The following is a 57671-nucleotide window of genomic DNA, read 5'->3' as shown; positions in this document are numbered from 1 at the left end:
CGGCCGCAGGGGATGGCGCAGCACAGGGCGATATAGAGGTCGCCGTAGAGCCGCCCCGTATGCACCAGACGCATCACCAGCGCCGTTACCAGACCGTAGACCGCCAGCTCCGCCATCATGGAGGGCAGCACCGCCGCCGCAGGCATACCGGTCAGCACCGACGACAGCAGCGGGCCAAGCAGGCCGCAGACCACGCCGTAGGGCCACGTGCAGACCAGTCCGCACAGCAGCACGGGGATGTGCATGGGCAGGAACACGGTGCCGGAGCCCAGCGCATGAAAGGCCATGGGCAGCACCACGCACAATGCCACGCAGATGGCGCAGAATACCAGTTTTTTCGTTGCAGAGAGCTGCATGGGAAGCTTCCTCCTTGGGGATCGGTATGACCTATAGTATATTATAAGTGGGTCTTGCCGGATTTGCAAGAGCGTCTCTTGACAAAACCGGCGGTGGGGATTACAATGCAGTCGTTCCAGAGGTCGCCTGCGGGCGGCTTGGTTTCTGAGATGCAGTTAGATAACATTAACCAAAAGGAGTGGAATCCATATGATCGAGACAACGGTGAAGGTAGACGGCATGATGTGCGGGATGTGCGAGGCCCATGTCAGCGATGCCATCCGGGGTGCTCTGCCGGTGAAAAAAGTCACCGCCTCCCACACCAAAGGGCAGGCGGTGATCCTCAGCGAGGCGCCGCTGGACGAGGAGGCCCTGCGGACCGCCATCGGCAAGACCGGCTATGAGGTGCAGGGCGTCAGCACCCGGCCCTATGAGAAAAAAGGATTGTTCGGCTTCCTGAAGAAGTGAGCTACATCCGCTTGATCTCCTCCAACAGCAGATCGATGTCCAGCTCGTCCGGCTTCTCCTCCTGAGAGACCGGGGCGGCGGGGGCCGGTGTTTCCCGGACGGGAGATGCCGGCTTTTCCGCTGCCGGAGGGGCGGGCTTTTTCTCCTCCGCAGGCGGGGGCGTGGGAGCCTTCTCCGGCTGCGGAGCAGGCTTCGGGGCGGCGGGCTGCTGCGGGGCCGGACGGTGGGGCATGGGCGGCACGGCGGTCTCCTGCTCCTCACGGGCCATCTGGCGCATCACCACACGCTCCCCCTCCCGGAAGCCACGGCGATAGCCGCCACGGCGAGCCAACAGGCAGAAGATCAGCAGCACCAGCACCAGCACCAGCGCAACGGGGGCCAGCAGCGGCAGCTGCCACGGCAGATGGGGCACGGTGATGGGAGTCAGCAGCACCCGCCACAGGGCGGCAAGCGGCGAGCTTACACTGGTGCTTGCCGGGGCGGCGGCATCGACGGCCAGTGCCGTCTGCGGCAGCAGGAACAGTCCCATCAAGCCAAGGTATGTTTTTTTCATCCGTGCCACTCCCTTTACATACAAATTCTCCGTACAGTATACCACGCACGCCGCCCGGCTGTCCACGCTCCGGCGGCGATTTTTTACGGAAATATGAAATTTGTCGAAAGTAAGCATTTTCCGGTAGCTTTCCGCCGCCGCTTCCCGTATAATGGAGACAATGAATCCGGGAGGTACGTCCATGCAAGCTACCAAGGAAACTGTTCAGAAGCGTCCCCACACCGCCCTGTGGATCATCCTGTGCGTCGTGCTGTTGTGTGCAGCCGGGGCGGCGCTGTATTTCTGCCGGTGGGCGGAAAAGCCCCTGACGCTGGCGGAGGGCTATGTGGCCGCCGGGGGGCTGACGGCGGACATCACCGACGGTGAGGGAGCCGTCCTGTCCCAGCCGGTGCGGGGGACGAAGGTCACCTATGTGGTGGAGGACGAGGACAAGGATCATCCCGGTCTGGTGCGGCTGGTGCTGGGGGAGGACAACTTCGGCTATCTGGCCCGTGAGCATCTGGTGACGGACCCCAAGGACGTGGTGGCCACGAAAATCATCTATGTCCGCACGGCGGTGAATCTGCTGGATGAAGCGGGGGCCGTGCCGGGGCGGCTGGTGCAGAAGGGAGAGGCCCTGACCGTCACCGGCTGGCAGGATATGGACGCCAGCGGCGCCGTGGGGCGCTGGCAGGTGGAGGGCGGCTACATTCGGGCGGAGTACGTCACCATGGACGAGCCCAGCGCCAAGGCGCAGTACGATCAGGAGGTCTATCAGCTCCACGCCGAACGAGGGGACAGTTGGGGCGGCGGTGACGCTGCGGGGCTGGACTACTTCCCCCGTGAAAAGGCCAGCTTCGAGGGCCATCCCATGCCCGGCGAGGTGAAGGCCCTGTATCTCAACAACGAATCCATCGCCCAAGCGGCGGAATATGTGGAGGTGGCGGACTCCTGCGGTATCAACGCCTTTGTGGTGGACATCATGGACGGCGGAGCCATCGCCTATCCCTCGGAGGTGATGAAGCAGTACTCCCCCTCCGCCTACGAGAGTGCCTACAACACGCTGGAGGTATATCAGACGGGCATCAAGACCCTGAAGAATGCCGGGTACTACGTCATCGGACGCATCACGGCCTTCAACGACCCCCATCTGGCGGAGGATCACCCGGAGTGCGTCATCGCCGATCAGGCGGGCGAGCCTTTGCAGATCGGCGGGATGTACTGGCCCAGTGTGTACAGCCGGTTCGTGTGGCAGTACAAGGTGGAGCTGGGGCTGGAGGCGGCCCGACTCATGGGCTTTGACGAGATCCAGTTCGACTATATGCGCTTCCCAGATGGCACATGGGCCTTCGAGGAGGGGACCATTGACTACCGCAACGAAAACGGCGAGAGCAAGGCCCAAGCGGTGCAGCGATTCCTGATGTACGCCTGCGACCGGCTCCACGACGCCGGGGTGTATGTCTCCGCCGATGTGTTCGGGGAGTGCGCCGAGGCCTACGTCACCGCCTACGGCCAGTACTGGCCCGCCATCAGCAATGTGGTGGACGCCATCAGCGCCATGCCCTATCCGGATCACTACGGGGCCTCCGGGGACTGGCTACCGTGGGAGCACCCCTACGAGACCATGTATGCCTTCGGCCAGAAGGCTGCCCAGCGACAGCTGGAGACGGCGTCTCCGGCTGCGGTACGCACGTGGGTGCAGGCCTACAACGCCATCCGGGAGCCCTACAACACCTACGGGCCGGAGGAGGTAGGGGCCCAGATCAAGGCTCTGCGGGACACCGGCAACACCGGTGGGTATCTCACATGGAACGGAGCCTCTCCGCTGGGGAAATACCGGGCGTTGGCTCCGGCATTTGATTGAGGAAGCATAGAAGATGGAGCCTGCGGCTTTGCCGCAGGCTCTCTGTGTGTCCAAAAAAGTCTTTCCTGCACGCCGGGGCATTTCTCAGAACTTCAAAAAGCTTCCAAAAAATGAGCACCAAAAAAGCCGCCCTGACGGCGGCTTCTTTGGCGGAACAAAAAGAAGGAAAACGTAAAGGTAGAAAGCAAATGAAAAGGGGAAAATGCGATTACTTGTGATCCACGGAGTACATATGCTCAATGAGGCACAGGATCTTATCGGAATAGCCGATCTCGTTATCATACCAGGAGACCACCTTCACAAAGGTGTCGGTCAGGGCGATACCGGCCTTGGCGTCGAAGATAGAGGTGTGGGTGTCACCCAGGAAGTCGGAGGAGACCACAGCCTCGTCGGTATAATCCAGAATACCCTTCAGCTCGCCCTCGGAGGCCTTCTTCATGGCGGCGCAGATCTCGTCGTAGGTGGCAGGCTTCTCCAGATTCACGGTCAGATCCACCACGGAGACATCCAGCGTGGGGACACGCATGGACATACCGGTGAGCTTGCCGTTCAGGCTGGGAATGACCTTGCCCACGGCCTTGGCAGCGCCGGTGGAGCTGGGGATGATATTGCCGGAGGCGGCACGGCCGCCACGCCAGTCCTTCACGGACACGCCGTCCACCGTTTTCTGGGTGGCGGTGGTGGAGTGAACGGTGGTCATCAGGCCGTCGGCAATGCCGAAGTTATCGTGCAGGACCTTGGCCACGGGAGCCAGACAGTTGGTGGTGCAGCTGGCGTTGGAGACGAAGGTCATGTCGGAGGTGTAGGTGTCCTGATTGACGCCCATGACGAACATGGGGGTATCATCCTTGGAGGGGGCGGACATCACCACGTGCTTGGCACCGGCGGCGATGTGGCCGGCGGCCTTCTCCTTGGTCAGGAACAGGCCCGTGGACTCGATGACGTACTCGGCGCCGATCTCCTTCCAGGGCAGGTTGGCGGGGTCACGCTCGGCGTACACGGGGATGCTGCGGCCATTGACGATAATGCCCTTGTCGTTGGAGGACACGTCGGCCTGAAACCGGCCATGCATGGTGTCATACTTCAGCATATATGCCAGATAGTCGGCAGGGCAAAGGTCGTTGATGCCCACGATCTCGATCTCCGGGTGCTGCAGGCTGCAGCGCAGGACCATACGGCCGATCCGGCCAAATCCATTGATACCAACTTTAATGCTCATCACGAAAACTTCCTCTCTGATGGAATATATCAAACATATGGTATGTTTAGTATTATATGCACCTGCCGCAAAAAAATCAAGCCTTTTTTCATAAAATTTTTTTCTTTTTTCAAATCCGGGGATATGCCTTGTTTTTCAACAGGAACCCTGCTATAATGTGTTGAATTTCACCACTGCCGCTGTGCTGGAGAAAGTTGGCGGGGATACTTCCCCCCGTTTCCCGGCATGGTAAAGAGGAAGGGGGCGATGGCCGTGGAGCATCAAGAGGACAGCCAGATCCTGCTGGAGCAGATCATGCCGCAGATCGCAGCGCAGCTGCGGGTGGCCATGGGCAACATCCATACAGCGCTGACCCGGCTGGTGCCGGAGGAGATGCCGGAGGGCGAAGGCTCCACCGGGCAGAGCGCCGCCATCCTGTGCCAGAGCTACTACCGTCTGCTGCGGCTGGTGAACAATCTCTCCGCCGCCCCCCTGATCTCTCAAACAGAGCCGCTGGAGACGAAGAATGTGGAGCTGGTGGCGTGGCTGACGGAACTGATACACTGCGCCCAGCCGCTGGTGGCCCATGCTGGGGTGAAGCTGACCCTGCGGTGCAGCCTGACGGCTCATGTGGCGGCCATCCACCCCAGCTATCTGGAGCGGCTGTTGTGGAATCTGCTGTCCAATGCGGTGAAGTACACGCCCTCCGGCGGCGAGGTCACGGTGACGCTGCGGGCCGCAGCGGGACAAGTGCTGCTGACGGTGGCAGACAGCGGCGTGGGCATCCCCCCGGAGCAGCAGGCGCACCTCTTCGACGGCTATCTGGAGAAGCTGCGGATGCCGCCTCCCCCACAGGGTCTGGGGCTGGGCCTGCCCCTGTGTCAGGCCATTGCCCGTGGTCACGGCGGGCGGCTGCTGTTACAGTCCGGCCCGGAGGGTACCACCGTAACGGTGTCGCTGCCGGATCGGCGCTGCACCAAAACGGTGTTGCGGGAGCCGCCCTTCGCCTACGGCGGCGGCTTTCATCCGGTGCTGCTGGGGCTGGCGGATGCGCTGCCCTATACGGCCTTCACCCGGAAAAATCTGGACTGACGGCCCCACATATGATATTAGGATCCCCGCTTTGGCGGGAAAGGATACACGAGGAAACGGTGCATGGAGAAAAAACGAGTTCTGGTAGCCATGTCCGGCGGAGTGGACAGCTCGGCGGCGGCGCTTCTATTGCAGCAGCAGGGCTACGCCTGCGACGGGGCCATGCTGAAGCTGTACAGCGGCGAGGTGGAGGGTACCTGCTGCTCCGCCGACGATGCCGACGATGCCCGCAGCGTGGCCTATCGGTTGGGGATGAAGTTCTATATATTCAATGAGACGGAACGGTTTGCACGGGACGTCATGGACCACTTCGTGGCGGAATACTGCGCCGGTCACACCCCCAATCCCTGCATCGACTGCAACCGGTGCCTGAAGTTCGGAGCGCTGCTGGAGCGGGCGCTGGTGCTGGGCTACGACTATCTGGCTACGGGCCACTATGCCCGTGTGGGCTACGATCCGGAGACGGGGCTGTACCGGCTGCTGCGGGGCCGGGACCGGCGGAAGGATCAGAGCTATGTGCTGTATCAGTTGACGCAGCACCAGCTGTCGCACCTGCTGCTGCCGGTGGGGGAGTTCGACAAGCCCGCCATCCGGGAGAGCGCCCGTGAGGCGGGGCTGCTGAACGCCGACAAGGCGGACAGTCAGGATATCTGTTTTGTGCCGGACGGGGACTACGGCCGCTTCCTGCGGGAGTATGGCCATGTGGAGATGACGCCCGGTGACTTTGTGGACCGGGAGGGCCGGGTACTGGGCCGCCACAAGGGTCTCCCCTGCTACACCACCGGCCAGCGGAAGGGGCTGGGCGTCAGCGCTGGGAGACACGTCTATGTGGTGCGGAAGAACGCTGCCGACAACACCATCCTGCTGGGGGACAACGAGGAGCTCTATGCACGGGAGCTGACGGCCTGCCGGGTGAACTGGATCTCCGGCACGGCGCCGACGGAGCCTGTCGCCGTCACCGCCAAGACCCGGTACAGCCAGATGGAGGCGGAGGCGGAGGTCACACCCCTGCCGGAGGGGCGGATGCGGGTGGTCTTCCGCCAGCCCCAGCGGGCCATCACCTCCGGACAGGCCGTGGTGCTCTACGACGGGGATACGGTGCTGGGCGGCGGCGTCATCGAAGATCGGTGAAGATTTTCCCGGATTTCCGGGAAATATCTGTTGACAAACACCGGCGCATGTGTTATATTTATTCTTGCTTGTCGAGCTTATCGATATGGCGGCGTAGCTCAGTTGGCTAGAGCATGCGGTTCATACCCGCAGTGTCACCGGTTCAAATCCAGTCGCCGCTACCAAAGCCCGGAGAGATGTACCACGTCTCTCCGGGGCCCCTCAAGGGTTTATCCGGCCCGTTGGTCAAGTGGTTAAGACACGGCCCTTTCACGGCTGTAACATGGGTTCGAGTCCCGTACGGGTCACCACAAGGCAACTCGTAAGGGTTGCCGAATAGGGAGGCTTAGCTCAGCTGGTTAGAGCGCCTGCTTCACACGCAGGAGGTCACTGGTTCGAGTCCAGCAGTCTCCACCAAAAAGTTCCTGATTTCTTACGAAATCAGGAACTTTTTCTGTTTATGATCTCAAAAGTGACACGGCATTTTGGCGTTTTTCGCTTGACCCAAACCGTGACCCAAAAGCCGAGAGGTCAGGAAAGCCCCGGAGAGGGGCGGATGGCATCATCCGTCCCTCTCCGGCTGTTTTTTGTGGGCTACATGGTCTGGCTGATGACGCTGCCGATGGTGTCGGCGGCGTCACGCTTCATCTCCTCCGTGGCGTGGGTGTAGGTGCTGAGGGCAAAGCCTGCATCGTAATGTCCCAGCGCACCGGGCAGCGTCTTGACGTCCACGCCGTACTTGAGGGACAGCGTGGCGAAGGTGTGTCGTAACCCATGGAAGGTAATGCGCCTGTCCGGTGCGGTGGGGTCACAGATGGCGTTGCGGTGATGGAGGATGAACTGCTGCATGCCGGCAATAGCCCGGTCGGTGGGTACGCCGTCCGGCACCAGCAGCTTGTGGCCGCGTTCCGTTTTCTCCAGCAGCCGTTGCAGCATCATCGTGATACGGTCATCCTCGATGGGGACGATACGCACCTTGCCGCCCTCGCCCCTTACGGTGAGGGTGTTTTCACGCAGCGCACGCTCCGTCGCGGCGGCGTTCATGCGGAAGCACTCGTGGATACGCAGCCCGGCGTAGCGAGCCAGATACAGGGCAAGGATGTAGTCCTGCCTCTCCTCCGCCATGGCGCGGCCGATCAGCTTGCCAAACTCCGAGTTCGTCCATATGCGATCCTGCTGCCCAAAGCGACGGGTGGTGTTCAGGGGCGCTCGCCCCCCTTTACCGCCGGGTGGCAGTCGCCGCATTCTTTGCGCTGCGTCCTCTATCGACGGGTTCTACAAACGCAGTCCCTTTATGTCCTTGATACGTGACAAAATCATATTACAGCTGCAGCTGACCACACCAGGCAAGGCATCAATGACCGTATGCAGAAAAACCTCCATTTCTTCAGCGGAGGCGGCTACGGCGTGGACGTGCAGCTTGTCTTTTCCTGTCACGCGGTAGATCTGCGTGACGGTATCGTTTTGATGTAAGATATCTGTGACCTCCGCCAGACAGCGCGGTGTTGTTTCGATTTCAAAATAGCAGGAAACCGCCCCGCTGATCTTCTGAGGATTGATAACAGTCGTGTATTCCTCGATAATGCCCCTTTGCTCCAAAGCCTGTATCCGGGTCTTTACCGCAACTCTTGAAATGCCGACTTTTTCACCAATATCCGAGTAGGAGATGCGTGCATTTTCTATCAGCAGCCTCACAATCTTTTGATCCAATCCGTCCAGCCCATCTAAGTACATACAGTTTCCTCCGCAAATCAGGTTTTTCCATGATCTTTAGCTCTGATGATACCACCGTTCCTTCAAAAAGTAAACGCCGCATTGACAGATTGAAGCAAAAGCACTACAATACTTGCGAAATGCAGCTTTTAACTTACGATTCGGAGGCGTGCCATGAACCGTGATTTAACACGAGGCCCCGTCACAAAGTCCATGCTGCTGTTTGCCATCCCCATGATTTTAGGGGATCTATTGCAGCAGTACTATAACATTGCCGACACGCTGATTGTCGGGCAATTTCTCGGGCGTGATGCGCTTGCGGCGGTGGGCTCGTCTTTTACGCTGATGACCTTTCTGACCTCCATCATCCTCGGCCTGTGCATGGGGAGCGGCGCACTGTTATCCATGCGCTTTGGGCAGCGGGATGAGAGGGCTCTTTGCGAGAACCTCTGTGCATCGTTTTTCTTTATCGCGCTCGTCACCGTGCTCTTAAACATCTTATCATTTGTCTGCCTGGACGGGCTTCGCACCTTCCTCCGGGTTCCCGCCGAGGTCTGGGGCGATATGCGTGAATACCTGTTTGTGATTTTCATGGGCATTCCCGCCGTTTTCCTGTATAACTACTTCGCCTCTTTTTTGCGGGCGATCGGCAATTCCGTTATCCCGCTGGGCTTTTTGGCTGTTTCCGCTGTACTGAATATCGCTCTCGATCTCTGGTTTGTCATCGGGCTAAATAGAGGCGTCGCCGGAACAGCGGAAGCGACGGTGATCGCCCAGTATGTTTCGGGGATCGGCATTGCCGCTTATGCGTTTATGCGCTTCCCGCAGGTGCGCTCGGTATGGAAGCTCTGCTGTCTGCGGTGCGGACGTATCCAGGAGATCGTCTCCTTCTCCACGCTGACCTGCGTGCAGCAATCGATCATGAACCTCGGTATCCTTATGGTGCAGGGACTGGTCAACAGCTTCGGCCCCGTTGTGATGGCGGCCTTCGCTGCCGCTGTGAAGATCGACGCCTTTGCCTATATGCCGGTGCAGGACTTCGGCAACGCCTTTTCCACTTTTATCGCCCAGAATTACGGCGCAAAAGAGAGTGCACGGATACGTGCGGGGCTGAAAAGTGCCGTGTGCATTTCCATGGCCTTCTGCGTGGTCATATCCGCACTCGTCTCCGTATTTGCAAGACCCCTTATGGCGATTTTTGTGGATGCCGGAGAAACCGAGGTCATCCTGGAGGGCGTGCGGTACCTTCGTATTGAGGGCGCGTTTTACTGCGGCATCGGCTGCCTGTTCCTGCTCTACGGCCTGTACCGTGCGTTGGGGCGGCCGGGCATGAGCGTTGTCCTGACGGTCATCTCATTAGGCACACGTGTCGCGCTGGCCTATCTGCTGTCCGCCATCCCCGCCATGGGCGTCACCGGTATCTGGTGGTCTGTCCCGATCGGCTGGGGGCTGGCGGATTTAGCCGGGCTGCTTTATTACAAGGCAAAAAAGCAGGCGCTGCTGTTTTGAACCTCGGTTGAGGTCGAACTGCTATATTTGATTTATAAAGGGCGGATGGTAGGCTGGTCGGGGCTCTTGCGCTGCTGCCGGCATTCTGCCGGGACTACGGACTGCGGGGCGTGTGGTTGGCAGTATTCCACTCCGTTTCCGCTTTTTGCAACGCGGGGTTCGATATTCTGGGGCGGGCGGATGCCCTCTACCCTTCCCTGACGGCGTACATGGCCGACCCGCTAATCAATATCGTCATCATGCTGCTGATCGTCGTGGGCGGTATCGGTCTTCTGACATGGGACGATGTCTGCACCCACCGGCTGCACCTGCGGCGGTACCGGATGCAGAGCAAGGTCATTCTGAGCGCAACCGTCATCCTGATCGCGCTTCCGGCATTGTTCTTCTTCCTGACAGACTTTGCAGAGCTTCCCGCGGGACAGCGCGTCCTGGCGTCGCTCTTTCAGGCGGTCACACCGCGAACGGCGGGCTACAACACCGCAGACCTGACGAAAATGAGCGATACCTCACAGGCGGTCACGATTTTGCTGATGCTGACCGGCGGCGCGCCCGGCTCCACGGCGGGCGGCATGAAGGTAACGACACTGGCTGTGCTGGTCTCCAATGCGGTCACCGCTTTCCGCAGGCGAGAGGATCCGCAGCTTTTCAAGCGTCGGCTGGAGCCCTCCGCTGTGCGGAACGCCGCCGCCATCCTGCTGCTGTATCTGGGGCTGACCTTCGCAGGTGCGGCGGTCATCAGTGCGGCGGAGGGACTGCCGCTCGGTGCCTGTCTCTATGAAACGGCATCCGCTGCCGGGACGGTAGGGCTGACACTGGGGCTGACGCCGCAGCTGGGTACGCTGTCGCAGGGCATTCTCATTCTGCTGATGTTCTTCGGGCGTGTCGGGGGACTTACCCTGATCTACGCCGCATTCTCCGGGCATGATCTGACCTATGCCCGGTATCCGAAGGAAATGATCACCGTAGGCTGAAAGAAGCGCACGATGAAGAACGTATTATTGATCGGACTTGGCCGCTTCGGGCGGCACCTTGCCATGCAGCTGAGCGAGCTGGGGCATCAGGTCATGGCGGTGGACCGGGACGAGGAGCGCATCAACGAGTGTATGCCCTTTGTCACCAACGCGCAGATCGGTGACAGTACCCGCATGGATTTTCTGCGCTCGCTGGGCGTTGGAAACTACGACGTCTGCTACGTTACCATCAGCGGAGACTTCCAGAACTCGCTGGAAACGACGTCCCTGCTCAAGGAGCTGGGGGCGAAATATGCGGTGTCCCGCACCGAACGGGATGTGCAGGCAAAATTTCTGCTGCGCAACGGCGCGGACGCGGTGACATACCCGGAAAAGCAGCTGGCGAAGTGGGCGGCTATCCGGTACACCGCCAACCACATCTTCAGCTACATAGAGCTGGGCGAAAAGCACGCCATTATCGAGATCGCCGTCCCGGGCAGCTGGCAGGGACACAGCATCAGTGAGCTGGACATCCGCCGAAAGTACGGCGTCAACATCCCCGGCGTGAAGCGGAACGACAAAACTGATGTGAATATCTCGCCGGAAACCGTGCTGGACAGCAGCCTGACGCTGCTGGTGCTGGGTGAGTATACGGCGCTGAAAAAGTGCTTCCGGCTGTAAGGCTGCATCTGTCATTATTTCGGTTCCCTCGAAAGGTGTTCATGGCGGCGACCATTATCTCCTTCGGCAAGCCGGTAGAAAAAGTCACACAAAAGCCCAAGAAGCCCTTTGAAGAGCGTGTACATATTCTTTGAGGGAGCTTTTCGTGACGCTATATAGCGCAGTCCCTCATGAGGAATGTTCTCATGAGGGACTGCGCTTATTGCAATAGGGTTCTGGACTCTATGCGCCGGCGGCATTCATCTGTTATCCCGTGGCTGCCGGTGCTTAGAACGGCGCACCGCTGCCGCAGCCAATAGCATTCCGGACGCTGCTGCCAGCATCGCGATACGGATGCGGGTATATCTTGATCTTATCCACCTCATCGGGTTGAGCTCTCTGAATGTCGGCACCGTATATGGCCAGTCGGTTTTGATCATTTGTGTCAAATTGTGTAAGTAACCTGTCAAATATTGCCGAGAAAAATAATGCCGCCCGAGATATAATAAAAAATAATATCATTGGGGAGGCGTGCAGAGATGGAAGTTCGAGTAAAAAATCTGACAAAACAATTTGGCAAGACCACCGCAGTCAACCACATCGATGTTGTATTCAAGGACGGGAAGCTGACGGGACTTCTTGGCCCGAGCGGATGCGGCAAGTCTACGACTCTCTACATGATTGCCGGTCTGGAGGGTGTTACGGACGGCGAAATCATGTTCGGTGACCGGGATGTGACCACCCTGATGCCGGAGAAGCGGAATATCGGTCTGGTATTCCAAAACTACGCACTGTATCCCCACATGACAGTCCGGGACAACATCACATTCCCTCTGTCGAACATAAAGGATCCGGAAACCGGGAGGCCGTATTCCCGTGCCAAGCGTAACGCCGCGACCGATGAGATTGCCAAGCTGGTCCAGATCGAGTCCTTGCTGGACCGCAAGCCCGGTCAACTTTCCGGCGGTCAGCAGCAGCGTGTCGCGATTGCCCGTGCGCTGGTAAAAAAGCCCGATGTTCTGCTGCTGGACGAGCCTCTCAGCAATCTGGATGCCCGCCTGCGCATGGAAATGCGGTCAGAAATTCGCCGTATCCAGCAGGAATCCAAGGTGACCACCATCTTTGTTACCCACGATCAGGAAGAGGCCATGAGCATCACGGATGAGATCGTGCTGATGCGTCAGGGTGTGGTGCAGCAGGTCGCCGGTGCCCATGAGATGTACATGGATCCCGCCAACAGCTTTGTGGCATCCTTCATGGGCAATCCGCCTATTTCCTATGTGGATGTGCAGGTCGGCGGCGGTTCGGCTGTTCTGGAAAATGGCCTGCGTCTGCCCTGCAGATCTGACTACGCCGGACATGCTAAAATGGGCATCCGTCCGGAGGCGTGGGCGCTGGGCGGTGATCTGTCTGTCACACTGACCGACGTGGAGATGCGGGGTCAGGATCAGGTGGTCTCCTTCACTCTGGCGGGCCAGCCGGTTCGTGCTATCCTCAACGCGGAGGAGTATGTACGCCCCGGTCAGGAGGTTCACCTGCGTCTGTCGGAAAAGCGCTGCTATCTGTTCAACCCCGAGACGGGCGTCCGCCTGTAAGGAGGCTCACTATGCTGAAAGATAAGGTGAGAAAAGATCCGGGGGCTGCCAAGAAGCGCAGATACCAGCTGGTGGAAATGTCCGACGGTACCCTCCGTGTGCGCAGTGGATGGGCCTATGCGTACATTCTTCCCGCTATGGCTTTGCTTCTGCTGTTCACCGTGTATCCGCTGGTCATGGTGCTTCGCACGGCTTTCTATCAGAAGTATATCTATATCACCAATACCGGCAAGGGCTTCGGACTGTCCTCCTTTGCATGGGTCCTGAAGGACTCCACCTTCTGGATGGCCTGCAAAAACACAGCGATCCTGCTGCTCATTGCCCTGCCGATTACGCTGATACTTGCTCTGGGCATCGCCCTGCTTATCAACTCCATCAAACGGCTTCAGGGCTTGTTCCAGACCATCTATTTCCTGCCCTACGTCACGTCCACCATCGCCATCGGCATGGCGTTCCTGTGGCTGTTCCATTCAGACTACGGCTACATCAACTATTTCCTACAGCTGTTTGGCATCAGTCCGCAAAAGTGGCTGACCGATCCCAACCTGATGATCGTGACCCTTTCCATCTTCTCGGTCTGGAATGGTCTGGCGTTTAAGATCCTTCTGTTTCTGGCGGGTCTGCAAAAGATTAACAAGCAGGTCTATCAGGCTGCAAGGATCGACGGCTCCTCCCCCACGAAGACACTGTTCCGCATTACGCTGCCCCTGCTGAGTCCCACCATCTGGATGGTGATTCTGGTGTCCGTGATTTACGTGGCCCGCACTTTCAACGAGGTCTATGCCATGTTCGTCTCCTATTCCGGCGGAGCCGCCGGCTCGGGAAACGCCGCTATCACCATCATGTACTACATTTATTGGATGTTCTACGATCAGGGAAAGGTCAACTACGCTGCGGCAGCCGCCATTCTGTTTCTGATCGCCGTCCTTCTCATCACGGTGGTACAGCGGGTGGTCTCCAAGAAATTTGTCCACTACGTGTAAGGGAGGGAACACGATGAAGAGAAAAAATACAGAGCTCCAGATCCGGGATACCCGCAAGACGGTTCTCACCGTCATCAAATACGTGGTGCTGATCATCGGCGCACTGGTGATGATGTTCCCCTTTATCTGGATGCTCCTCACCTCCCTGAAAACACTGCCGGAGGCCATCTCCATCCCGCCCCAGTGGATGCCCGAGACTCCCCAGTGGAAGAACTACGAATACTCCTGGAATCTGGTCCCCTTCGCTATGTTTTTCCGCAACACCATCTGGGTCGGCATTCTCAGCGTGGTGGTAACCTTGGCGTTCTCCATTCTGGGTGCCTACGCCTTCAGCATCTACTCCTTTCCCGGCCGTAACCTCTGCTTCTACCTGTTCATGCTGACCATGATGGTCCCCTCGGAGATCCTGATCATCCAAAACTACGTGACCTGCAGCCGCCTGGGGCTTCTGGACAGTTTCTCCGGTATTGTGCTGCCGACAGTTGCCAACGGCTTTTACATCTTTATGCTGCAGGAATATTTCATGCAGACGCCGCCCTCCCTGTTCAAGGCCGCAAAGGTGGACGGCTGCAGCAATCTGAAGTTCCTCATCAAGGTGGTCATTCCCATGAATGTCAACGCCATTGTCACTGTGGCGATCCTGACCTTCATCACCGCTTGGAACTCCTTTATGTGGCCCCTGATCGTCACGCTTTCCGATGAGCACACACTGCTTTCCGTGGGTTTGCTTCGCTTCCGGCAGGCATCCAGTTCCAACCTGCATAATCAAATGGCGGCTGCCTGCATTGTGCTGATCCCCATGGTCATCTTCTACATCATCTTCCATAAGAAGATCATGGAGGGTGTTGCTTCCGGCGGTACCAAGGGCTGACAGCCCAAATATATAAAATTTTTGGAGGTACATTATGAAAAAGTGGTTGAGTTTTCTTCTTGCGCTCTGCATGCTCCTGAGCCTGACCGCCTGCGGCAATGAGAGCGGCGGCCCGTCCGGCAACCCTTCCGAGCCCAAGTCTCCCACGGACGTGGAGGTGGAGCTAACCGAGCCCGTCACCATCACCTTCTGGCATGGCATCGTGCAGGAAAACATGCAGCAGACCCTGAACGAGATCGTGGATGATTTCAACAAGGGTATCGGCGCTGAGAAGGGCATCACCGTGGAGTGCTATGCCAAGGGTGAGATGCCCGATCTGGAAAACGCCGTCACCGCTGCTATCAAAGCTGGTAATATGCCCAACGTCACCCTGACCGAGGCTGCCTCTGTGGTGGACTGGCTGCAGACTGACTGCGTGGTGGACATGACCCCGTACATTGAAAATGCCAACTACGGTCTGGATCTGTCTGATTACTATGACATCTATATCGAAGACAGCTGCAACTACCCCGTCCCCGGCTATTACAGCCTGCCCCTCTATGTGGCCTGTGAGGTCATGTACTATAACGTGGACTTCTTCAAGGCAAATAACCTGAGCGTTCCCACCACCTGGGCTGAGTTTGAGGAGACCTGCACCAAGATCGCTGAGATCACCGGCAAGCCTGCCGCCGGCTGGGACGAGGGCGTGAAGTGCTTCTCCACTCTGGTGGAGCAGAAGGGCATCGGCTATACGGATCGCGAGGGCAATCTGCTCTTCGCTGACAATCTGGACGCCACCACCGAGGTCATCTCCTGGTATCAGAACATGGTCCAGCGGGGCATTATTCGCACCCCCGGCGAGGACTACTTCTTCTCCGGCCCCTTTGCCAACCAGCAGGTACAGATGTATCTCAGCTCCGGCAACGAGGGCGAGTTCATCAACATGAAGATTCCCGAGAGCGCCAAGTTCGAGTGGTCCTGCGCTCCCATTCCTCAGTTTGAGGATGGCACCAAGGCCGACTACGCTGAGGGCTTCCTCATCAGTATGCTGGACAACACCAACGATCTGGCCACCCGCTGGGCCTCCTGGATCTTTATCCAGTATATGCAGTCCTATGAGGTCTGCCAGAAGATCAACTCCGGCGAATCCCGCCTGCCCTTCCTGAAGTCTGTGGCTGCCAGTGACGAGTTCCTGAACAGCGCCGCCCCCGCCCAGCTGGCCGGCGTTGAGCAGCAGGATTTTGCCTACACCTATCCCGGCTTTGAAACGGATACTTACACCTCCAGCGGTCTGCACGACTATGTGGTGATCGCTATGGACAACATCCTGAACAACGGAGCCGACGTGCGGACGGAGCTCGAGAAACTGATCTCCACCCTTCAGTAAAGCTATTTGATATAAAGAGGAGACGTCAACTATGGCGAAAGAAGCGTTTATGTCTTATGATCCCTGGTCCAACATCCAGTCCAGAAACGGGATCCCCGGTGATGAGCTGATCTCCATGCTGCAAAAGTCTATTCGACGCGGACTGGAGGAAAATGCTCTGGCTGCGGCCTACGAGATGTACATCACCAGCCCTCAGTTCCACGAAAAGATGTGGCGGCGGCTGCTGGCCATCTCCGTTGAGGATGTGGGATTCGGTGATACCCATGCCCCCCTGCAGGTCTACACCCTTTTCAAGATGGCACAGGAGTTCCCCTACTCCGACGGTGACCAGCCGATGTTCTTTATGCACGCGATCCGTTATCTCTGCCGCTGCAAAAAGGAACGTACCACGGATAACATCAAAAACCAGATCATCAAGGAATGGGAGCATGGCAAAAAGCCCGAGGTCCCGGATTATGCCTACGACCTCCACACCGCAAAGGGACGTGCCATGGGCCGTGACGAGATGCACTTCCTGACGGAGGCCAGCCGCGTCATCCCCCAGCTGGAGGGCGAAGACATCGTCCGCATCCACGAGCAGTACATTGAATTCTGCAAGCACGAGAAAGAGATGACCGGCAAGCCGGAGGTACAGCCTTTCCACTATAACTGCTGGCAGTATTAACAAAACAACCACCTCCCCCCTCTCAAAAAAGAGTACCGGCCCATCTTGGATGGGCCGGTACTCTTTTTTAGGTTGCAAACCCGCCGCTTTACAGGTAAAATAAACTATCGACCATAAGAAGGAGCGAGGCGGTATGCTATTCCTGAGTGAAAAACTGAATGATCCCCGCATTCCCGGGAAAATCCTTTTCAACGAGGATGAAAACGCCCATCTGCCGCCTCACTGGCACTCCAATGTGGAGATCTGCTTTTTTCTCCAAGGTGGTTTTTGTGCCCGAATAGACGGGCAGTGCTACACCGTGCAGAACCAGGATCTGATCCTGGTCAACAGCGGCCAGCTCCACCATGTGGGCGAAAACTCCGTTGGGGAACGCCGGGGCATCTCGCTGGTAGCGGACATGGATTTCTGGCATGACTTTTGCCCTGAACTGGATTCGCTGGAGTTCTCCCTTTCTATCTGCCCAGAGCGAGTCCCGGAACTGAAACAGCTGATGACCGCCCTGTATGATGCCAGCTGTACATATTACTGCGTCAAAGAGTCCCATAGGGACAGTGGGGCCGCCAGTCGCGAGCTGCTGCAAATCCATGGATTGATCTGTATGGTCTATTATACGCTTACCAAATATTTCAGCCGCCCCCAAAAGACTGCCTCCCATCGCCTCGCCGTACAAAAGTCAAGCTTACAGGATGTGATCCAGTATATCAACACCCACTATACGGAGCCCCTGATGCTGAAGGATATCGCAGATCAATACAACTTCTCCTGTGAACATCTGTCCCGCCTTTTCAGAAAAAAGCTGGGGTTAACCTTCAAGGAGTACCTGTACAGCATCCGCCTGACGCACGCATGCCGCCTTCTGACCCACACAGAGAAGAGTATTTTGGATATCTCGCTGGAAGCCGGCTTCCCCGATATGCGGGCATTCAGCCAGCAGTTTAACCGAGTCTACCACACGACCCCGAAAGAATACCGTCGGCGCTTCCGGCATACATGATGCCGCCCCGCCGGCTCAAGAGCGCGCAAAAGCACCGGAGAGGGGCGGATGGCATCATCCGTCCCTCTCGGACTATTTTTGTGGGCTACATGGTCTGGCTGATGACGCTGCCGATGGTGTCGGCGGCGGAGCGCTTCATCCCCTCCGTGGCGTGGGTGTAGGTGCTGAGGGTAAAGCCCGCGTCGTAGTGTCCCAGCGCACCGGACAGCGTCTTGACGTCCACACCGTACTTGAGGGACAGCGTGGCGAAGGTGTGTCTGAGGTCGTGAAACCTGATGTGCTCCGCACCGATGGCCTTCAGGATCTTCTCATGGGTGTGCCGGAAGGAGTCCGGGTCGAACATGGTGCCGGTCTTGGGCGACACGAACAGGTAGGGACTGTGGGGGTGCTTTGTGTGTTCCTCTACCAGCAGCTCCACCGCCCGCTGCGGGATGGCCAGTCTGCGGATGGAGTTAGGCGTCTTGGGCTGGCTGACCACCAGTTCGCCGTTGATGCGGTTCACCTGCTTGCTGACAGAGATGGTCATGTTCTCCACGTCCAAGTCCGTCCACAGCAGGGCGAGGAGCTCGCCCCGGCGCAGGCCGGTGGTCAGTTCCAAATAGAATGCCGCCAGCAGTCCGCGCCGTTCTGCTTCGGCCAGATACGGGCCGATCTTGTCCTCCGGCAGTATCTTCATCTCCCGCTTTTCCAGCTTTGGCAGGCGGCAGCCCTTAGCGGGGTTGGTAAGGAGCAGCCGCTCCGCCACCGCCTGCTCCAGGCAGTTGTTCAGCAGCGTGTGGATGCCCCGTACCACGCGGGTGCTGAGGCCCTTATCCTTCAGCTTGATGTGGGTATATCGCTGGATGCGGCCGGATTTTTGCAGGTCGTTGTAGAACTTCTGGATCTGGATGGTGGTCAGCTTTTCCAGCGGCGTGTTGCCCAACTCGGGAATGATGTGGTTGTCAATGTAGTTGAGGTAGTAGTCCTTGGTTTTCTCCCGAAGGCGCGGCTCGGCGTAGACCTCGTACCACAGCTTGATCCAAGCGCCCAGCGTGTAGGATTTTGCACGGCTCATGTCCAGCTTTTCAGCCTCCGCAATGGCCTGCTTGAGCTTTTCCTTGGCTTCTGCCTGCGTCTTGGCGAGGACGCTCTTGTGGATGGGCTTGCCGGTGGTGGGATCATTGCCTGCGGTGTAGCGTCCCTCCCAGCGGCCGTCTTTCCGCTTGCGCAGACTCCCCTCACCGTTTGCACGTTTCTTCTTTGCCATACTCAATGCACCCTCCAACTTTCATCCTGTTGCCGCATTGCCGCTCCCGGCCTCCATTCGGGGCCGCCAGCGGCGCGGCTGCCACTCCTTTTTGCTCGCTTCATCCGCCACCGGCGGCGCTCGCAAACGTCCCCCTCTCCATTTGCTCGTTTCTTCGGCATGGTATCAACTCCTTTTCTTTGGTAGCCAACACACATATCACAACCCGACCTTAATAGCTATCGAAGGCGGGCAGAGTTAAGAGAAAGTTATCAATTGTACAGCGGGGGTATTCTTTGGTTACAGCGTGGTCATTTTTGCGCTGTGTTGGCGTCTATCCACTCCCGCAGTTTGTCCTTCGGCACCACGATGCGGCTGCCGATCTTCAGCGTAGGGAAGTCCTCACTGTGAACCAATTCATACGCCCCGGCACGGGAGATGCCCAGCACCGCCGCCACCTGCACGACGTTCAGCATCAGGGGCAGCTCGTCGTAATTCTTATAGGTACACTCGTTCATTCGCTCCTCCTTACATCATGGTCATATCGAAACCGTGATACTGCTCATATTCTTCCTCGTAATCTTCCTGCTCCTGCCGGCGGGACAGATACCACTCCACCAGCTCCTGCAGCAAGAGGCTGCTGTAATACAGCTCACGGGCAAGGTCGCTGACCTCGCTGTTCTCGTCCTCACACAGGGCGCAGATGGCGGCCACCGTACCCGCCATGCCGCAGACGGCATCCTCCAGTGTGGGTGTCGGCTCACGATGGTCATAGGCAATTTCCCGGCAGGCTTGCAGATAATCCGCACCGCCCAGCCGGAAGTACAGCTCCATATTCTCGCGCTTCAGCGTCTGGTCGAACAGCTTGCTGTCCCGGCAGCGGATGTTCTCCGGCGTGGTGTAGGTGATGTATTTCTGATGCGGCTCCCATTTCACATCGTAGCCATAGGCGTTCATATACGCAACGAACGCCTGCTGCGTGCGGCTCTGCTCCATGGCCTCTTTGATATGATCCGTCAGCCGCCTCTTCCACGTCGGAATGCGGAACGGGTCGGCCTTGGACTCCGTGACGGACAAACCGTACTCCCGACAGAGTTGGCTGCAGTAGTCTTTGACCTGCTGCATCTCCCTTGCGGACTGATGGAATTTCATGCCCGTCTCGAAATTGACGGAGTTCATGATGATGTGATTGTGGATGTGGGCGGTGTTCATGTGAGTGACCACGATGCACTGGTAGCCCTCGAAATGCTCCGCCAGCTTCACGCCCAGCTCGTGCGCCGTTGCGAAGTCCAGCGGATCATCCGGTGCAAACGCCTGCACGATGTGGTAGTAGCCGCAGCCCTCCGTTTTGCGGAACTGCTTTTTCACCGCCTCGAATTCCGGCACCGCCGTCCGCACAACGCAGTTGACGCCGCTGATAAGCTGCTCCACCGTCTTTTCCCGGTTGGTGACGTAGTCAACGATGCCTCTCAGCCCACGCGAGACAGCAATGAATTTAACGTTTGCCATGTGTTTTCATACACCTCCATGAACGGCTCCATGTTGACCAGCTCGACGTGACCCTGCCGCGCCATGACGACCAGCTGATTCAGGTTATTGCCCTGCCGCCGCAGCTCGCGGATGAGGTCATCCACGCCGTCGATGACTGTCACATCCTTGTCCATGGCCGCGTCCCGCACATACTGGCTGAGCGACTTATGCGCCTTCTCCGCCTGCAGCGAGATGTATTTCTTCTGCCACCCCGCCACGCGGATGCGGATAAATTCTTCTTTCTTCATACATTGCTCCTCCATGAAAAGGGGTGTGGGCTTAGCCCGCATGAGCATTTGGGGAGCGGTTTCGGCCAGGGGCCGAAAACCGTACCACAAATGCGAAACTTGCCATTGCGCCAAAGGCGCGATGCTCCGTCCCCCAACCTCCGGCGCCCCACGACACTCTCGCCTTCCTGCGAGGCCACACAGCGGCTCACCGGGGCGAATGCGGCGGTTCTGTGGCTTGCGCCGACAGTTTCCGCTGTACCCGATGTCGTTCGGCGGCGGCTTCGGCGAGGTACAGTTGCTGCTGGGTGTACCACCCCACCGCTTCGCGGATGGGGCGAATGTGATAACACAGGTTGCCGTTTTTCTTCAGCCCGTTCCGCATGATGACCGATGTCGGCTCTACGGTGATGAGACCCTTTTCTACCAGTCCGGCCACGTAGCGCTTGGCGGAACTCTTGCTTTTGCCAATGGATTTTCCAATCGTTTCGTAGCTGGGCCAGCACTCGTAGGTGCGCTGGTCTTCCAGCCGCATCAGTACAGCGTAGGTCGCCAGCTCGCCGGTGCTTAAGTGCAGAGAGAATATCTCGTTGGGCAGTGGTGTGAAGTTTTTCGTTTTGTTGTTTTGTAAGTTCAATAGACACCTCCGATTTTTGTTGACATGGCTGTGCGAATGGTGTAGACTAATTGCAATATCGATTAGACATTTAGCTTGAGTCTATCATAACAGAGACGGCATGATCTATCAACGCTGTCGAGTAATATTTACAATTAGTCCATAATCGGAGGGCGTTATGTGGTACTGTAAAATGTATTTCCCCGGAAGGCATGAGGTCATCGAGAGCGACGCTTTCGGCACGCAGGGAGCACCGTCGCAGCGAAAGGCATTTCCTTTTTTGGAGTCGCTGCTGTCCTTCACAGAACTGGACATCAGGAAGGTTGCCGTCGCGCCGCGGTGCATCTCCGATGACTTAGAGAGCCTCGACCGTGAGCGTGTGACCAACGCTATGGTCAAGCTGGGTGGGCTGGCGGACACGCACAGCTTCTTCCGCGTGCTGTATACCAAGTGGCTCTATCTTCGTTCCAAGGGTTTTAAGAACAACGGAGAGGAAGTAACCTGTGCGTTAGACGAGCTGCGGTCACTGCCGGAGGAACTGCCGCTGTACCAAAAGCAGATCTTGCACTTCTTTGAGCTGATACTGGATATAGACAAGGCCGGGCGCGAGCCCAGCCGGCAAGTCTTGCGGTATTATCATTTTGACAAACCTGACCAGTCCAGCGACCCGGAGTTGTTCCCGTTCCGTCTGCTGACCACGCGCTTTGAGCCGGTGGATGGCGATGCTTGTGCGCCGGTGCTGTATGCGAATACCGTGGCGGATATGATCAGTTTTTCTTTGCAGACCTGCGTGGAGCGCAGTATTACCGTGCGCCGCTGCAAGAACTGTGGGCGGTACTTCGCCCAGACAGGCCGCGTCAGCGCGGAGTACTGCGACCGCACACCACTCGACGGTCAGTCCAGCTGCCGTGCGATGGGTGCATTCCAGCAGTGGACGCTGAAGCAGGCGGACGATCCGGTGTTCAAGGTTTATCGCAGGGAGTACAAACGCCGCTTTGCGTGGATCAAGGCCGGGCGCATCAGCGACAGCGAGTTTTATGCGTGGAGCGAGCAGGCCAGAGAGCAGAAAAAGAAATGCGACGAGGGTATCATCACCGCAGAGGATTTCCAGCGGTGGCTGAAGGAGTCGTAAATACAAGGAGGGTGCGGTTCAGCAGAACCGCACCCTCCCCATGTTTCGTCAGCAAAGAAATATTTAGTCATGCTGTGCGCTAATGCGCGACGGGCCCGCACTCTGCGGCGCAGAATGAAGCATCAGGAGCAGCGCCGTCGCTCCGCGTCCTCGAAGGGAGCACTGTCGTTACCGCCGCTGAGTTTCCCAGATCAGACTGTCGAGAAAGCGAACTGTGATATTCGGGTATTCGGGCTTTAGCATTTCGACCGTACGCACCATAATTGCCTGTGCATCATCGTCCGTCAGTTTCTGCAGGGTGCACGTCTCCTTGATGAAACGCACAATGTGTCTGTCCGGTTTGACTCGGTTTTCATCACCGGTCAGCATGTAGAGATACTTCAGCATGATGCCGCTGCGTTGGCCTCGCACCGACTTGATGTCCTTGTCAAGGGTGGTCTTATCCGTATAGTCATTGAAGTCGCGCAGCGTATTGATGCCGTGCTTCTGGCAGACCAGCGCAATCTCCCGGCACGCTTCCGCCTTCAAAATCCCGCTGCGGCTGGAAGTCCGCTGCATGTTGTGAAGCACATTCTTGGAAAAGTCCTCAATCGTATCATACTTCGCAACATTCGCAAGGAAATTGCGGATCGTATGCTCCGTCGCGTCCGCCTGCGTTCTGGATATGGTAAGGTCAAACGTCCCGATATAGCTGTTGACAACGTTCACGACCGAAGTGTACCGAACGCCGATGGAAAACACGGCATCCAAAATGCAGATGGGTAAGGATTTATAAAAATCCTTGAACGGATCGTCACGATCTTTCAGTGCATTACCGAAATCTTTCGCGCTGCGCGCTGCCAGCAGTTCTGCCGCCCTCTGGATATCCATTTTCATAACCTCTCTTTCTTTGAACTCTCAGCATTTCACCAATTGCGTCAGAGTTTCTCCCGACGCTTTTGTATATCATATCATACAACGGGTGGCGGGATGAATGAGAGGGCATCTCAAGCATCTCGCGGGACTGCATCATAGCATTCGGGTTTCTAAAATCGTTGCATATTGCTGTCCGAAATCTTGACTTGCGAAAATTTTTCTGTAAAATATTTTTGAGAGGAGGAGGTTTCATGGACATTCCGCGCCGAAAAAACCGCCAGCACCCGGATAAGCTGACGGCAGAGCTGCTGTTTTTCTGTTTTTGGCTGACCCGCTGCGGCGAGGTGGAGCTGGGCTGCTTTGAAAGATATGGGCTTGAAAACTACGGACAGCATTCACCCTCCAGCTACCGCCGCTATGCTAAGGAGTTGGAGAAGTGCGGAGCCATACTGCGAATGAAGCTGCGAGGAAACAACGCGGACGGGAATAACCGCCGCCGTTTTATTTCCGACCCGCCGGTGGAGGACTTCGCGTCGGCGATTCGGTTTGATTCGGAGGATGACCATCTGCGGCGTCTGGCGCATCTGGTGTGCATGGCGGCGTCGGTGCTTGCGCCCGATGGAAAACTGTCGGCATTTGACAACGCCATCGAGGACTATCGGTGCTACGCCCTGCACTACCCCGACTACCACGCGGCGTATGAGGGACTGGACCCCCGCACGCTCCGGCGTGATAAGCAGGCAGTGCGGCAGGTGCTGCTGCGCTGGAAAGACTACGACGCCCGGCGTATGCAGCGTGACGAGGATGTAGAGGAGGAGATCACGGCGGAGTTTCTGGCGCGGCTGAAGAAGCTGTGAGCGCACGGCTGCCGCACCTATTCTTTGGTTACAGCGTGGTCAAATTACGCATACCATGACCAGCGTAGTAGTTTTCGGTACTTGTCGCAAGATGCAAGCCAATAACCCAAGAAGCAACGCAAGAACATCTTATGTTATTTTTAACAACATAAGAAAAGTTCGAAAAAAGTCAAGGAATGTCTTGCGAATTTTCTTCACTTCTTGCGTTCTATATGTTAGAATGGGCGCAAGGGAGTGATTTGCATGGTAGAAAAGGAGCTTCGCGATCTGATTGAAAGCATTCGGATTCGTGGCTGTGAAGGACAAACCATAGAAGTAAAGGCGGCGCGGCAGGGCTGTCCTGAAAGGTTATATGATACGATCTCTGCGTTTTCCAATCAAAATAGCGGGGGAATCTTTGTGTTCGGCTTGGAGGAAAAGAACGGCTTCGCAAAGGTGGGCGTCTACGACGCACAGGACTTGGAGCGCAAGGTAATGGAATACTGCGATCAAATGACGCCGATCGTTCGACCGCAATTTACCGAGGTGGATGAAGATGGGCTTACATTTGTCTCTGCGGAGATCCCACCCGTTGATATTGCTGAACGCCCTTGCTTCAAAACAGCCAAGGGACGGCTACACGGGTCCTATATCCGCATAGGTGACGGAGACAAGCCCATGACGGAGTACGAAGTATACAGCTACGAGGCGTTCCGAAAGAAATATCAAGACGATATTCGTCCAGCGGAAAGGGTGTCCTTCCAATCGCTGGATATGTCTAAGGTAAAAACGTATTTGGAGAGAAAAACATGTGCGCGTCCGAATTTGGCGGGTATGTCGGAGGCACAGCAGTATGAACTGACCGGCATCACGCGGGATGGGAAAATCACCATGGCGGCATTGCTGCTGTTCGGACTCTACCCGCAGGCGTTTTATCCGCAACTGAGCATCATTGCCACCTGTGTACCCGCAGAGCAAATGGGCGTTCTTGACGCAGAGGGCAACCGATTCAGCGACACAAAGCGGATCGAAGGTACGCTTCCGGATATGCTGGAGGGTGCGTTGACCTTTGTTCGAGCCAATATGCGGACGGCCACAAGGATCGACAAAGAAACAGGCGAGAGAATTGATATTCCGCAGTACCCTATGGACGCTGCCCGCGAGGCGATACTCAATGCGTTGGTACACCGGGATTATAGTCTGCATACCGAGGGAATGCCGATCCAGTTGGTCATGTATTCCAATCGGATCGAGATCACAAATCCGGGTGGGCTTTATGGTAGATTGACTCTCGACCAGTTGGGCAATGCCCAGCCGGATACCCGAAACCCGGTTCTTGTTACCGTAATGGAGACCCTGGGGGAAACTGAGAATCGCTATTCCGGGATTCCTACGATTCGGTTTGCCATGAAAAACCGCAACCTGCCAGAGCCGGTATTCGCGGATCGGCGCAGCGAATTTGTCGTGACGCTGTACAATGGTGAGCATGGTGCAGCGGGAAGTGTCGGCGACGAGGATGTAAAACAAGCTAACGTGCAAGACGAAAAAGGTCTGCTGAAATTCTGCCGTACACCTCGAAGCCGCAGCGAGATCATTGCATATCTAAATATTGCGTCAGGGCAGTATGCCCTGCGGCGTTACCTTGATCCTCTCGTAGCGTGTGGAGCGATTCGGATGACGCTGCCTGATAAACCCCGCAGTTCCAAGCAGCGATATGTGGCAGTGGAGGAGTGACACAGTTTATTACGTCTTTTTCCGTGACCCAAAAGCCGAGAGGTCAGGAAAGCACCGGAGAGGGGCGGATGGCATCATCCGTCCCTCTCCGGCTGTTTTTTGCGGGCTACATGGTCTGACTGATGCCACTGCCGATGGTATCGGCGGCACCCGCGGCCTTACACAGGCAGCTCACCGGGTAAGGCTGTGGAAGGCTGCTTCTCCATCGCCCTGCCGTGCGCCTGCACATTTATCGAGCGAAACCGCGGACAATTCAAGCTGCTGCCGAACTGGTGGGCGAGTATATACTTTTATAACCATGAACACATACCGCTTGCTACAAAAATGGCCCCCTACGGAAGTTCGATTTGGCGCCCCTCACAGATAGTGCCCTAAGTTTTGTCTACTCGGCAGGGGCCGGCACAGGGCACTGTCCAGTTTATGGGACACCTCTTTCTGTAGAATGGGTATTGTAAAGAACGATACAGATCGGAAAGGGAGGAAGCAACATGTTCAAAATCGGTTTTAATGGTTCCGTAGAAGAGCATCGCAAGGCACCTGGGGAGGCGCACTCCATTTGCCCCGCAGTTACGCCGAGAAAATCGGTCGTTCGCGTCCATTTTCCGGCGCGGAATATGAATCTGTCTTACTACAATGACGCCTTTGACCTGAAATGCGGAGATATCGTTTTTGTGGAGGGCAAGCTGGAGGGCCTGCGTGGCCGTGTGGTGGATGTCGCGTACAATTTCAAGATCAAGCTATATGACTACAAGCGGGTCATCAGCGTGTCCGACACAAATGTACAGGGCGAGTTCTTCTTCGCCGGGTCGCACTTCGTCACGTTCGACCGCAGCACTCTTCCTTACGAAAAGGTCATCGCCTGGTTTAAGTCACCCGCCACGGAGGATGAGATATTTGTTTCCGGCAATGATGATTGCGGCTTCCTGCTGCGTGATCTGAGCGCCATGAGCATCAGCAGGGCAACTGCCGATCGCGGCCACGATTACTACACGGACAATCGGATACGGTACATTTTTCTGGACAATACCCATGTGCGGGCCATTGTGGAGGGATCGCGGCCTTACGAGCTGGCGTGCGACTATGCTAACGGCGAGATCAGAAATCTGGTTTGCGACTGCTTCTGCAGCGAGCCGTGCAAACATAAATTCGCAGCCATGCTGCAGCTGAGGGAGACGCTGGAACTCATTGAGAAGAACTACCCTGCACAGCTTGAGGCGACGCAGTATTTCGCCGCCGTCTGCAAGGGGACGCTGCTGAACTTTGCGCTGGACGGCAAAGAAACCGGCAGCATCGTGCTTTGAGGGACGCGGGAGGCATCGTAAACGCAAGGCGGTATGTATGACACCATCCACACCCCCGACTATTTCTCAGATTTACAATATCTGACAAATGGAGCTGCGCAGGGCGCAGCAGGGGATGTTCCCCTGCCAGGCCTTGCGCAGCTTCTCCTTTTTGCTCTTTCAATCCACGGGAATACCCGACCCACACAGTATGGCATAGCATACAAAAAAGTCAATGTTTTTTGTTGCTTATCCTTGTTGCTGAAGTCTTTACAAACCTCGGTGAGTGTGGTATGGTTAAAGCATCAACATATGCGCGTTAAAAAATATATGACAGGATGTGATCGCCATGTATCCTGCCCATATCCGCGAAACCAGAGAGCGGCAAACCGTCCAGGAGCATTGCCGGAACACGGCGGCGCTGGCCGCAGCCGCACTGCGGCCGCTGGGTCTGGAGAAATGCGCCTATTTGGCCGGTCTGCTCCACGACGCCGGAAAAAACAAACAGGAGTATGCGCAATACCTTTCGGAGGCTGTCAGCGGCGGGAACGCCGTCCGTGGCAGTGTCAACCATACCTTCGCCGGCGTGCGCCTTCTGCTGGATCGTTGGCACGGCGGCTGCGGTACGTTCTCCTATTCCGACGTGACCGCAGAGCTGCTGGCCTTTGCCGTTGGCTCACATCACGGCCTGTTTGACTGTATCGACCCCCAGCAGCACAGTGGCTTTTTTCATCGCCAGACCAAGGAGGGGATCTTTTACGATGAATCCCGACAGGGCTTTTTGGCGGAGGTTGCTGACGAGGAGGAGCTGGAGCGCTTGTTCCACAGTGCCGTCCGGGAGATGGCCCCGATGCTGGATCGGCTGGCGGCTCTGTCCACCCAAGCGGACGACAATGAGGCGGATCGGGAGACCGCATTTTATATCGGTCTTCTGGCTCGGATGCTCCTGTCCGCCGTGATCGAGGGGGATCGCACGGACACCGCCGCTTTTATGGATGGGATAGAACCGCCCGTGTTCCCAGAGGATATGCGGCCAATCTGGACAGAACGGCTGGCGTTTATGGAGAAGAAGCTGGCGGCATTCCCGCGAAAAACGCCCATTGATCTGGCGCGCCACACCATCTCCGACACCTGTGCCGCCGGTGCCGCCCGGCCCGGAGGTGTCTACCGCCTGAATGTTCCCACCGGCGGCGGAAAAACGCTGGCCAGTCTCCGCTTCGCATTGACCCACGCGGCAAAGTGGAACTGCTCTCGAATTATCTTCACCGCACCGCTGCTGTCGATCCTGGATCAAAATGCCCAGGTCATCCGCGATTACATAGGGGACGACACTTTGATACTAGAGCATCACTCCAACCTTGCCGAGCCGAAGGAGACGCCGGAGCGCTTACAGGAGCTGGAGCTGCTCACCGCCTCCTGGTCGGCGCCGATCATTATCACCACGCTGGTGCAGCTGCTGAACACCTGCTTCAGTGGGAGGACCAGCGCCATCCGCAGATTTCATGCGCTGTGCGGCAGCGTCATTGTGATCGACGAGGTGCAGACCGTTCCCGGCAAAATGCTGACGCTGTTCAATTTGGCGGTCAACTTCCTGTCCGAGGTCTGCGGCGCCACCATTGTTCTGTGCTCCGCCACCCAGCCCTGTCTGGAGGCAGCCGACCATCCTCTGCACCGCCAGCCCGTCGATCTGGTTCCGCAGCAAAAGGCACTGTGGGACGTCTTTAAGCGCACCGACATCCAAAATGCCGGATGTGCCAAGCTGGAGGAGCTCTCGCAGATCGTCACGGAGGTACTGTCGTCGTGCGACAGTCTGCTGGTGGTGTGCAACACAAAAAAGGAGGCGGCGTTCCTGTTCGAGTCGCTGCAAACCGAGAATTGCCGGTGCTTCCATCTGTCCGCCGCCATGTGCATGCAGCACCGCAGGGAGACTCTGCAAGCCTTACAGTCCGCGCTGGACAAGCCCTCCGCCGACAGGCAAAGGGTTGTCTGCGTCTCCACGCAGGTGATCGAGGCCGGTGTGGACATCTCCTTCCAGCGGGTGATCCGCTTCTCCGCCGGAATGGACAGTGTCGTGCAGGCGGCAGGGCGGTGCAACCGGCACGCCGAGCAAAAGAAGCCCGCCCCCGTCCGCCTCATCCGGTGTACCGACGAGCGGCTGCGTGGTCTGGACGACATCGTGCGCGGACAGAACGCCACCACCGCGCTGCTGAACGCCTTTTCCAAAACGCCGGAGGTTTTCCGGCACGATCTGTCCTCCGAGGAGTCCATCCGGTTCTACTATCGTCGGCTATACACAGAGATGGAGCCCGGCTTTCAGGACGACCAAACCCAGGCGCACGGTTCCCTCTATCATCTGCTGGCGGACAACCCCCGGTATGCAGACGCCAACTGTGCGCAGGCGGAGCGCTACCTTCTGCGGCAGGCGTTTCGTCTGGCAGGCAGTCTTTTTCAGGTATTCGACGAGGACACGAGCGCCCTGCTCGTACCCTACGGAAGAGGGCGCGAGCTGCAAAACACGCTGCGAAACGCCGCTCAGGTCTACGGGCAGAAGGATTGGGCGGTCATTTGCGGCTGCATTGACGAGGCAAAGGGCTACTGCGTCAGCGTCTACCGCTATCAGCTGGAGCGGCTTGAGAGCCTCGGCGCCGTGACCTCACTGTTCGACGGCGGCATACTGCTGTTGTCCGATGGCTTTTATAACGAACATACCGGTTTTTCCCTGGAGGCCGGTACCCGTGATTTTCAGGAGGTGTAGCGATTGAAAACAGAACATCCCAACATCGTAGAATTTGAGGTATACGGTGATTACGCCCTCTTCTCCGACCCTCTCATGCGTCTGGGCGGTGAAAAGTGCAGCTATCAGGTACCCACCTATGAGGCACTGAAGGGCATTTTATCCTCTGTATACTGGAAGCCCACCTTCATCTGGCGAATCCTGGACGTGCGGGTCATGAACCCGATCCAGACCGAGGTGAAAGGCATCCGCCCCATCAAATACAGCGGCGGCAACGATCTGGCGTATTACACCTATCTGAAAAGCTGCCGGTATCAGGTGCGGGCCTGCTTCGACTGGAACGACAACCGCCCAGAGCTGTGCGGCGACCGAAATGAGAACAAACATCACTGCATTGCCCGCCGAATGATCGAAAAGGGCGGGCGGCGTGATATTTTTCTGGGTACCCGGGAATGTCAGGGCTATGTAGAGCCCTGCGTATTCGGAAACGGCGCAGGCGCCTACGACGATCTGCCGGAGCTGGGCTTCGGGCTGATGTACCACGGCATCACCTACCCGGACGAGGCCTACTCGGAGGAGACCCGCGGACGGATGACTGCCCGGTTTTGGTACCCGGTCATGAAAAACGGCGTCATTCACTTTCTCCCACCGGAGGATTGTCCGGGGCAGAAGCCTCTGCGGGAGATGCCTATGAAGAGCTTTTCCGCCGACGAGGGCAATTTTATCGGTCTGCGGGAATTTGGGGAGGTGGAGTAAATGGGACTGATGCAGCAAGCCTATGACACCTACTGTGCCATGGAGTCGCAATACGCCGGTATCTACGGCAAGGCGAAGGAGCCACTGGTTCCTGTTTCGCACCAAATCGTAAACGCAGAGCTGGAGCTCACTCTGGATGCGGACGGTCATCTACTGGACGCCCGTTCCGTCGAGGCGGAGCAGGCCGCCACGATCATCCCTGTGACGGAGAGTTCCTCAGGGCGAACTGGCAAAGCCCCCGGCGCACACCCTCTGTGCGACCAGATTCAGTTTCTCTCCCCGCTGTATCCCGCCAAATACGAAAGCTACCTGACACAGCTGCACCGCTGGGAGCTATCACCCTACGGCCACCCCAAGCTCTCCGCCATCGCCCGCTATGTGGAAAAGGGAACAATCGCAGCGGATATGGCTCAGCGCGGCCTGATTGCACTGGATGAAAAAGGCTTTCCTGTCAAGGAAAAGCAGATCGTCCGCTGGCGTGTAGAGACAGGTGGGGAAAATGAGACGCCCGCCTGCTGGCAGGATCAGAGCCTCTTCCAAGCCTTCATCGACTACTATGCATCCACGAAATCTGAGAAGCCCGCATTTTGCATGGTTACCGGTAAAAACGCCCCGCCCGCCAGCCAGCACCCCAAGAAGATCATCAACCTGTGCGCCAACGCCAAGCTGATCTCCGCCAACGACACCAGTGGCTTTACCTATCGGGGCCGCTTCACAGACGATTCGCAAGCTGCAACTATGAGCTACGAGGCATCGCAGAAGATCCACAGCGCGCTGCACTGGTTGGCGGCGACCCAAGGTGTCTTCATCGGCGGGCGCACCTTCCTATGCTGGAATCCGCAGGGCATTGAGATCCCCAAACCGCAGGCCGCCTTCCTGCGGCGGGGCGCCGCCAAGCAGATAAAATACTCCGACTATCGAAAAGCGTTGTCGGAAACTCTCCGGGGCTGGCAGGAGACGATCCCGCGGGACGCCGGCGCCGTAGTGGCCGCCTTTGACGCCGCCACATCCGGACGACTTTCCCTCACCTATTACAGCGAGCTTCCGGTCTCTGATTTTCTGGAGCGCCTGCACGACTGGGATGCACTTTGCTGCTGGGAGCATTCCTCCTTCGGCATACAGTCACCCTCGCTTTCGCAGATCGCAGACTGCGCCTTCGGCACGGTGCGCATCTCCGACAAGCAGACAAAGCTGGAAACGGACGAGCGCGTCATGCGCCAGCAGGTACAGCGGCTGCTCTCCTGCCGGGTGGACCGGGGCAAAATGCCGGCGGATATCGCCCGTGCTGCAGCGGCCAAGGCGTCCAACCTGCAGATCATGGATACCGCCCTGCGGGAAACGGTATTGTTCACCGCCTGTGCGGTGCTTCGGAAATACAAATATGATTGGTACAAGGAGGAATGGAGCATGGCACTGGAACCGCAGAAGAAGGATGTCAGCTATCAGTACGGACGGCTTTTGGCCGTGTTTGAAAAACTTGAGCGAGACACCTATGACCCCAATGAACAGCGAGAGCCCAACGCGATCCGGATGCAGTCCGTGTTCGCAAAGCGTCCACTCTACGCCAGCCGGATCATCTGGGAGCAGTTGAAAAAGGCGTACTACCCCAAACTCAAGCCCGGCGCCAGAACAAAATACGACCGCATCATCGAGCAGATCATCCAAGAAATTTCCTCCTTCCCGCAGGCGGAACAGGAGGAGGCCCTGAAGGACACCTATCTCTTTGGGTACTATCTGCAGCGCAGTGCGCTGTACACATCCGGTAAGACCGAAAACAGTCAGGAGGAAGAATAAATGAGCAGCTTGCAAAACAAGATCGATTTTGTGGCACTGGTCTCCGTGACCCGCGCCAACAGCAACGGTGACCCTCTGAACGGCAATCGCCCCCGCACCGACCTGAACGGCTTTGGTGAGATCTCCGACGTGTGCATCAAGCGCAAGATCCGCAACCGGATGCAGGATCTGGGCAAGCCCATCTTCGTTCAGTCGGAGGATCGGTGCAGCGACGGCTGCGGCAGCCTCAGCGAGCGGGCCTCCGCCGCCATGAAGGGCATCAAGGATCGGGAGGAATATGCCCGGCGCGCCTGCGAGACATGGCTGGATGTGCGTGCCTTTGGGCAGGTGTTCGCCTTCAAGGATGCCAAGGGCTTCTCCTGCGGTGTGCGCGGGCCGGTCTCCGTGCATCAGGCGTCCAGCCTGTCCCCCGTGGAGATCGAGTCCCTCCAAATCACCAAGAGCGTGAATGGTGAGAAGAAGGAAAAGGGCGAGAACCGCGCCTCCGACACCATGGGTATGAAGCACTTTGTCCGCTTCGGCCTGTACGAGATCAAGGGCTCCATCAATGTCCAGTTGGCGGAAAAGACTGGCTTCTCCGAGGAGGACGCCGACACGGTCAAGGAATGTCTGCGCACCCTCTTTGTGAACGATGCCTCCTCCGCACGGCCCGACGGCTCCATGGAGGTGGTGAAGCTGTTCTGGTGGCGCCACAGCTGCAAGGACGGGCAGTACTCCTCCGCAAAGGTCCACCGCTCCGTCAAGGTCGCGCTGCGGGACGCGGGTACCATCCCCACCTCCGCAGACGACTATGTGATTTCGCTGGAGGCGCTGCCGGGTCTGGAGCCGGAGGTGATCGATGGCATATAATGAGGAGGACTTCCTACAGCTCTCCGGCTTACAGCATTTTCGGTTTTGCAGGCGGCAGTGGGCGCTGATCCACATCGAGCACCAGTGGGCGGAAAACTACCGCACCATTGACGGCGCGATCCTCCACGAAAACGCCCACGACACGGGCCTTCAGGAGCGGCGGGGCGACCGCTTTATTACGCGTGGCGTCAGCGTCTATTCCGCGGAGCTGGGTGTATCCGGACAGTGCGACGTACTGGAATATCACCGGGGCTCCGTCGGGATCCCCCTCTCCGGGAAAGAGGGACTGTGGCAGCCGTACCCGGTGGAGTACAAGCGGGGCCGCCCCCGCGAGGACACTGGCGACACCCTGCAGCTATGTGCGCAGGCCATGTGCCTGGAGTCCATGCTCTGCTGCGACATCCCTGAGGGCGCACTCTATTACGGGGAGATCCGCCGGCGAGAGAGGGTTTCCTTCACCCCGGAGCTGCGCACAGGGGTGCGGGAGCTGCTGGCGGAAATGCACGAGCTGTACCGTCGGGGCTATACCCCCAAGGTCAAGCCCACCAAATCCTGCAATGCCTGCTCCTTGAAGGAGCTGTGCCTGCCCAAGCTGATGAAAAGCAGAGCCGTCTCTGCGTATCTCCGGGCGGCCATGGAGGAATCACCATGAAGCAGCTTCTCAACACGCTATTTATCACCTCCGAGGACATTTACCTCTCGCTGGAGGGGGAAAATGTGCTGGCAAACCGAGACAAGACCGTCGTCGCCCGCTACCCGCTGCACACGCTGCAAGCCATCGTCAGCTTCTCCTACGCCGGTGCCTCCCCTGCGCTGATGGGCAAATGTGCAGAGGCCGGGATCGGTCTGGCCTTCTGCTCCCCGCACGGACGTTTCCTTGCCCGCACCTGCGGCGAGAGCAGCGGCAACGTACTGCTCCGCCGTGAGCAGTACCGTATCGCTGACGACCCCGCTCGCAGCTGTGAGATAGCCCGCACCATGATCTTCGGCAAGCTGAGCAACGGTGCCGCCAGCATCCAGCGTACCCTGCGGGATCATGCGCCCCGCGTGGCGGACTGCGGATTGGAAAAAGCCGCTGCCAACCTCCGGGCCATGCTGCCACAGGTGCTGGCTGCCGCTGACTTGGACTCCCTGCGGGGAATAGAGGGCGCTGCCGCCACCGCGTATTTCGACGTCCTCGATCATATGCTCCTGAGCCGGAAGGAGGCATTCTTCTTCCACGGACGAAGCCGTCGGCCGCCGCTGGATCGGGTAAACGCCATGCTGTCTTTCGCCTACAGTCTGCTGGCACACGACTGTGCCAACGCCTTGGAAAGCGTCGGATTGGACAGCTATGTAGGCTTCCTCCACCGCGACCGGCCGGGACGGCAGTCGTTGGCGCTGGATCTGATGGAGGAGCTGCGGCCCTGCATGGCAGACCGCTTCGTGCTGACCCTCGTGAACAATCGAATGCTGCGCCCGGAGGACTTTCAGATGCAGGACAGTGGTGCGGTGCTGCTGTCCGATGACGGCCGCCGGAAATTCCTGAAGACCTGGCAGGAGCGGAAGCAGGACACGCTGACCCACCCCTATCTGGGGGAAAAGCTGAGTTGGGGTATGATCCCCTATGCGCAGGCGCTACTGTTGGCTCGCTGCCTCCGCGGCGACTTGGACGGCTATCCGCCGTTTTTATGGAAGTGATGCTATGCTGGTGCTGATCACATACGATGTAAACACCGAGGACGCCGCCGGGCGCAAGCGCCTGCGGCAGATCGCTAAAAAGTGCGTGGACTACGGACAGCGGGTGCAAAATTCCGTGTTTGAGTGCCTGCTGGACGCAGGGCAGTGCCGCCGCCTGCAGGCGCAGCTCCCGTCCATCATGGATTCTGAGAAAGACAGTCTGCGCTTTTACTATCTAGGGAAGCAATATGAGAAAAAAGTGGAGCATTTCGGTACGAAGAGCACCTATCTGCCGGAGGATCCCCTGATCCTCTGACACACGCCGCCCGGCGCGGCAGTGGTACGGCGCACGGGTATCCGGGACGCGCCTTCCCGCCCCCTGCGAAGTCCAAGTGACCAGATATTTCCGGGAGGTTCGCAAGGCTTTTCCCGAGAAAACGCCGGTCTTTCTCCGGGTTTCTCAGGCAACCACCCCGTATTTTTCCCAAAAAACGCAAAAGTTCTACTTGTTTGTCAAAGATCCGCAGGTAAAACTGTGCATCTTTGCTGTCGCCCCCCTCGCGGGGGGCGTGGATTGAAATACGTCGACGGCCTCGGAGGCCAGCGCCATTTCCTGCGCGTCGCCCCCCTCGCGGGGGGCGTGGATTGAAATCCGACACACCATTGACCGACCGGCAGCTGCAATACGTCGCCCCCCTCGCGGGGGGCGTGGATTGAAATTCCAACTTATCGGACATATTCCCCGCCACCATGCCGGTCGCCCCCCTCGCGGGGGGCGTGGATTGAAATCCAGCTGGGAAGCATGGATTTAGACCACAAGCCAAGTCGCCCCCCTCGCGGGGGGCGTGGATTGAAATGTACGACAGATTGTGTACCAGAACGACCAAAGACGTCGCCCCCCTCGCGGGGGGCGTGGATTGAAATGGGATCCAGACTGATGCGACCCCACGGTCTGCAGTCGCCCCCCTCGCGGGGGGCGTGGATTGAAATCCAGCTGGGAAGCATGGATTTAGACCACAAGCCAGTCGCCCCCCTCGCGGGGGGCGTGGATTGAAATGATTTTTATTTGGAGCAAATCGACATCACTGACGTCGCCCCCCTCGCGGGGGGCGTGGATTGAAATCCAGCTGGGAACGCCAGTATCGTGCCATCACGGCGGGTCGCCCCCCTCGCGGGGGGCGTGGATTGAAATCTTCGAGGCGGCGCGGCGCAGCGCATCGACTGTGTCGCCCCCCTCGCGGGGGGCGTGGATTGAAATGTTGTGCCATGCTGCATAGCAATATGTCGTTAAGTCGCCCCCCTCGCGGGGGGCGTGGATTGAAATCCAGCTGGGAACGCCAGTATCGTGCCATCACGGCGGGTCGCCCCCCTCGCGGGGGGCGTGGATTGAAATCTTCGAGGCGGCGCGGCGCAGCGCATCGACTGTGTCGCCCCCCTCGCGGGGGGCGTGGATTGAAATGTTGTGCCATGCTGCATAGCAATATGTCGTTAAGTCGCCCCCCTCGCGGGGGGCGTGGATTGAAATGCTGATGTTTCAGCCATTAGAACAGCTTATGGGGTCGCCCCCCTCGCGGGGGGCGTGGATTGAAATACGAGGACGGGGGGCGCACATATTGCGCACTTTACAGTCGCCCCCCTCGCGGGGGGCGTGGATTGAAATGTATCAAATTCTGCCTCGATCTTGCGCAAATCGGAAAGTCGCCCCCCTCGCGGGGGGCGTGGATTGAAATCATCTATGGTTGTGGTATTCCGAGGAGGTGCCCTACAGTCGCCCCCCTCGCGGGGGGCGTGGATTGAAATACATTGATCACAAGCGGGGAATTTGTATGATCATTGTCGCCCCCCTCGCGGGGGGCGTGGATTGAAATACTCTGTTGGTGTATTAAGGAGGTAACACAATGGGTCGCCCCCCTCGCGGGGGGCGTGGATTGAAATCCCCATAAGCAGTTCTAATGGCTGAAACATCAGCGTCGCCCCCCTCGCGGGGGGCGTGGATTGAAATCGTGTGTTGGGAGGCATTCCAGCAAAATGTCGGGTCGCCCCCCTCGCGGGGGGCGTGGATTGAAATTCCAAACGTCCCTATTGGCGTGGGAGCCCCCGGCGCCGTCGCCCCCCTCGCGGGGGGGCGTGGATTGAAATCCAGCTTGGCAGCATAGATTTAGACCACAAGCCAAGTCGCCCCCCTCGCGGGGGGCGTGGATTGAAATAGCCGGACGAGGTTTTTGCCGTGGAATCCCGGCGTCGCCCCCCTCGCGGGGGGCGTGGATTGAAATTACCGTTAGGTTTGAGCGAGGAGTTGTTAGGAGCAATGTCGCCCCCCTCGCGGGGGGCGTGGATTGAAATGCTCATAGCGTCCTCCGTTTTCGATAGTGGGGCGGTCGCCCCCCTCGCGGGGGGCGTGGATTGAAATCCCGGATGCAGTGGATCAGACCATGATGTGTCTGGAGGTCGCCCCCCTCGCGGGGGGCGTGGATTGAAATTCCAGCCTGACCACCCCTATCTGGACCGGCTCCAGTCGCCCCCCTCGCGGGGGCGTGGATTGAAATATTGGTAGTAGATTGGTAGTATCGCATCTACCGAAGTCGCCCCCCTCGCGGGGGGCGTGGATTGAAATCCAGTCGCCGGTAAATACCCCTTTGACAAACTGGATGTCGCCCCCCTCGCGGGGGGCGTGGATTGAAATAGCTTAGGCCGACCAGCCTCCTGCGTGATGCGGCGTCGCCCCCCCTCGCGGGGGGCGTGGATTGAAATCGCATGACCCGTGGGGCGAGCATGACACCAACAAGTCGCCCCCCTCGCGGGGGGCGTGGATTGAAATAGTCCCAGCTGGAGACAGTCCCCGGCGGCACCTGTCGCCCCCCTCGCGGGGGGCGTGGATTGAAATTCCGATCTCCACCAGCCGTCCTCCGTGACCCTGAGTCGCCCCCCTCGCGGGGGGCGTGGATTGAAATTGCTTTTCACCATCCACAAAACGCCCCCCTTTTGGTCGCCCCCCTCGCGGGGGGCGTGGATTGAAATTTCTCAGCGCAGAGGACCACCTGTTGCAGCGAAACGGTCGCCCCCCCTCGCGGGGGGGCGTGGATTGAAATTCCTGTATCTATACCACACATGGCGCAGTCAGCGTCGCCCCCCTCGCGGGGGGCGTGGATTGAAATAGCAGAGCACAAACCGTCATAAGCAGCGACAGAGTCGCCCCCCTCGCGGGGGGCGTGGATTGAAATTGTCCGATTTGCGCAAGATCGAGGCGGAATTTGGTCGCCCCCCTCGCGGGGGGCGTGGATTGAAATTCCGCATCAGTAAACGCAACGGCCAAAACAGCAGTCGCCCCCCTCGCGGGGGGCGTGGATTGAAATACATTTACGTTTACTGTGTGATACAATAACCGTAGTCGCCCCCCTCGCGGGGGGCGTGGATTGAAATCTCTCTGCCCTCCACACAGTCATCCAAATAAAGGAGTCGCCCCCCTCGCGGGGGGCGTGGATTGAAATGCTTATTTGGCGGAATTGACATCAGTAGATATGCGTCGCCCCCCTCGCGGGGGGCGTGGATTGAAATACTGCCGTCTCCTTTCTTTTTTACCCCCCAGTATGTCGCCCCCCTCGCGGGGGGCGTGGATTGAAATATAATGACGCAGCATTTAGCAGACACAGGGAAAGGGTCGCCCCCCTCGCGGGGGGCGTGGATTGAAATAAAGGCATCGGTTGCCACAACCCGAACTTCGTAGTCGCCCCCCTCGCGGGGGGCGTGGATTGAAATACAAGGCGGGGGAAATCCTTGTCTTGGGCCTGCGTCGCCCCCCCTCGCGGGGGGCGTGGATTGAAATCGGGGTGGGGACACCCATTGCAACCGCCATTTTGCCGTCGCCCCCCTCGCGGGGGGCGTGGATTGAAATTATTTCGCCCAGTCCACATCACCAATGTATTTGACGGAGGTCGCCCCCCTCGCGGGGGGCGTGGATTGAAATCATGGCTTCCATGCGTCATCATCCAGCATCCGAATGTCGCCCCCCTCGCAGGGGGCGTGGATTGAAATGATAGGGTCGTACTCCGCAGTGATGGCCCGATACGTCGCCCCCCTCGCGGGGGGCGTGGATTGAAATACGACGTCCCCGAGACGGCCCGCTGGATCATCACGTCGCCCCCCTCGCGGGGGGCGTGGATTGAAATCCGAGAGAAAACAGCGACAGCCCTGTATAGACTTGGTCGCCCCCCTCGCGGGGGGCGTGGATTGAAATAAATCACTGTTGGCCGCATATCCTAAAACGCCCAGGTCGCCCCCCTCGCGGGGGGCGTGGATTGAAATAAAAATGTAACGCTGGCCCTTTAGTTCACGGGCAAAGTCGCCCCCCTCGCGGGGGGCGTGGATTGAAATACCAAGATGAAGGTGGCGCCTGTTGCCTATGGCGACAGGCGCCCCCCTCGCGGGGGGCGTGGATTGAAATAATACCTCACTCCGATGTAGTCCAATACCCTGACGTCGCCCCCCTCGCGGGGGGCGTGGATTGAAATACACTAATGCCTTTAATGGCAGTGTCACAGGAAGTCGCCCCCCTCGCGGGGGGCGTGGATTGAAATATAATAGCTAAGACTGTCATCATAGACAAGAGGAGTCGCCCCCCCTCGCGGGGGGCGTGGATTGAAATTGACTGGTCGTAATAATTCTGATTTGGTGCAATGCAGTCGCCCCCCTCGCGGGGGGCGTGGATTGAAATGTCAAGTTCCTTTTGGTATCCGTTTACTGCATAAGGTCGCCCCCCTCGCGGGGGGCGTGGATTGAAATCGGTAGTAACTAAGGACATTGACATTCCAAAGGTGTCGCCCCCCTCGCGGGGGGCGTGGATTGAAATAATGTACCGATTGCCCATCAAAGCCCACTTGGCGTCGCCCCCCTCGCGGGGGGCGTGGATTGAAATGTTTGATTTTTGTTTTTGGTAAAAAGGGAAGTGGTCGCCCCCCTCGCGGGGGGCGTGGATTGAAATTTCCCCAAGGGGACCAACTTTGACCAGATCACAGTCGCCCCCCTCGCGGGGGGCGTGGATTGAAATCATCGTGGATCAAGTGAGCGTGGCCGATCTCTCCGTCGCCCCCCTCGCGGGGGGCGTGGATTGAAATGCACTTAAATTGGAAATGTCTGCGTCTATCAAAGTCGCCCCCCTCGCGGGGGGCGTGGATTGAAATCGCAAGCCTGGTGACAATCCGGAGCGCGTCAGCGTCGCCCCCCTCGCGGGGGGCGTGGATTGAAATTTCGGCCCGGCCGTCTTGCCATGACCGCTTTTGCCGTCGCCCCCCTCGCGGGGGGCGTGGATTGAAATTTGTGCTAAGATGTTAAAAAAGGAGGGACGGCATGAGTCGCCCCCCTCGCGGGGGGCGTGGATTGAAATACCGCATTGCCCCGGATATGGACTACGTCTGTCAGTCGCCCCCCTCGCGGGGGGGCGTGGATTGAAATTCCGTGGCCAGAATTTTGCAGGTAGGGAGCGATAGTCGCCCCCCTCGCGGGGGGCGTGGATTGAAATCTGAAAATCATGGTTGCGGGGGAAGGAATCGAAGTCGCCCCCCTCGCGGGGGGCGTGGATTGAAATTTCGATGTGAAGGACAACCAATCATATAAGACAGTCGCCCCCCTCGCGGGGGGCGTGGATTGAAATCTACAAAGACTACTCTGGCTCCGGGGCCCCGGAGTCGCCCCCCTCGCGGGGGGCGTGGATTGAAATGCATATATGGTGGAGCAGTTGGCAAAACGGCTTGGCGTCGCCCCCCTCGCGGGGGGCGTGGATTGAAATAAAAGTGGATGGCGACCGGCTGTAATGCCTTTGAGTCGCCCCCCTCGCGGGGGGCGTGGATTGAAATATCGGTGGCTCTCCCGGTACTGGGAAAACGCACCGTCGCCCCCCTCGCGGGGGGCGTGGATTGAAATGTCTCCAACAAAAGCAAGTTTGCAAAAAACCTGTCGTCGCCCCCCTCGCGGGGGGCGTGGATTGAAATAAGTTACACGCCATATCGGCTACGCCTTTAGTAGTCGCCCCCCTCGCGGGGGGCGTGGATTGAAATTCCGACACAGCAAGCCGTGAGACAATCTCACAGCGTCGCCCCCCTCGCGGGGGGCGTGGATTGAAATGGTTTAACGTGCGTGACAGTGACACGAATAAGCAGTCGCCCCCCTCGCGGGGGGCGTGGATTGAAATTGCGGCACTTGTCAACCCCTTTTGTGTTGCCCCTGTCGCCCCCCTCGCGGGGGGCGTGGATTGAAATATCACGCCGGGCGGCTCTCCCGCATCGGCTACGCCGTCGCCCCCCTCGCGGGGGGCGTGGATTGAAATTCCTTGTAATTGTATTTTGGATTTCTCCGACACGGTCGCCCCCCTCGCGGGGGGCGTGGATTGAAATATGCTGATAACCCTGAAAAACATCAGTATGATGTAGTCGCCCCCCTCGCGGGGGGCGTGGATTGAAATATCAGCAAGCGCATTTTTAAGGAGATCATAGAGTCGCCCCCCTCGCGGGGGGCGTGGATTGAAATTTGCCCGGTTAGGAAGGAGCGTGCCACACCGATATGTCGCCCCCCTCGCGGGGGGCGTGGATTGAAATCTTTCTGATCTATAATATGTGCATTTTGGAGGTGGTCGCCCCCCTCGCGGGGGCGTGGATTGAAATTCAGCTGTTGCGTGAAAATTCTATGTATAAAAATGTCGCCCCCCTCGCGGGGGGCGTGGATTGAAATTTTTGATGATTCCATCTGCTTTTGCTATGCTAACGTCGCCCCCCTTGCGGGGGGCGTGGATTGAAATTATGCCTTTCCGTGGGAAAAATATTGGTGGTGGTAGTCGCCCCCCTCGCGGGGGCGTGGATTGAAATACCAGCGTTTGGGACGGAATGAAGGGTGCATTTAAGTCGCCCCCCTCGCAGGGGGCGTGGATTGAAATCTCAGCGCTCACATGGCCACCTCCTCCGCCTCGGTGTCGCCCCCCTCGCAGGGGGCGTGGATTGAAATCTGTGTTACCATGGAATGACTGGCGATAGCGTGCTAGTCGCCCCCCTCGCGGGGGGCGTGGATTGAAATAATCGGAGATTTTGCGTTTCTCAATTGTTACCAACGTCGCCCCCCTCGCGGGGGGCGTGGATTGAAATCATAATTTCTCCTTTCCGTGCCCGATTCGGGCAGTCGCCCCCCTCGCGGGGGGCGTGGATTGAAATCTCAGCGCTCACATGACCACCTCCTCCGCCTCGGTGTCGCCCCCCTCGCGGGGGGCGTGGATTGAAATGGTGCTGTCCATCTCAAATGGCATGCTGTTCTCCTTTCTCGTTCATCGTATCGTTTCTTTTCCCGTTATACATCTCGCGGAGCAAAAATCGCCCCATTATACCGCTTCATTCTACGCAGCGGGCTCGCCCTCCCCGCCGCGCTCCTGAAGCATCAGGAACATCGCCGTCGCTCCGCTTCCTCCAGCTTGCGCAAGATCTTCTGGCGCATCGCCTCCTCTGGATCCTCCGGCGGGAAATTCTCGATCTCCGCTGCGTCATACCTTGAAGCCGCCTCGCAGGTCACCGCAGGGTTTCTCTTTACAGTGGCGCTACGAATGGCTTGGATCTCGGAATAGAGCAGGGTCTTCTTCATGACCAGCGCCTCTGTGATCTCTTTCAGAAACGCCTCGTTTTGAGCAAGGAGCGCCCTTGCCTTGCCGTAGTACCGCTCCAGCTCCGCCTGTACCGCCGCCTCGCTGCGGGCATTCAGGCTTTCGGACATGTTGCTAGAGGAATCGCTTTCGACATTCAGCAGGGAGAATCCCAGCGCCCCCTCCTTGGCTGCCGCCTCACGGATACAGTTGACCGCACAGGCGATATCGTCGCTGCATCCCTCTGCGACCTGCCCCGCATACCGCATCTCCACGGCGGCCTTGCCGCCCAGGGCGATGATGGCGCTTTGTGAATCGGAGACACCTTTGCAGCAGTGGATAAAGCCGCCGCACCGGTTTTCGTCGGAGGGAAGCAGGGAGGCAAAGCCGACGCTGCCGGGGCACAGCGCTTCGCATACCACCAGATGCCCCGCCTCGTGAAGCGCCACCTTTTCGATAACTTCATCCGAAACGCGAGGCATATCCTCTTGTGCGCCATATTGCTGCTTCAGCACCACACTCACCATGTCCTCCATGTCGATGCCGGTCTTGCGGGCAAAGGCCGCACGAACCGCCGCTTCATTCAAAATAGTCTCCAGCTCGGCGCAGGAATTATAGCACATCATCCTCGTCAGATCTTCCATGTTGACACTGTCCGAAACCCGTTTCGTTTTCAGATAGTGGGTGATGATCTCCTCCGCATCGGACGCCGTGGGCGCTCGAAGTCCGATTTTTCGGTCAAACCGTCCGGAACGGCGCAGGGAGCTCGGCAGCTTGCGGATATCGTTTGCCGTGGCGATCACAAACACACCGGCGTCCTTCACATCGTCGATCCCCGCTTGCACAGCGGCATATTCCGGCGCATCGCAGTGGGTATTATCCTCGTTGGCAAATTTGTCCATGTCGTCCAAAAGGACAATGGACGGCGCTTTTGTCTTTGCGCTGGCAAAGGCCTGTGTAATTCCATCGATAAAGGCGTCGCCGCTCTTGTCGCGGCGTACCGTGATGGTGTGCAGCCCGCTCTCCTCCACAAAGCACCTCGCCAAAAGCGTCTTGCCCAAGCCCGGGTCGCCATACAGCAGCAGTCCATGGGGCAAGCGGACGCCCATCTCCTCGTAGATCTCCCGGTTGCGGAGCATATCGCACAGCTGCAGCAGCTCGCGCTTGATGGCCTTGTATCCGATGACCTTGTCAAATGCGTTCATGGTAAAATCTCCTTTTCGAATTTTACCGCCAGTATAGCACCCATATAATTAAGACCTAATTTATATAAGCATATATAGGCTAAAAGGCGGTTTTCTGCAAAATTTCGTATAGATGCACAATACAGCACATCCGTAATCTACATATTTGCAGCGTTATGCCCACGAAATGCAGCGTTTTTTGCTGCCTGCACACGAAAAAACGGGCGGTGGAGGCCGATTTCTACCCCCAAACCGCCGAAAATAATATAAATATTTAGGTCTTATTAAAAAAGGTGCTACACTGACCGCAAATCACATTGCAGGAGGAAATGACCATGGATGTTACTTTTTCACCCGCCCTCCGTGTGTACGCGGAGATGTGGGAGATCGCCGGACGGCGACGGGCGGCGGACGCACAGTTCGCACAGGCGTTGGCACATATCCGCAGCGGCACGCCCGACGCTATGGCAAAGGCATTCGATCTATTCAAGCGCTCAGGAGCCCACAACTTTACCGAGGCGCAGTTCGCCGCCGGATGGTGCTGTGAGCACGGCTGCGGTACAAAGCGCAACTACCCGCAGGCTATCCGCTGGTATAAGCGGGCAGAGAACAATGTGACTTCCGATGTAATGAGCGCTTTTGACCCTGTGGGTGAGGCGGAGAATGCCCGGCTTCGGCTATACTTCGAGTGCGAGTCCTACGCGGCGGCGGTGGACGCGCTTCTGGACGCACAGGAGCGGGAGGATAGCTTTATGGCCGATTACGAGGCGGCGGTGGGCGGCGATGCCATCGGGATGCTGCATCTGGGGCATCGATACTATTACGGGCAGGATGTGGTGTGTGACCAGGCAGAGGGCATCCGCTGGTATCACCGGGCCGCCGAGGCGGGCAGCGACGCCGCCATGTCGCGGCTGGCACAGATCTACGAGGCGGATAAGCACTACAAGGAGGCGGCAAGGTGGTATCGCCGCTACGCGGCGGAGCGCATCCGCTGGCGCAACCAGCGGCTGAATTGGTGAAAAAGTTTCAAAAACGGGTGAACTTGCGTTTTTCGGCACGCTCTGTTATGATGAGTGAGAAACCTTTGGAAAAGACGGAATGATCAACCTAAAGACAAGAGAACATCAATGGAGAGAAAGGGTATTAGCATGAACAAAAAATCTACTCATCCGTTTGCACCTGAAATCCCAGAGGGAGCCACAAAACTGATTATAGGAACCATGCCTCCCTACAGATTTTGTAACACGGATGAAATGCTGTACGACGATGATGTTAATTTCTATTACGGTTCAAGAGATAATTACTTTTGGGAGCTGGTATCTGACGCATCAGGGAAAAGACTAACTTATGCAAATACACAGGAAGCCATCAATGAGCGCAAAAGGCTTTTGGCCGACCTTCATATGGGTATGGTGGACATGGTTGTAAGCTGTGTGCATAAAGACGGAAAGGCAGATGACAAGTCACTGCATGACATAGTAGAGCGTGATGATTTAAAGACCATCTTGCATAAATATCCGAAAATCGACACCTTGATTTACACAAACAGGAGTGCCAATATTCTGAAGTGGGTCAACAAATCATCAGACAAGCAGTATCATGAGGGATGGGATAAAAGCAAAACCCATGCTTCAGTTGTCATCGACAAAAAAACATATAAAGTCATTCGGCTCTATTCCCCATCTCCCTATGCGTTGAGGAGCGTCTCAAAGGAAGTTCGCAGAGAACAATATGATATGGTTTTCAAACTGGAGTAATATGGCTTTCTGTTTCTCCGCACTCCTCCCCACGCTTTATCCAACCGACGCAGAGACGCTGTTCACGACGCTGGCGGCGCACGATGTCCCCTATGCGCTGCTGGAGGGCACACGGGATGTTTGGCTGCGGGACTTCATGCCGGTGCGGACAGGCTCCGGAAAGCTGGTATCCTTCCGTTATGAGCCGTGCTATCTGAAAAACGATCCTGTTCTGAGGACCGATTTTCGTAAGGATCTTGCTCCGCAGCTTGGCCTGCCGGTTACATACAGCAATATCAACCTCGACGGCGGAAACGTGGTGTTCTCGCCGTCCGGGGCGCACGTCCTGATCAGCGACCGCGTCTTTTCCGAAAACCCGGAGTATCCGTCTGCCGCACTGGTGCATGAGCTTTCGGAGCTGCTGGAAACGGAGGTTTTGATCATTCCCTCTCTGAAAAGCGACATGACCGGCCACGCCGACGGCATGGCGCGATTTCTCGACGACCGCACCGTGCTGTGCAATCGGCCGCTGTCATCCTGCGGCTTTGAGCAGCAGGTGAAGCGAGCGGTGCAGGACTGCGGCCTGGACGCAGTGGACTTCCCCTTTGTCCCGACCGGTGGGGTCAGCGCCGTCGGCTGCTACCTGAACTATTTGGAGACGGAACGGGTGGTTTCCCTGCCGGTGTTTGGCATTGAGCAGGATGCCGAGGCTGAAACTTCTGCGCAGCAGCTTTTCAGCAAAGAGATCGTGCCTGTCAACATCCGGGAGATCGCCCAACAGGGCGGCTGTCTGAACTGCATCAGTTGGGAGGGACCTCATGCATAATGAACAGGATTTGAAGAACACGCCGGAGTACCGCTCCGGTATGTTCCGCATCGTCACCTGCCCCGTCTGCGGCTATCCCACGCTGGATATGTACTGGATCTGTGAGCATTGCGGCTGGGAGTATGACATCGAGCTGCAGACGGAGGATGAGGAGTCTCCCTGCAACGGTATGTCCCTGCGGGCGTACCGCGAACTATACAAAACTGGAGGTATATCTATGAATGTGACCATCTGTTCCCGCAAAGCCGCCGAGGAACTGCTGCGTACCGACACGCTCTCCCGCACGGCGGTGATCTCTTTCTGCGACCCACCCTCCGTCGGCAAGCCTGCCCCGACGCCCCGCTGGACTACGCCGGCAAAGCGGCGCAGGTGTTTACCGTGGTCGTTCACGATCTGGATCTGACAGCTCTGCCGGATGTGGGGCTGGACTACGACGCCTATATGCCGGAGGCGGACGCACTGGCGGCGTTTATCTGTCAGGCAAGGTCGGACGGGCTGGATATCCTCTGCCAGTGCGAGTACGGGCAGAGCCGCAGCGCCGCCTGCGCCGCCGCGATTTTGGAGTATTTCAACGGCACCGGCACCTCCGTCTTTGCCGACTACCGCTATTACCCCAATCAGGTGGTGTATCACAAAATCATGGATGCACTGACCCGGTACGGGCAGGAGGCGCAGCCATCCGCTTGACTTTCTCGTCAAAGCGCTTTACCATATAAGCACAACCGAAGATCAGCCCCGCGCAGTAGTGTACAGCTTAAAGTTTCGTACTTTGAGGAGGGTGGCGAGTCGCCGCTCTGTTTACCAAGAGGACGCACGCTTCGCAAGCGAAGCGACCGCCTGATACCGCTCCATCGAATCGCGAATCACGCCGTGATTAGAAATTCGACTCCGCTTATATCAGGTCACTTTTTACTGCACGGGGCTGATTTTATGTTAGGGGGGTCTCTATGAAAATCGAGAAGGATACGGTCACATTTGAAGCGCCGGACGCAGACTTCGTGACCAAATTCGGCATACAGGCTGCGGCGGATATGGTGCTGGATTTTCACTGCTTTCACCCGCAGCTGCCGTTCCTGTACGACGCCCGGCAGCTGGCGGCGTTTCTCTCTACCAGCAGGCAAAAGCTCCTTTACTATGTGCGGCACACGGCGGCAGCGTATCACCCCGTCACCATCCCCAAGCGTAACGGCGATGTGCGCATACTGTCCGTGCCGGACGACACGCTGCGTCGCTGGCAGCGGAAGATCTGCCGGGAGCTCCTCGCCTATCTGCCTGTCGCACCGCAGGCCACCGCCTATCGGAAGGGCGGCGCTATCAGCGGCAACGCTGCGCCCCATGTGGGCAAGCGGTATCTCCTGAAGCTGGATATCTCCGACTTTTTCGGCAGCATTTGCTTTGAGCAGGTCCACTCCGCCGCCTTTCACACCCGGTACTTCTCCCGGCAGGTGGGCTTTCTGCTGACCTCTCTTTGCTGCAAAGACGGTGCCTTGCCGCAGGGTGCGCCCACCTCTCCCGCGCTTTCCAATCTGGTCATGCGGAATTTTGATACGAGCATGGCGCGCTGGTGCCAGCGGCGCGGCATCGTATACACGCGGTACTGTGATGACCTGACCTTTTCCGCCGATCGTCCGCTGTTCGCCGTCTATTCGAAGGCGAAAAATATGCTGGCGGAGATGGGCTTTGACCTGAATGAGGCCAAGACCCATTTTATCACCAACGCCGGACGGCAGAGCGTGACCGGTCTGACCGTCAATGAGAAGGTATCCGTGCCGGCCGGCTATAAGCGATCACTTCGGCAGGAGGTCTATTACACCCTGCGCTTTGGTCTGGCGGACAGCATCCTGCGGGGCGGCCACGCAACGCTTCTCACAGACGACCTTCCCGATACGGAGCGCTATCGGCAGCAGCTATTGGGACGAATCCAGTATGTGCTGCAGATCGAGCCGGAAAACCGCTGGTTCCGCGAAGCAAAGCAAAAGCTGCTGTCCTGCGATGACCGCCCGAAGGTCTGACGCCTATTCTTTAATTACAGCGTGGTCATTTCTGCGCCGTCGCGGGGCTTGACCCAAACCGTGACCCAAACGCGGAAACGACTGGAGAGTATTAGGCGGACACAGCGGATCGCCCACCGAGCCGAAAGCACGCAAAAGCGCCGGAAAGCGTTGCGGCACAACGCTTTCCGGCGCTCATCGTATCTTCACACGCAGGAGGTCACTGGTTCGAGTCCAGCAGTCTCCACCACATATGAAAAATCCGAACTTCTTCCCTATCGGGAATGCGTTCGGATTTTTCATTTTTATCAAAGATAATTCCTACTGCTATTTACGTCCGGAGGAATTTTACATCCTCCAGACATTTTTTATCCGCATATTCGATTTCTGCCGTTAGGAATGACGACCATCAAAAAAGAACATCATCTCTTTTGTGGACGGCAATGGACACTATCGGTTAAACCAGCCGCAGGACGAGCGATCCGCCCTCACGAGCGCCTCTTCCCTTCGGATCCCCCTATCCCACCAACAAATCCCCCTTCCCGGCACAGAGCACCGGGAAAGGGGGATTTTTGATCCATCCGCAGAATTTTTCATGTTCCCCCTTGACAATTCCTTTGTCTTAATGTACTATTGTCGTAGTACAAGCGAACTGATAGGTGGGGCAGCGAGAACGTCGAGATGTGACTGCTCCGATCCATCGGCAGCACAGGCAAAGGAGGACGCCTATGGAATGGGATATCCGCAATGACCAGCCCATTTACACCCAGCTGATCCAACAGGTGACGCTGGCCATTCTGTCCGGCACCTTCCCCTGCGGCGGACGGCTACCGCCGGTGCGGGAGATGGCGGCGGAGGCCGGGGTCAACCCCAACACCATGCAGCGGGCGCTGGCGGAGCTGGAGCGCACGGGGCTGGTCTACACCCAGCGCACTGCCGGGCGCTTTGTTACCGAGGACGCCGCTGTCGTCGACAGCGCCAAACAGGAGCTGGCCCACCAGCAGGTCGGGGCCTTTCTGCGCCGTATGGAGCGCATGGGCTACGACCGGGAGCAGGCCGCCCAGCTGGTGCGGTCTTGGAAGGAGGAAGCATAAGAGATGGCTATTTTAGAATGTAAGGACCTGACCAAATATTACGACCGGACTCTGGGTCTGGACCACCTGTCCCTCCAGCTGGAGCCGGGGCGGATCGTGGGTCTGCTTGGCCCCAACGGCAGCGGTAAGACCACGCTGCTGAAGATCGCCAATGGGCTTCTGACCCCCTCGTCGGGGCAGCTGCTCATCGACGGCAAGGCCCCCGGCCCGGACACCCGGAGGCTGGTATCCTATCTGCCGGAGCGCACCTACCTCTCCGACTGGATGACGGTGGTGCAGCTGCTGGACTTTTTCTGTGACTTCTACCCGGACTTCGACCGGGAGGCGGCGGAGCATATGCTGACGGCTCTGGAGATCAGTCCCACCCAGCGCATCAAGCAGATGTCCAAGGGTACACGGGAAAAGGTGCAGCTGATTCTAGTCATGAGCCGCCGCACACGGCTGTATCTGCTGGACGAGCCCATCGGCGGCGTGGATCCCGCCACCAGAGACTACATCATCCACACCATTCTCACCAACTTCCACCCGGACTCCACCCTGCTCATCTCCACCCACCTCATTGCCGACGTGGAGCGCATCCTGGACGACGTGGTGTTCATCAGCCGGGGTCAACTGGTGCTGCACCAGTCCGTGGACCAGATCCGGCAGGAGCGTGGCTGCAGCGTAGACGATCTGTTTCGGGAGGTGTTCCGTTATGCTGAGTAAATTGCTGAAATATGAGCTTCGGGCCTCCGGCCGCATCCTGCTGCCGGTTTATGCCCTGCTGCTGGCCTCCGCCGGCTGCTGCAGCCTGTTTTACAAGCTGGCGGCAGACCATCCTTACCGTACCGGCGCCGCCTCCGTCCTGATGGGGCTGCTGAATGTGGCGTTCTGGATCTTCGTAGTGGCCACCGGCGCCATCACGGCGCTGCTGATGATCTATCGGTTCTATAAGAACTACATGACCGACGAGGGCTACCTGATGTTCACCCTGCCGGTAAACCGGCACCAGCTCATCTGGGCCAAGCTGCTGTCCGCCCTGATTTACACCGCCGCCAGTGCCGTGGCCGTAACGCTGTCCATTCTGCTGGTACTGCTGCCCATTGCAGACTGGTCCGGCTTCTGGGGCGATCTGGGAGAACTTCTCTCCTCCATCACGGAGTCCCTTCATTTCGGCGTTCCCGGTCCGCTGCTGCTCCTGTGGATCGCCGTGCTGGCCATCCTGACGGTGTTCTCCGGATTCCTCATGGTCTATGCCGCCATCGCTCTGGGCCACAGCTTCTCCAATCACAAGATCCTGCTGTCGGTGGTGTTTTTCATCGCCTTCTCGCTGGCCATGCAGGCGGCGGGGTTGACCTTCTTCTCCTATCAGCTGACCATCGGCGAGACCGTCATCGAGAGCGGCGGCAGCGCCGACCTCCTTCTGGACGGCACTCGGTTCCTGGTCATCGATTCCATCGAGACGCTGGTGGCCTGCGGCGTGTTCTACACGCTGACGTGGTACAATCTGCAAAAGCGCCTGAACCTCCAGTAAGGCTCGTCTCTGGACAAGACGCAAAATCAGCCCGCACGGCGAAGCCGTGCGGGCTGATTCGTTTTCACTCCTGCGGGATACCGAAGAACCGGACGCCGTTCTCCCACGTCTGGCGCTCCACCTGTTCCGCCGGCAATCCCTTCAGCTGGGCGATCTTCTCCGCCACCAGATGCACATACCCGGAGTCGTTGCGCTTTCCCCGGAAGGGTACCGGCGTCAGATAGGGAGCGTCGGTCTCCACCATCATCCGCTCCAGCGGTACGGCGGCGATGACCTCCGGCGCCTTCCGGGCGTTCTTGAAGGTGATGGCCCCGTTGAAGGACAGCATCCACCCCAGCTTCAGCAGCTCCTCCGCCATCTCCACGGAGCCGGAAAAGCAGTGGAACACCCCCCGCACCGCCGGAAACTCCCTGACGATGGCAAGGCTGTCGCCGTGGGCCTCCCGGTCGTGGAAAATGACCGGCAGCTTTAGCTCCTCCGCCAGCGCCAGCTGCCGCCGCAGCACCTCCTGCTGCAAGGCACGGGGCGGGTTCTCCTCCCAGTAGTAGTCCAGTCCGACCTCCCCGATGGCCACCACCTTCTCCCGCTGCGCCAGCTGCCGCAGACGCTCTATCTGCTCTGGCTGAAAGTCGTGGCAGTTCTCCGGGTGCAGACCCACGGCGGCGTATACATGGGGAAACTCCGCTGCCAATGCGACGGCCTTCTCCGAGGAGGTCAGCGTGCAGCCGGGGTTTACCACCAGCCCGACACCCTTTTGGGGGCAGTCCCGCCAGTACCTCCCGCCGGTCCGGGTCAAAGGCCTCATCGTCATAGTGGGCATGGGTATCAAACAGCATGGGTGTTCTCCTTTCGCACAAAACAGCACAGGCCGCCGCAGCCTGCGGCGGCCTGTGGGGTCATATTACGCTTCCTCCAGCGTCACCCGGCCCAGCCGGGTGTCCGCCACATATTGCTCCTTCAGTTCCCGCAGGCGGGCCATGTGGGGCTGCTGCAAATGGATGCGCTGATGGGCCTGCGTCTGCCACTGCTCCACCAGCAGAATTTTATCCTCCTGCTGGGCGGAGAAATAGTAGTCGTAGCGGATGCAGCCCTCCTCCCGACGGATGGTATCGGCAATGCCCTCCATCACGATCTGACGGACGAAGGCCTCCCGGCAGCCAGGCTTGGCCGTATAGACCACATATAGGGTCAGGGGTTCGCTCTCACGCATGACCGTTTCCCTCCTCAATACCGCTTGTCCAGCTCTGCGATCATGGCCGCAATGGCGTTCTCCCAGCAGTTGGGCAGAATGTGGATGCCCGGCACCTCATGCACCGGCTGAATGGCATTGGCCGGGGCAAAGGCGGTGCGGGCAAAGGTCAGCATGGGGATGTCGTTGGCGTGGTCGCCCACGCAGTAGACGTTCTCCTGCCGGATCTCCAGCATTTGAGCCAGACGGCGCACCATGCCGCCCTTGTTGGCCCCCCTGGCCGTCAGCTCCAGCAGATAGGGGTTGGACGGCACCACCTCATACTCGGTGCTCCAGCTCTGGCGGGCGATGTACTCCCGCAGGGCCGTCATCCGGGGCTCCGCCTCCTCAAACAGTAGCTTGGAGATAGGAGACGGCACCTCCTCCATGCTGGCCAGCGCCACTGTAGGGGAGTGGGTCAGATGCAGGTGATGATAGGTGATCTCGTTGGGGTTGATGGCGTGGATGGAGTCATCGTCGTGATAGATCTCCAGCGCCGTCTCCGGCAGGTCCTCCAGCAGGCGGCAGATATGCCCCCGGACGGACTCCGGCAGAAAGGCCGTGTACAGGTAGCGCTGCTGAGCGAAGTCGTAGATGGCAGCGCCGTTGAAGAGCACCGTGGGGCCGTTCATGGGAACGCCCTCCCGAACCCGTGAAAAGGACGGCAGCGCCCGGCCCGTGGCCACGGAGAAGGTGCCGCCCTCCGCCATGAAGTACTCCACCGCCTCCCGGTTCTCCTGCGATACCGAGGGCAGAGGGCCGCCGCTCTTCAGCGCCCCCTCGGTATACACCATGGTATTGTCATAATCGCTGGCGATCAGAACGCCTGAAAACTTTCCCACGGCTCACGCCTCCGTCTTGGGCGTACCGCCACCCTGACCGCCTCTGCGGCGACCTCCACGGTGCCGGGGGCGCTTGTTGCTCGGTCCTTCGTCCTCGATGGGCCGCTGGCTCTCCTGACGGGACACGGGCTTGGCATCCGGCTGGGGGGGAAAGGGCTTGATGGCGCTGGCGCCGGGCTTGCCGCTGCGGGTACGGCGGCGGCGATTGCCCTCCCGCCGCTTCTCCTCCGGCTTTTCCGCCAGCTTTTCCGCCGGACGCTCCGCAGGACGCTCGCTGCCCTTGCCGCCTCTGCGGCGGCGGCTGCGGCGGCGGCCCTCCTCCGGCTCCTCCCGATCGGCGGCAAAGTCTGCAATGATGGCGGGGACAGGGAATTCCTCCTGCCGCTCCTCTGCGTAGCGGGCGGGCCGCTCCTTGGGGATCTCGATGCCCTCCCGGCTGCCCTTGCCGTTGCGGAGGACGCACACCTCGCAGTTGTGGTAGCACCGGGGAGCCTCCGGCTTCTCATCCAGCCGCACCTTCACCGTCTCCTTCAGGACGTTGACGTCGCTGACATTACCGGGGCCGTCGGGGGTCTGGACAAAGGAATCGTTCTTGGGCAGACGCTTCAGTGCGTCCTCATAGGCCTCCTGCTCATATTTCAGGCAGCACATGAGCCGCCCGCAGGTGCCGGAAATTTTCGTGGGGTTCAGAGACAGACTCTGGGTCTTGGCCATCTTGATGGAGACGGGCATGAAATCGTCCAGAAACTGGGCGCAGCAGAAGGGCCGGCCGCAGATCCCCAGGCCGCCCAGCATCTTTGCCTCGTCCCGGACGCCGATCTGCCGCAGTTCGATGCGGGCCCGGAAGGCAGAGGCCAGATCCTTCACCAGCTCCCGGAAGTCCACCCGGCCATCAGCGGTGAAGAAGAACAGGATCTTGTTGCCGTCAAAACTGCACTCCACCCGCACCAGCTTCATCTCCAGCTTGTGCTGGAGGATTTTCTTCTGGCACACGTCGAAGGCTTCCTTCTCTCTGGCCCGGTTGCGCTCCAGCACCCGGCGGTCATGGTCGGTGGCAATGCGGACCATGGGGCGGAAGGGCTCCACCACCTGCTCGTCCGGCACCTCGTGGTTTCCCTCGGCACACTGGGCATACTCCAGCCCCTGCGCCGTCTCCACGATCACGTGCTCCCCCGCCGTCACCTGAACGCCACGAGGGTCAAAATAATAGGTCTTACAGCCGCCTCGAAAGCGGACACTGATGACTTCTGTCATATCCTTCATCCTTTCGTATCGGGATCGTTTTTCCATATAGGTGCCATTCTGCGCCCGAGGTCAGCGGGTGGCGTGGAGCAGCCGCTCCCACTGGGCGCACAGCGCCCCCAGCACATGGCCCGCCCCCACATTATAGGCGCAGTCGGCGCTGTACTGCCGCAACAGGGCCGACAGGCCCTCCAGCCGCCGGGAGGAGAGGCTCCGGCTCAACAGCGCTGCCTCCTCCGGCAGGGTGCCGTCCTCCGGCTTCCCCGCCTGAAGCAGCAGGGCCTGCGCCGTCAGGAGCCACGCATCCTGCAAAAGCTCCTGCAGCTGCTCCCGCTTGATGCGGCGGTTCTCCAGCGATACCAGCCACTGGGCCGCCGGGAGGGTCTTTCCCTGCGCCAGCACCCGGCACAGCCCTCTGGCCTGCTCCATCTCCGGTGTCTCCGGCTGTCCGGCCACCTTCCACTCCACGCAGCGGGAGCGGATGGTGGGCAGCAGAGCCGCCGCCTTCTCGGCGCAGAACAGGAAGGCGGCGTAGGCCGGTCCCTCCTCCACGATCTTCAGCAGCACGTTCTGATCCCGCTGGTTCAGCTGGCCGCAGTCGGCAAAGATATACACCTTCCGGGCGCCGTCGTTGGGGCGGATATACACATCCTGCCGCAGCTGGCGCACCAGCTCCACCGGCAGCTCCTTGTGTCCGTCGTCCCGCACCGTTACCACGTCGGGGTGGATGTCCTCCAGTACCTTGCGGCACTGGCGGCACCGCAGGCAGGGACGCTCCCCCTCTCCCTCGCACTCCAGTGCGGCGGCGAAGTAGCGGGCGGCGGCCATGCGATCTCCGCTGCCGGAGAGAATGGCGGCGTGGCTCAGCGTCCCCTTGGAGGCCGCCGCACGGATGCGCCGGGCCAGTGTGCTGTTTTCCGGGATCAGTTCTTCCATGCCGTCTCTGCCCTCCCCTGCCATACCGGATGGCCTATGCACCCAATATAATATCTTAGTATAGCACAAAGGCGGCAAATGCCGCAAGGTGTGAGTTTCTGTTTTTTGCGGAAATATCCGGCAGCGGAGGGCCGCCCGAAGAAAAACGAAAAAAAACCGGAAAAATTCTGGAATCCATGCTTGCTTTTGAAGCTTTTTTTGCTATAATAAGGTTGTTCTCAACATTCGGTACAACTATAATGATAGATGGAGGAATCTGCATGAGTAAGAAGTATTGTTACCTGTTCACAGAGGGCAACGCACAGATGCGTGAGCTGCTGGGCGGTAAGGGCGCCAATCTGGCGGAAATGACCAATATTGGTCTGCCTGTGCCGCAGGGCTTCACCATCACCACCGAGGCCTGCACCCAGTACTATGAGGACGGCCGCCAGATCAACGACGAGATCATGGCCGAGATCATGGAATATATTGAGAAGATGGAGAAGATCACCGGCAAGAAGTTCGGCGATCACGAGAATCCCCTGCTGGTCTCCGTCCGTTCCGGCGCACGGGCCTCCATGCCCGGTATGATGGACACCATCCTGAATCTGGGTCTCAACGAGGACGTGGTGGCGGTCATTGCAGAGAAGTCCAATAACCCCCGCTGGGCCTGGGACTGCTATCGCCGTTTCATCCAGATGTACTCTGACGTGGTCATGGAGGTGGGCAAGAAGTATTTCGAGCAGCTCATTGACGAGATGAAGTCCAAGAAGGGCGTCACTCAGGACGTGGAGCTCACCGCCGAGGACCTGAAGGAGCTGGCCGGCCAGTTCAAGGCCGAGTACAAGTCCAAGATCGGTCAGGACTTCCCCACCGATCCCAAGGAGCAGCTGCTGGGTGCCATTAAGGCCGTGTTCCGCAGCTGGGACAATCCCCGTGCCAACGTCTATCGCCGTGACAATGACATCCCCTACTCCTGGGGTACCGCCGTCAACGTCCAGTCCATGGCCTTCGGCAACATGGGCGATGACTGCGGCACCGGCGTGGCCTTTACCCGCAACCCCGCCACCGGCGAGAAGAAGCTCATGGGCGAGTTCCTGACCAACGCCCAGGGCGAGGACGTGGTGGCCGGTGTCCGTACCCCCATGCCCATCGACCAGATGGCCGAGAAGTTCCCGGAGGCCTATGCCCAGTTCGTGGAGGTCTGCCACACGCTGGAGGATCACTACCGGGATATGCAGGATATGGAGTTTACCGTAGAACACGGCAAGCTGTATATGCTCCAGACCCGTAACGGCAAGCGCACCGCTCCCGCCGCTCTGAAGATCGCCTGCGATCTGGTGGACGAGGGCATGATCTCCGAGCAGCAGGCCGTGGCCATGATCGATCCCCGCAATCTGGATACCCTGCTGCATCCCCAGTTCGACGCCGCCGCTCTGAAGGCCGCCACCCCCGTGGGCAAGGCTCTGCCCGCCTCTCCCGGCGCTGCCTGCGGCAAGATCGTCTACACCGCCGAGGATGCCAAGGAGTGGGCCGCCCGTGGTGAGAAGGTGGTTCTGGTCCGTCTGGAGACCTCTCCCGAGGACATCGAGGGCATGAAGGCCGCACAGGGCATCCTGACGGTCCGTGGTGGTATGACCAGCCACGCCGCCGTAGTGGCCCGTGGTATGGGCAAGTGCTGCGTCTCCGGCTGCGGCGCCATCGTCATGGACGAGGAGAACAAGCAGTTCACGCTGGCCGGCAAGACCTATCACGAAGGCGACTGGCTGAGCCTGGACGGCTCCACCGGCAACATCTACGACGGCGCTATGCCCACCGTGGACGCCAGCGTCAGCGGCGACTTCGGCCGCATCATGGGCTGGGCCGATAAGTTCCGCCGCCTGAAGGTCCGCACCAATGCCGACACCCCCCACGACGCCGCCAAGGCCCGTGAGCTGGGTGCTCAGGGCATCGGCCTGTGCCGCACCGAGCATATGTTCTTCGAGGGCGACCGCATCGCCGCCATCCGTGAGATGATCTGCTCCGACACCGTGGAGCAGCGTGAGAAGGCTCTGGCCAAGCTGCTGCCCATGCAGCAGGGCGACTTCGAGGGTATCTACGAGGCCATGGAGGGCAATCCCGTCACCATCCGTTTCCTGGATCCCCCCCTGCACGAGTTCGTCCCCACCGAGGAGGCCGACATCGAGCTGCTGGCCAAGGATATGGGCAAGAGCGTGGCCGAGATCAAGGCCATCATCGCCTCCCTGCACGAGTTCAACCCCATGATGGGTCACCGCGGCTGCCGTCTGGCCGTCACCTTCCCGGAGATCGCCGTCATGCAGACCCGTGCCGTCATCCGTGCCGCCATCCATGTCCA

At 58.5% G+C, this 57671-nt stretch carries 50 protein-coding genes, 3 tRNA genes, 2 pseudogenes and 6 CRISPR repeat arrays (2 of these 61 running past the window's edge); of the genes and pseudogenes, 38 read left to right on the top strand and 17 right to left on the bottom strand.

Features of this window, described 5'->3' with window-relative positions:
* Positions 1–356, bottom strand: partial view of an ECF transporter S component gene (locus tag KJS28_RS12195; RefSeq protein ID WP_213541202.1) — the 5' portion only. 175 nt of this gene lie to the left of the window's left edge; the window shows 356 of its 531 coding nt (coding positions 1–356); it begins with the start codon at positions 354–356; its stop codon lies off the left edge, out of view.
* A gap of 190 nt (positions 357–546) precedes the next feature.
* Here KJS28_RS12195 and KJS28_RS12190 point away from each other — a divergent pair, with 190 nt between their 5' ends.
* Positions 547–804, top strand: a complete 258-nt coding sequence (locus KJS28_RS12190; RefSeq protein ID WP_213541201.1) for a heavy-metal-associated domain-containing protein — start codon at positions 547–549, stop codon at positions 802–804.
* Position 805: 1 nt separating this feature from the next.
* On the opposite strand, the gene KJS28_RS12185 is transcribed toward KJS28_RS12190, so the two are convergent.
* Positions 806–1357, bottom strand: coding sequence for a hypothetical protein (locus KJS28_RS12185; protein ID WP_213541200.1), 552 nt, complete (start codon positions 1355–1357; stop codon positions 806–808).
* 181 nt (positions 1358–1538) lie between these two features.
* Between KJS28_RS12185 and KJS28_RS12180 the strand changes: the two genes are divergently transcribed.
* Both KJS28_RS12180 and KJS28_RS12175 read left to right on the top strand, forming a co-directional pair.
* Positions 1539–3200: a putative glycoside hydrolase gene (locus KJS28_RS12180; RefSeq protein ID WP_213541199.1), complete on the top strand. Its 1662-nt coding sequence runs from the start codon at positions 1539–1541 to the stop codon at positions 3198–3200.
* A 13-nt stretch (positions 3201–3213) separates the two neighbouring features.
* Positions 3214–3375 (top strand): hypothetical protein, encoded by a 162-nt coding sequence (locus tag KJS28_RS12175; RefSeq protein ID WP_213541198.1) that lies wholly within the window; start codon positions 3214–3216, stop codon positions 3373–3375.
* Between the two features lie 33 nt (positions 3376–3408).
* On the opposite strand, the gene gap is transcribed toward KJS28_RS12175, so the two are convergent.
* Positions 3409–4419, bottom strand: coding sequence for a type I glyceraldehyde-3-phosphate dehydrogenase (gap, locus tag KJS28_RS12170; RefSeq protein WP_213541197.1), 1011 nt, complete (start codon positions 4417–4419; stop codon positions 3409–3411).
* Positions 4420–4671: 252 nt separating this feature from the next.
* On the opposite strand from gap, the gene KJS28_RS12165 reads away from it, so the two are divergent.
* From KJS28_RS12165 to KJS28_RS12145, 5 genes are all read left to right on the top strand, one after another.
* The gene (locus KJS28_RS12165) at positions 4672–5490 is read left to right on the top strand and encodes a sensor histidine kinase (RefSeq protein WP_213541196.1); all 819 of its coding nucleotides are present in this window, start codon (positions 4672–4674) and stop codon (positions 5488–5490) included.
* 63 nt (positions 5491–5553) lie between these two features.
* Positions 5554–6621 (top strand): tRNA 2-thiouridine(34) synthase MnmA, encoded by a 1068-nt coding sequence (gene mnmA / locus KJS28_RS12160; RefSeq protein ID WP_213541195.1) that lies wholly within the window; start codon positions 5554–5556, stop codon positions 6619–6621.
* Between the two features lie 87 nt (positions 6622–6708).
* Positions 6709–6785, top strand: a tRNA-Met gene (locus KJS28_RS12155).
* A gap of 51 nt (positions 6786–6836) precedes the next feature.
* A tRNA-Glu gene (locus tag KJS28_RS12150) sits at positions 6837–6911 on the top strand.
* A gap of 29 nt (positions 6912–6940) precedes the next feature.
* A tRNA-Val gene (locus KJS28_RS12145) sits at positions 6941–7017 on the top strand.
* 177 nt (positions 7018–7194) lie between these two features.
* On the opposite strand, the gene KJS28_RS12140 is transcribed toward KJS28_RS12145, so the two are convergent.
* Entirely contained in the window at positions 7195–7845 is a 651-nt protein-coding gene (locus tag KJS28_RS12140; RefSeq protein ID WP_213541194.1) for a tyrosine-type recombinase/integrase, read from the bottom strand.
* Between the two features lie 30 nt (positions 7846–7875).
* Positions 7876–8334, bottom strand: a complete 459-nt coding sequence (locus KJS28_RS12135) for an Lrp/AsnC family transcriptional regulator (protein ID WP_213541193.1) — start codon at positions 8332–8334, stop codon at positions 7876–7878.
* Positions 8335–8487: 153 nt separating this feature from the next.
* Here KJS28_RS12135 and KJS28_RS12130 point away from each other — a divergent pair, with 153 nt between their 5' ends.
* The 9 genes and pseudogenes from KJS28_RS12130 to KJS28_RS12090 all read left to right on the top strand — a co-directional run bounded on the left by KJS28_RS12130 (position 8488) and on the right by KJS28_RS12090 (position 17905).
* Positions 8488–9822: an MATE family efflux transporter gene (locus tag KJS28_RS12130; protein WP_213541192.1), complete on the top strand. Its 1335-nt coding sequence runs from the start codon at positions 8488–8490 to the stop codon at positions 9820–9822.
* A gap of 53 nt (positions 9823–9875) precedes the next feature.
* A pseudogene (locus KJS28_RS12125) lies at positions 9876–10793 on the top strand (TrkH family potassium uptake protein); the annotation flags it as partial.
* Positions 10794–10805: 12 nt separating this feature from the next.
* Positions 10806–11453 carry a potassium channel family protein gene (locus KJS28_RS12120; protein ID WP_213541191.1) on the top strand — a complete coding sequence of 216 codons (648 nt, stop codon included), beginning with the start codon at positions 10806–10808 and terminating at the stop codon, positions 11451–11453.
* Between the two features lie 518 nt (positions 11454–11971).
* Positions 11972–13027: an ABC transporter ATP-binding protein gene (locus KJS28_RS12115; RefSeq protein WP_213541190.1), complete on the top strand. Its 1056-nt coding sequence runs from the start codon at positions 11972–11974 to the stop codon at positions 13025–13027.
* Between the two features lie 11 nt (positions 13028–13038).
* Entirely contained in the window at positions 13039–14010 is a 972-nt protein-coding gene (locus tag KJS28_RS12110; protein WP_228298398.1) for a carbohydrate ABC transporter permease, read from the top strand.
* Between the two features lie 13 nt (positions 14011–14023).
* Positions 14024–14881, top strand: coding sequence for a carbohydrate ABC transporter permease (locus KJS28_RS12105; protein ID WP_213541189.1), 858 nt, complete (start codon positions 14024–14026; stop codon positions 14879–14881).
* A 34-nt stretch (positions 14882–14915) separates the two neighbouring features.
* Entirely contained in the window at positions 14916–16247 is a 1332-nt protein-coding gene (locus KJS28_RS12100) for an extracellular solute-binding protein (RefSeq protein ID WP_213541188.1), read from the top strand.
* 31 nt (positions 16248–16278) lie between these two features.
* On the top strand, positions 16279–16911 hold the full coding sequence (locus KJS28_RS12095) for an AAA family ATPase (RefSeq protein ID WP_213541187.1): 633 nt from the start codon (positions 16279–16281) through the stop codon (positions 16909–16911).
* A gap of 133 nt (positions 16912–17044) precedes the next feature.
* The gene (locus tag KJS28_RS12090) at positions 17045–17905 is read left to right on the top strand and encodes a helix-turn-helix domain-containing protein (RefSeq protein WP_213541186.1); all 861 of its coding nucleotides are present in this window, start codon (positions 17045–17047) and stop codon (positions 17903–17905) included.
* A gap of 85 nt (positions 17906–17990) precedes the next feature.
* Here the strand turns inward: KJS28_RS12090 and KJS28_RS12085 are convergent, their stop codons facing one another.
* From KJS28_RS12085 to KJS28_RS12065, 5 genes are all read right to left on the bottom strand, one after another.
* Positions 17991–19151 (bottom strand): tyrosine-type recombinase/integrase, encoded by a 1161-nt coding sequence (locus tag KJS28_RS12085; RefSeq protein WP_213541185.1) that lies wholly within the window; start codon positions 19149–19151, stop codon positions 17991–17993.
* A gap of 290 nt (positions 19152–19441) precedes the next feature.
* On the bottom strand, positions 19442–19648 hold the full coding sequence (locus KJS28_RS12080) for a helix-turn-helix domain-containing protein (protein WP_213541184.1): 207 nt from the start codon (positions 19646–19648) through the stop codon (positions 19442–19444).
* Between the two features lie 10 nt (positions 19649–19658).
* Positions 19659–20639: a relaxase/mobilization nuclease domain-containing protein gene (locus KJS28_RS12075; RefSeq protein ID WP_213541183.1), complete on the bottom strand. Its 981-nt coding sequence runs from the start codon at positions 20637–20639 to the stop codon at positions 19659–19661.
* Positions 20600–20908, bottom strand: coding sequence for a plasmid mobilization protein (locus KJS28_RS12070; RefSeq protein WP_213541182.1), 309 nt, complete (start codon positions 20906–20908; stop codon positions 20600–20602). Before KJS28_RS12070 ends, KJS28_RS12075 begins: the two co-directional genes overlap by 40 nt.
* 187 nt (positions 20909–21095) lie before the next feature.
* Entirely contained in the window at positions 21096–21524 is a 429-nt protein-coding gene (locus tag KJS28_RS12065) for a helix-turn-helix domain-containing protein (protein WP_228298397.1), read from the bottom strand.
* A 157-nt stretch (positions 21525–21681) separates the two neighbouring features.
* Between KJS28_RS12065 and KJS28_RS12060 the strand changes: the two genes are divergently transcribed.
* A complete protein-coding gene (locus KJS28_RS12060; protein ID WP_213541181.1) occupies positions 21682–22635 on the top strand; it encodes a DUF6076 domain-containing protein in 954 nt (317 codons plus the stop codon).
* 168 nt (positions 22636–22803) lie between these two features.
* Here KJS28_RS12060 and KJS28_RS12055 read toward each other — a convergent pair whose 3' ends face one another.
* Complete coding sequence (locus KJS28_RS12055; protein WP_213541180.1) at positions 22804–23511, bottom strand: DUF8548 family protein; 708 nt, start codon at positions 23509–23511, stop codon at positions 22804–22806.
* A 230-nt stretch (positions 23512–23741) separates the two neighbouring features.
* On the opposite strand from KJS28_RS12055, the gene KJS28_RS12050 reads away from it, so the two are divergent.
* From KJS28_RS12050 to cas2, 10 genes are all read left to right on the top strand, one after another.
* Positions 23742–24347, top strand: coding sequence for a hypothetical protein (locus KJS28_RS12050; protein ID WP_213541179.1), 606 nt, complete (start codon positions 23742–23744; stop codon positions 24345–24347).
* Positions 24348–24590: 243 nt separating this feature from the next.
* Positions 24591–26060 (top strand): ATP-binding protein, encoded by a 1470-nt coding sequence (locus tag KJS28_RS12045; protein ID WP_213541178.1) that lies wholly within the window; start codon positions 24591–24593, stop codon positions 26058–26060.
* Positions 26061–26674: 614 nt separating this feature from the next.
* Positions 26675–27361, top strand: a complete 687-nt coding sequence (locus tag KJS28_RS12040; RefSeq protein ID WP_213541177.1) for an SWIM zinc finger family protein — start codon at positions 26675–26677, stop codon at positions 27359–27361.
* A 328-nt stretch (positions 27362–27689) separates the two neighbouring features.
* Positions 27690–30095: a CRISPR-associated helicase Cas3' gene (gene cas3 / locus KJS28_RS12035; protein WP_213541176.1), complete on the top strand. Its 2406-nt coding sequence runs from the start codon at positions 27690–27692 to the stop codon at positions 30093–30095.
* 3 nt (positions 30096–30098) lie between these two features.
* Positions 30099–30830 (top strand): type I-C CRISPR-associated protein Cas5c, encoded by a 732-nt coding sequence (gene cas5c / locus KJS28_RS12030; RefSeq protein ID WP_213541175.1) that lies wholly within the window; start codon positions 30099–30101, stop codon positions 30828–30830.
* Positions 30831–32624: a type I-C CRISPR-associated protein Cas8c/Csd1 gene (gene cas8c, locus KJS28_RS12025; protein WP_213541174.1), complete on the top strand. Its 1794-nt coding sequence runs from the start codon at positions 30831–30833 to the stop codon at positions 32622–32624.
* Positions 32625–33473: a type I-C CRISPR-associated protein Cas7/Csd2 gene (gene cas7c / locus KJS28_RS12020; RefSeq protein ID WP_213541173.1), complete on the top strand. Its 849-nt coding sequence runs from the start codon at positions 32625–32627 to the stop codon at positions 33471–33473. It begins immediately after the preceding gene.
* Positions 33463–34125, top strand: a complete 663-nt coding sequence (gene cas4, locus KJS28_RS12015) for a CRISPR-associated protein Cas4 (RefSeq protein ID WP_213541172.1) — start codon at positions 33463–33465, stop codon at positions 34123–34125. Before cas7c ends, cas4 begins: the two co-directional genes overlap by 11 nt.
* Positions 34122–35153, top strand: a complete 1032-nt coding sequence (cas1c, locus tag KJS28_RS12010; protein WP_213541171.1) for a type I-C CRISPR-associated endonuclease Cas1c — start codon at positions 34122–34124, stop codon at positions 35151–35153. The genes cas4 and cas1c overlap by 4 nt, the downstream gene beginning before the upstream one ends.
* Before the next feature lie 4 nt (positions 35154–35157).
* On the top strand, positions 35158–35448 hold the full coding sequence (cas2, locus tag KJS28_RS12005) for a CRISPR-associated endonuclease Cas2 (protein WP_213541170.1): 291 nt from the start codon (positions 35158–35160) through the stop codon (positions 35446–35448).
* Between the two features lie 232 nt (positions 35449–35680).
* Positions 35681–37200: a CRISPR direct-repeat array (repeat unit 33 nt; unit sequence GTCGCCCCCCTCGCGGGGGGCGTGGATTGAAAT).
* Between the two features lie 105 nt (positions 37201–37305).
* Positions 37306–37612: a CRISPR direct-repeat array (repeat unit 33 nt; unit sequence GTCGCCCCCCTCGCGGGGGGCGTGGATTGAAAT).
* 100 nt (positions 37613–37712) lie between these two features.
* Positions 37713–38150: a CRISPR direct-repeat array (repeat unit 33 nt; unit sequence GTCGCCCCCCTCGCGGGGGGCGTGGATTGAAAT).
* Between the two features lie 103 nt (positions 38151–38253).
* A CRISPR array of direct repeats spans positions 38254–40512; the repeat unit is 33 nt; unit sequence GTCGCCCCCCTCGCGGGGGGCGTGGATTGAAAT.
* Positions 40513–40613: 101 nt separating this feature from the next.
* Positions 40614–41719: direct repeats of the CRISPR family, unit length 33 nt; unit sequence GTCGCCCCCCTCGCGGGGGGCGTGGATTGAAAT.
* Between the two features lie 301 nt (positions 41720–42020).
* Positions 42021–42393: direct repeats of the CRISPR family, unit length 33 nt; unit sequence GTCGCCCCCCTCGCGGGGGGCGTGGATTGAAAT.
* A gap of 152 nt (positions 42394–42545) precedes the next feature.
* Here cas2 and KJS28_RS12000 read toward each other — a convergent pair.
* Positions 42546–43949, bottom strand: coding sequence for an AAA family ATPase (locus KJS28_RS12000; RefSeq protein ID WP_213541169.1), 1404 nt, complete (start codon positions 43947–43949; stop codon positions 42546–42548).
* Positions 43950–44263: 314 nt separating this feature from the next.
* Here KJS28_RS12000 and KJS28_RS11995 point away from each other — a divergent pair, with 314 nt between their 5' ends.
* The 9 genes from KJS28_RS11995 (at position 44264) to KJS28_RS11955 (ending at position 51088) form a co-directional block, all read left to right on the top strand.
* On the top strand, positions 44264–44947 hold the full coding sequence (locus KJS28_RS11995; protein ID WP_213541168.1) for a tetratricopeptide repeat protein: 684 nt from the start codon (positions 44264–44266) through the stop codon (positions 44945–44947).
* A 108-nt stretch (positions 44948–45055) separates the two neighbouring features.
* Complete coding sequence (locus KJS28_RS11990; protein WP_213541167.1) at positions 45056–45685, top strand: uracil-DNA glycosylase family protein; 630 nt, start codon at positions 45056–45058, stop codon at positions 45683–45685.
* Between the two features lies 1 nt (position 45686).
* On the top strand, positions 45687–46490 hold the full coding sequence (locus tag KJS28_RS11985; protein ID WP_213541166.1) for an agmatine deiminase family protein: 804 nt from the start codon (positions 45687–45689) through the stop codon (positions 46488–46490).
* Positions 46483–46893 (top strand): CPCC family cysteine-rich protein, encoded by a 411-nt coding sequence (locus tag KJS28_RS11980; RefSeq protein WP_213541165.1) that lies wholly within the window; start codon positions 46483–46485, stop codon positions 46891–46893. The genes KJS28_RS11985 and KJS28_RS11980 overlap by 8 nt, the downstream gene beginning before the upstream one ends.
* Positions 46869–47177, top strand: a complete 309-nt coding sequence (locus KJS28_RS11975; protein WP_213541164.1) for a protein-tyrosine phosphatase family protein — start codon at positions 46869–46871, stop codon at positions 47175–47177. Before KJS28_RS11980 ends, KJS28_RS11975 begins: the two co-directional genes overlap by 25 nt.
* A gap of 260 nt (positions 47178–47437) precedes the next feature.
* Positions 47438–48502: a reverse transcriptase domain-containing protein gene (locus tag KJS28_RS11970; RefSeq protein ID WP_213541163.1), complete on the top strand. Its 1065-nt coding sequence runs from the start codon at positions 47438–47440 to the stop codon at positions 48500–48502.
* Between the two features lie 707 nt (positions 48503–49209).
* Positions 49210–49575, top strand: a complete 366-nt coding sequence (locus KJS28_RS11965; protein WP_213541162.1) for a GntR family transcriptional regulator — start codon at positions 49210–49212, stop codon at positions 49573–49575.
* A 3-nt stretch (positions 49576–49578) separates the two neighbouring features.
* Positions 49579–50280, top strand: a complete 702-nt coding sequence (locus KJS28_RS11960; RefSeq protein ID WP_213541161.1) for an ABC transporter ATP-binding protein — start codon at positions 49579–49581, stop codon at positions 50278–50280.
* The gene (locus KJS28_RS11955; RefSeq protein ID WP_213541160.1) at positions 50270–51088 is read left to right on the top strand and encodes a hypothetical protein; all 819 of its coding nucleotides are present in this window, start codon (positions 50270–50272) and stop codon (positions 51086–51088) included. Before KJS28_RS11960 ends, KJS28_RS11955 begins: the two co-directional genes overlap by 11 nt.
* A gap of 64 nt (positions 51089–51152) precedes the next feature.
* Here KJS28_RS11955 and KJS28_RS11950 read toward each other — a convergent pair.
* The 5 genes and pseudogenes from KJS28_RS11950 to KJS28_RS11930 form a co-directional block, all read right to left on the bottom strand.
* Positions 51153–51924 (bottom strand): annotated as a pseudogene (locus KJS28_RS11950) (TatD family hydrolase).
* Positions 51925–51989: 65 nt separating this feature from the next.
* The gene (locus KJS28_RS11945; RefSeq protein ID WP_213541159.1) at positions 51990–52298 is read right to left on the bottom strand and encodes a putative quinol monooxygenase; all 309 of its coding nucleotides are present in this window, start codon (positions 52296–52298) and stop codon (positions 51990–51992) included.
* A gap of 14 nt (positions 52299–52312) precedes the next feature.
* A complete protein-coding gene (locus tag KJS28_RS11940) occupies positions 52313–53158 on the bottom strand; it encodes an HAD-IIB family hydrolase (protein WP_213541158.1) in 846 nt (281 codons plus the stop codon).
* 3 nt (positions 53159–53161) lie between these two features.
* The gene (locus KJS28_RS11935) at positions 53162–54412 is read right to left on the bottom strand and encodes a PSP1 domain-containing protein (RefSeq protein ID WP_213541157.1); all 1251 of its coding nucleotides are present in this window, start codon (positions 54410–54412) and stop codon (positions 53162–53164) included.
* Positions 54413–54472: 60 nt separating this feature from the next.
* Positions 54473–55336, bottom strand: a complete 864-nt coding sequence (locus KJS28_RS11930; protein WP_213541156.1) for a DNA polymerase III delta subunit-related protein — start codon at positions 55334–55336, stop codon at positions 54473–54475.
* Positions 55337–55596: 260 nt separating this feature from the next.
* On the opposite strand from KJS28_RS11930, the gene ppdK reads away from it, so the two are divergent.
* Positions 55597–57671, top strand: partial view of a pyruvate, phosphate dikinase gene (ppdK, locus tag KJS28_RS11925; protein ID WP_213541155.1) — the 5' portion only. It continues 559 nt past the right edge of the window; 2075 of the gene's 2634 nt are visible here — the first part of the coding sequence; its start codon is at positions 55597–55599; the stop codon falls past the right edge of the window.

The organism is Vescimonas coprocola, assembly GCF_018408575.1.
Lineage (GTDB): Bacteria > Bacillota > Clostridia > Oscillospirales > Oscillospiraceae > Vescimonas > Vescimonas coprocola.
This window is presented reverse-complemented; position numbering and strand designations above follow the sequence as displayed.

What these genes read in the sequence shown, in the direction of transcription:
- KJS28_RS11990 (WP_213541167.1), top strand. Translation starts at nt 45,056, where the DNA reads ATGGAGAGAAAGGGTATTAGCATGAACAAAAAATCTACTCATCCGTTT.
- KJS28_RS11960 (WP_213541161.1), top strand. Translation starts at nt 49,579, where the DNA reads ATGGCTATTTTAGAATGTAAGGACCTGACCAAATATTACGACCGGACT.
- KJS28_RS12095 (WP_213541187.1), top strand. Translation starts at nt 16,279, where the DNA reads ATGGCGAAAGAAGCGTTTATGTCTTATGATCCCTGGTCCAACATCCAG.
- cas1c (WP_213541171.1), top strand. Translation starts at nt 34,122, where the DNA reads ATGAAGCAGCTTCTCAACACGCTATTTATCACCTCCGAGGACATTTAC.
- KJS28_RS12060 (WP_213541181.1), top strand. Translation starts at nt 21,682, where the DNA reads ATGTGGTACTGTAAAATGTATTTCCCCGGAAGGCATGAGGTCATCGAG.
- KJS28_RS12180 (WP_213541199.1), top strand. Translation starts at nt 1,539, where the DNA reads ATGCAAGCTACCAAGGAAACTGTTCAGAAGCGTCCCCACACCGCCCTG.
- KJS28_RS11930 (WP_213541156.1), bottom strand. Translation starts at nt 55,336, where the DNA reads ATGGAAGAACTGATCCCGGAAAACAGCACACTGGCCCGGCGCATCCGT.
- KJS28_RS12140 (WP_213541194.1), bottom strand. Translation starts at nt 7,845, where the DNA reads ATGCGGCGACTGCCACCCGGCGGTAAAGGGGGGCGAGCGCCCCTGAAC.
- cas7c (WP_213541173.1), top strand. Translation starts at nt 32,625, where the DNA reads ATGAGCAGCTTGCAAAACAAGATCGATTTTGTGGCACTGGTCTCCGTG.
- KJS28_RS11935 (WP_213541157.1), bottom strand. Translation starts at nt 54,412, where the DNA reads ATGACAGAAGTCATCAGTGTCCGCTTTCGAGGCGGCTGTAAGACCTAT.
- KJS28_RS12130 (WP_213541192.1), top strand. Translation starts at nt 8,488, where the DNA reads ATGAACCGTGATTTAACACGAGGCCCCGTCACAAAGTCCATGCTGCTG.
- KJS28_RS12135 (WP_213541193.1), bottom strand. Translation starts at nt 8,334, where the DNA reads ATGTACTTAGATGGGCTGGACGGATTGGATCAAAAGATTGTGAGGCTG.
- KJS28_RS12115 (WP_213541190.1), top strand. Translation starts at nt 11,972, where the DNA reads ATGGAAGTTCGAGTAAAAAATCTGACAAAACAATTTGGCAAGACCACC.
- cas4 (WP_213541172.1), top strand. Translation starts at nt 33,463, where the DNA reads ATGGCATATAATGAGGAGGACTTCCTACAGCTCTCCGGCTTACAGCAT.
- KJS28_RS12190 (WP_213541201.1), top strand. Translation starts at nt 547, where the DNA reads ATGATCGAGACAACGGTGAAGGTAGACGGCATGATGTGCGGGATGTGC.
- KJS28_RS12000 (WP_213541169.1), bottom strand. Translation starts at nt 43,949, where the DNA reads ATGAACGCATTTGACAAGGTCATCGGATACAAGGCCATCAAGCGCGAG.
- KJS28_RS12075 (WP_213541183.1), bottom strand. Translation starts at nt 20,639, where the DNA reads ATGGCAAACGTTAAATTCATTGCTGTCTCGCGTGGGCTGAGAGGCATC.
- KJS28_RS12040 (WP_213541177.1), top strand. Translation starts at nt 26,675, where the DNA reads ATGAATCTGTCTTACTACAATGACGCCTTTGACCTGAAATGCGGAGAT.
- KJS28_RS12090 (WP_213541186.1), top strand. Translation starts at nt 17,045, where the DNA reads ATGCTATTCCTGAGTGAAAAACTGAATGATCCCCGCATTCCCGGGAAA.
- KJS28_RS12070 (WP_213541182.1), bottom strand. Translation starts at nt 20,908, where the DNA reads ATGAAGAAAGAAGAATTTATCCGCATCCGCGTGGCGGGGTGGCAGAAG.
- cas2 (WP_213541170.1), top strand. Translation starts at nt 35,158, where the DNA reads ATGCTGGTGCTGATCACATACGATGTAAACACCGAGGACGCCGCCGGG.
- KJS28_RS11970 (WP_213541163.1), top strand. Translation starts at nt 47,438, where the DNA reads ATGAAAATCGAGAAGGATACGGTCACATTTGAAGCGCCGGACGCAGAC.
- KJS28_RS11985 (WP_213541166.1), top strand. Translation starts at nt 45,687, where the DNA reads ATGGCTTTCTGTTTCTCCGCACTCCTCCCCACGCTTTATCCAACCGAC.
- KJS28_RS12185 (WP_213541200.1), bottom strand. Translation starts at nt 1,357, where the DNA reads ATGAAAAAAACATACCTTGGCTTGATGGGACTGTTCCTGCTGCCGCAG.
- KJS28_RS12055 (WP_213541180.1), bottom strand. Translation starts at nt 23,511, where the DNA reads ATGAAAATGGATATCCAGAGGGCGGCAGAACTGCTGGCAGCGCGCAGC.
- cas3 (WP_213541176.1), top strand. Translation starts at nt 27,690, where the DNA reads ATGTATCCTGCCCATATCCGCGAAACCAGAGAGCGGCAAACCGTCCAG.
- KJS28_RS12045 (WP_213541178.1), top strand. Translation starts at nt 24,591, where the DNA reads ATGGTAGAAAAGGAGCTTCGCGATCTGATTGAAAGCATTCGGATTCGT.
- KJS28_RS12100 (WP_213541188.1), top strand. Translation starts at nt 14,916, where the DNA reads ATGAAAAAGTGGTTGAGTTTTCTTCTTGCGCTCTGCATGCTCCTGAGC.
- KJS28_RS12050 (WP_213541179.1), top strand. Translation starts at nt 23,742, where the DNA reads ATGGACATTCCGCGCCGAAAAAACCGCCAGCACCCGGATAAGCTGACG.
- KJS28_RS11955 (WP_213541160.1), top strand. Translation starts at nt 50,270, where the DNA reads ATGCTGAGTAAATTGCTGAAATATGAGCTTCGGGCCTCCGGCCGCATC.
- cas8c (WP_213541174.1), top strand. Translation starts at nt 30,831, where the DNA reads ATGGGACTGATGCAGCAAGCCTATGACACCTACTGTGCCATGGAGTCG.
- KJS28_RS11965 (WP_213541162.1), top strand. Translation starts at nt 49,210, where the DNA reads ATGGAATGGGATATCCGCAATGACCAGCCCATTTACACCCAGCTGATC.
- mnmA (WP_213541195.1), top strand. Translation starts at nt 5,554, where the DNA reads ATGGAGAAAAAACGAGTTCTGGTAGCCATGTCCGGCGGAGTGGACAGC.
- gap (WP_213541197.1), bottom strand. Translation starts at nt 4,419, where the DNA reads ATGAGCATTAAAGTTGGTATCAATGGATTTGGCCGGATCGGCCGTATG.
- KJS28_RS12105 (WP_213541189.1), top strand. Translation starts at nt 14,024, where the DNA reads ATGAAGAGAAAAAATACAGAGCTCCAGATCCGGGATACCCGCAAGACG.
- KJS28_RS12085 (WP_213541185.1), bottom strand. Translation starts at nt 19,151, where the DNA reads ATGGCAAAGAAGAAACGTGCAAACGGTGAGGGGAGTCTGCGCAAGCGG.
- KJS28_RS12175 (WP_213541198.1), top strand. Translation starts at nt 3,214, where the DNA reads ATGGAGCCTGCGGCTTTGCCGCAGGCTCTCTGTGTGTCCAAAAAAGTC.
- KJS28_RS12110 (WP_228298398.1), top strand. Translation starts at nt 13,039, where the DNA reads ATGCTGAAAGATAAGGTGAGAAAAGATCCGGGGGCTGCCAAGAAGCGC.
- KJS28_RS11945 (WP_213541159.1), bottom strand. Translation starts at nt 52,298, where the DNA reads ATGCGTGAGAGCGAACCCCTGACCCTATATGTGGTCTATACGGCCAAG.
- KJS28_RS12080 (WP_213541184.1), bottom strand. Translation starts at nt 19,648, where the DNA reads ATGAACGAGTGTACCTATAAGAATTACGACGAGCTGCCCCTGATGCTG.
- KJS28_RS11995 (WP_213541168.1), top strand. Translation starts at nt 44,264, where the DNA reads ATGGATGTTACTTTTTCACCCGCCCTCCGTGTGTACGCGGAGATGTGG.
- KJS28_RS11980 (WP_213541165.1), top strand. Translation starts at nt 46,483, where the DNA reads ATGCATAATGAACAGGATTTGAAGAACACGCCGGAGTACCGCTCCGGT.
- KJS28_RS12120 (WP_213541191.1), top strand. Translation starts at nt 10,806, where the DNA reads ATGAAGAACGTATTATTGATCGGACTTGGCCGCTTCGGGCGGCACCTT.